Source organism: Nonomuraea sp. NPDC050328 (assembly GCF_044459405.1).
Lineage (GTDB): Bacteria > Actinomycetota > Actinomycetes > Streptosporangiales > Streptosporangiaceae > Nonomuraea.
Window position 1 is genome coordinate 223,637 of the sequence record NZ_JBITIW010000011.1, and the last position, 56,307, is coordinate 279,943.

At 70.9% G+C, this 56,307-nt stretch carries 54 protein-coding genes and 2 pseudogenes (2 of these 56 only partly in view); 32 read left to right on the plus strand and 24 right to left on the minus strand.

Translation table 11 applies throughout. The features are described 5' to 3' along the window. Both ACIBG7_RS34975 and ACIBG7_RS34980 read left to right on the plus strand, forming a co-directional pair. On the plus strand, nt 1-845 hold the 3' portion of the coding sequence (locus ACIBG7_RS34975; protein ID WP_397338994.1) for a MerR family DNA-binding transcriptional regulator. It extends 271 nt beyond the left edge of the window; only the last 845 of its 1,116 coding nucleotides appear in the window; its start codon lies off the left edge, out of view; its stop codon occupies nt 843-845. A gap of 278 nt (nt 846-1,123) precedes the next feature. Then, nucleotides 1,124-2,575 (plus strand): MFS transporter, encoded by a 1,452-nt coding sequence (locus ACIBG7_RS34980; protein WP_397338995.1) that lies wholly within the window; start codon nt 1,124-1,126, stop codon nt 2,573-2,575. An 8-nt stretch (nt 2,576-2,583) separates the two neighbouring features. On the opposite strand, the gene ACIBG7_RS34985 is transcribed toward ACIBG7_RS34980, so the two are convergent. Continuing rightward, complete coding sequence (locus ACIBG7_RS34985; protein ID WP_397338996.1) at nt 2,584-2,949, minus strand: carboxymuconolactone decarboxylase family protein; 366 nt, start codon at nt 2,947-2,949, stop codon at nt 2,584-2,586. Between the two features lie 178 nt (nt 2,950-3,127). Further along, nucleotides 3,128-4,135, minus strand: a complete 1,008-nt coding sequence (locus ACIBG7_RS34990) for an alpha/beta fold hydrolase (RefSeq protein ID WP_397338997.1) — start codon at nt 4,133-4,135, stop codon at nt 3,128-3,130. A gap of 138 nt (nt 4,136-4,273) precedes the next feature. On the opposite strand from ACIBG7_RS34990, the gene ACIBG7_RS34995 reads away from it, so the two are divergent. Continuing rightward, a complete protein-coding gene (locus tag ACIBG7_RS34995; protein ID WP_397338998.1) occupies nt 4,274-4,897 on the plus strand; it encodes a helix-turn-helix domain-containing protein in 624 nt (207 codons plus the stop codon). A gap of 44 nt (nt 4,898-4,941) precedes the next feature. Here the strand turns inward: ACIBG7_RS34995 and ACIBG7_RS35000 are convergent, their stop codons facing one another. Next, nucleotides 4,942-5,532 carry a TetR/AcrR family transcriptional regulator gene (locus tag ACIBG7_RS35000; protein WP_397338999.1) on the minus strand — a complete coding sequence of 197 codons (591 nt, stop codon included), beginning with the start codon at nt 5,530-5,532 and terminating at the stop codon, nt 4,942-4,944. A 119-nt stretch (nt 5,533-5,651) separates the two neighbouring features. On the opposite strand from ACIBG7_RS35000, the gene ACIBG7_RS35005 reads away from it, so the two are divergent. Then, the gene (locus ACIBG7_RS35005; RefSeq protein ID WP_397339000.1) at nt 5,652-6,593 is read left to right on the plus strand and encodes an alpha/beta hydrolase family protein; all 942 of its coding nucleotides are present in this window, start codon (nt 5,652-5,654) and stop codon (nt 6,591-6,593) included. 172 nt (nt 6,594-6,765) lie between these two features. On the opposite strand, the gene ACIBG7_RS35010 is transcribed toward ACIBG7_RS35005, so the two are convergent. Both ACIBG7_RS35010 and ACIBG7_RS35015 read right to left on the minus strand, forming a co-directional pair. After that, nucleotides 6,766-7,971, minus strand: coding sequence for a C39 family peptidase (locus ACIBG7_RS35010; protein ID WP_397339001.1), 1,206 nt, complete (start codon nt 7,969-7,971; stop codon nt 6,766-6,768). Between the two features lie 122 nt (nt 7,972-8,093). Next, nucleotides 8,094-8,873 (minus strand): NAD(P)H-dependent oxidoreductase, encoded by a 780-nt coding sequence (locus ACIBG7_RS35015; RefSeq protein ID WP_357926195.1) that lies wholly within the window; start codon nt 8,871-8,873, stop codon nt 8,094-8,096. A 141-nt stretch (nt 8,874-9,014) separates the two neighbouring features. On the opposite strand from ACIBG7_RS35015, the gene ACIBG7_RS35020 reads away from it, so the two are divergent. From ACIBG7_RS35020 to ACIBG7_RS35040, 5 genes and pseudogenes are all read left to right on the plus strand, one after another. After that, nucleotides 9,015-9,881, plus strand: a complete 867-nt coding sequence (locus ACIBG7_RS35020; protein WP_397339002.1) for a helix-turn-helix transcriptional regulator — start codon at nt 9,015-9,017, stop codon at nt 9,879-9,881. Nucleotides 9,882-10,334: 453 nt separating this feature from the next. Beyond that, complete coding sequence (locus ACIBG7_RS35025) at nt 10,335-11,516, plus strand: sensor histidine kinase (RefSeq protein ID WP_397339003.1); 1,182 nt, start codon at nt 10,335-10,337, stop codon at nt 11,514-11,516. Then, entirely contained in the window at nt 11,513-12,166 is a 654-nt protein-coding gene (locus tag ACIBG7_RS35030) for a response regulator (protein ID WP_397339004.1), read from the plus strand. The genes ACIBG7_RS35025 and ACIBG7_RS35030 overlap by 4 nt, the downstream gene beginning before the upstream one ends. Before the next feature lie 150 nt (nt 12,167-12,316). After that, nucleotides 12,317-14,356, plus strand: coding sequence for an MMPL family transporter (locus ACIBG7_RS35035; protein ID WP_397339005.1), 2,040 nt, complete (start codon nt 12,317-12,319; stop codon nt 14,354-14,356). Nucleotides 14,357-14,551: 195 nt separating this feature from the next. Beyond that, nucleotides 14,552-14,641, plus strand: a pseudogene (locus tag ACIBG7_RS35040) (DNA-binding response regulator); the annotation flags it as partial. Between the two features lie 15 nt (nt 14,642-14,656). Here the strand turns inward: ACIBG7_RS35040 and ACIBG7_RS35045 are convergent. Beyond that, nucleotides 14,657-15,529, minus strand: a complete 873-nt coding sequence (locus tag ACIBG7_RS35045) for an aldo/keto reductase family oxidoreductase (protein WP_397339006.1) — start codon at nt 15,527-15,529, stop codon at nt 14,657-14,659. A gap of 129 nt (nt 15,530-15,658) precedes the next feature. On the opposite strand from ACIBG7_RS35045, the gene ACIBG7_RS35050 reads away from it, so the two are divergent. Next, entirely contained in the window at nt 15,659-16,102 is a 444-nt protein-coding gene (locus ACIBG7_RS35050) for a winged helix-turn-helix transcriptional regulator (RefSeq protein WP_397339007.1), read from the plus strand. Here ACIBG7_RS35050 and ACIBG7_RS35055 read toward each other — a convergent pair. The 3 genes from ACIBG7_RS35055 to ACIBG7_RS35065 are packed head-to-tail and all read right to left on the minus strand — an operon-like array spanning nt 16,097 to nt 19,048. Then, nucleotides 16,097-16,531, minus strand: coding sequence for a hypothetical protein (locus ACIBG7_RS35055; RefSeq protein WP_397339008.1), 435 nt, complete (start codon nt 16,529-16,531; stop codon nt 16,097-16,099). The two genes, ACIBG7_RS35050 and ACIBG7_RS35055, sit on opposite strands and share 6 nt — an antisense overlap. 54 nt (nt 16,532-16,585) lie before the next feature. Further along, nucleotides 16,586-17,839 carry an alpha-L-fucosidase gene (locus ACIBG7_RS35060; protein ID WP_397339009.1) on the minus strand — a complete coding sequence of 418 codons (1,254 nt, stop codon included), beginning with the start codon at nt 17,837-17,839 and terminating at the stop codon, nt 16,586-16,588. Between the two features lie 21 nt (nt 17,840-17,860). Next, the gene (locus ACIBG7_RS35065; protein ID WP_357926221.1) at nt 17,861-19,048 is read right to left on the minus strand and encodes an ROK family protein; all 1,188 of its coding nucleotides are present in this window, start codon (nt 19,046-19,048) and stop codon (nt 17,861-17,863) included. 93 nt (nt 19,049-19,141) lie between these two features. Between ACIBG7_RS35065 and ACIBG7_RS35070 the strand changes: the two genes are divergently transcribed. The 6 genes from ACIBG7_RS35070 to ACIBG7_RS35095 are packed head-to-tail and all read left to right on the plus strand — an operon-like array spanning nt 19,142 to nt 27,824. Then, nucleotides 19,142-20,431, plus strand: a complete 1,290-nt coding sequence (locus tag ACIBG7_RS35070) for an ABC transporter substrate-binding protein (protein WP_357926224.1) — start codon at nt 19,142-19,144, stop codon at nt 20,429-20,431. Further along, the gene (locus ACIBG7_RS35075; RefSeq protein WP_397339010.1) at nt 20,428-21,396 is read left to right on the plus strand and encodes a carbohydrate ABC transporter permease; all 969 of its coding nucleotides are present in this window, start codon (nt 20,428-20,430) and stop codon (nt 21,394-21,396) included. The genes ACIBG7_RS35070 and ACIBG7_RS35075 overlap by 4 nt, the downstream gene beginning before the upstream one ends. After that, nucleotides 21,393-22,244 carry a carbohydrate ABC transporter permease gene (locus ACIBG7_RS35080; RefSeq protein WP_357926229.1) on the plus strand — a complete coding sequence of 284 codons (852 nt, stop codon included), beginning with the start codon at nt 21,393-21,395 and terminating at the stop codon, nt 22,242-22,244. The genes ACIBG7_RS35075 and ACIBG7_RS35080 overlap by 4 nt, the downstream gene beginning before the upstream one ends. A 17-nt stretch (nt 22,245-22,261) precedes the next feature. Further along, the gene (locus ACIBG7_RS35085) at nt 22,262-23,236 is read left to right on the plus strand and encodes a Gfo/Idh/MocA family protein (RefSeq protein WP_397339011.1); all 975 of its coding nucleotides are present in this window, start codon (nt 22,262-22,264) and stop codon (nt 23,234-23,236) included. Continuing rightward, nucleotides 23,233-24,198, plus strand: a complete 966-nt coding sequence (locus ACIBG7_RS35090) for a Gfo/Idh/MocA family protein (RefSeq protein WP_397339012.1) — start codon at nt 23,233-23,235, stop codon at nt 24,196-24,198. Before ACIBG7_RS35085 ends, ACIBG7_RS35090 begins: the two co-directional genes overlap by 4 nt. Continuing rightward, nucleotides 24,198-27,824 (plus strand): carbohydrate-binding protein, encoded by a 3,627-nt coding sequence (locus tag ACIBG7_RS35095; protein WP_397339013.1) that lies wholly within the window; start codon nt 24,198-24,200, stop codon nt 27,822-27,824. Before ACIBG7_RS35090 ends, ACIBG7_RS35095 begins: the two co-directional genes overlap by 1 nt. Nucleotides 27,825-27,863: 39 nt before the next feature. Here the strand turns inward: ACIBG7_RS35095 and ACIBG7_RS35100 are convergent, their stop codons facing one another. The 6 genes from ACIBG7_RS35100 to ACIBG7_RS35125 form a co-directional block, all read right to left on the minus strand. Next, nucleotides 27,864-29,399, minus strand: coding sequence for an alpha/beta fold hydrolase (locus ACIBG7_RS35100; RefSeq protein ID WP_357926240.1), 1,536 nt, complete (start codon nt 29,397-29,399; stop codon nt 27,864-27,866). A gap of 340 nt (nt 29,400-29,739) precedes the next feature. Beyond that, complete coding sequence (locus tag ACIBG7_RS35105) at nt 29,740-30,843, minus strand: serine hydrolase domain-containing protein (RefSeq protein WP_397339014.1); 1,104 nt, start codon at nt 30,841-30,843, stop codon at nt 29,740-29,742. Further along, entirely contained in the window at nt 30,827-32,200 is a 1,374-nt protein-coding gene (locus tag ACIBG7_RS35110) for an amino acid permease (protein ID WP_397339015.1), read from the minus strand. Before ACIBG7_RS35110 ends, ACIBG7_RS35105 begins: the two co-directional genes overlap by 17 nt. Before the next feature lie 9 nt (nt 32,201-32,209). Next, nucleotides 32,210-32,995 (minus strand): enoyl-CoA hydratase/isomerase family protein, encoded by a 786-nt coding sequence (locus ACIBG7_RS35115; protein ID WP_397339016.1) that lies wholly within the window; start codon nt 32,993-32,995, stop codon nt 32,210-32,212. Beyond that, nucleotides 32,992-34,500 (minus strand): AMP-binding protein, encoded by a 1,509-nt coding sequence (locus ACIBG7_RS35120; RefSeq protein ID WP_397339017.1) that lies wholly within the window; start codon nt 34,498-34,500, stop codon nt 32,992-32,994. The genes ACIBG7_RS35115 and ACIBG7_RS35120 overlap by 4 nt, the downstream gene beginning before the upstream one ends. After that, nucleotides 34,497-35,072 carry a TetR family transcriptional regulator C-terminal domain-containing protein gene (locus ACIBG7_RS35125; RefSeq protein ID WP_357926254.1) on the minus strand — a complete coding sequence of 192 codons (576 nt, stop codon included), beginning with the start codon at nt 35,070-35,072 and terminating at the stop codon, nt 34,497-34,499. Before ACIBG7_RS35125 ends, ACIBG7_RS35120 begins: the two co-directional genes overlap by 4 nt. Nucleotides 35,073-35,223: 151 nt before the next feature. On the opposite strand from ACIBG7_RS35125, the gene ACIBG7_RS35130 reads away from it, so the two are divergent. The 12 genes and pseudogenes from ACIBG7_RS35130 to ACIBG7_RS35185 form a co-directional block, all read left to right on the plus strand. Continuing rightward, a complete protein-coding gene (locus ACIBG7_RS35130) occupies nt 35,224-35,451 on the plus strand; it encodes a response regulator transcription factor (protein ID WP_397339018.1) in 228 nt (75 codons plus the stop codon). Nucleotides 35,452-35,629: 178 nt separating this feature from the next. Further along, entirely contained in the window at nt 35,630-36,175 is a 546-nt protein-coding gene (locus ACIBG7_RS35135; protein ID WP_397339019.1) for an RNA polymerase sigma factor, read from the plus strand. Continuing rightward, the gene (locus ACIBG7_RS35140) at nt 36,172-37,041 is read left to right on the plus strand and encodes a CU044_5270 family protein (RefSeq protein ID WP_397339020.1); all 870 of its coding nucleotides are present in this window, start codon (nt 36,172-36,174) and stop codon (nt 37,039-37,041) included. Before ACIBG7_RS35135 ends, ACIBG7_RS35140 begins: the two co-directional genes overlap by 4 nt. 3 nt (nt 37,042-37,044) lie before the next feature. Next, entirely contained in the window at nt 37,045-37,368 is a 324-nt protein-coding gene (locus ACIBG7_RS35145) for a hypothetical protein (protein ID WP_397339021.1), read from the plus strand. Beyond that, nucleotides 37,328-38,140 carry a S8 family peptidase gene (locus tag ACIBG7_RS35150; RefSeq protein WP_397339022.1) on the plus strand — a complete coding sequence of 271 codons (813 nt, stop codon included), beginning with the start codon at nt 37,328-37,330 and terminating at the stop codon, nt 38,138-38,140. The genes ACIBG7_RS35145 and ACIBG7_RS35150 overlap by 41 nt, the downstream gene beginning before the upstream one ends. Then, nucleotides 38,137-38,406 (plus strand): hypothetical protein, encoded by a 270-nt coding sequence (locus tag ACIBG7_RS35155; protein ID WP_397339023.1) that lies wholly within the window; start codon nt 38,137-38,139, stop codon nt 38,404-38,406. The genes ACIBG7_RS35150 and ACIBG7_RS35155 overlap by 4 nt, the downstream gene beginning before the upstream one ends. Before the next feature lie 40 nt (nt 38,407-38,446). Further along, nucleotides 38,447-38,812 carry a metalloregulator ArsR/SmtB family transcription factor gene (locus ACIBG7_RS35160; protein ID WP_357926263.1) on the plus strand — a complete coding sequence of 122 codons (366 nt, stop codon included), beginning with the start codon at nt 38,447-38,449 and terminating at the stop codon, nt 38,810-38,812. Beyond that, on the plus strand, nt 38,809-39,462 hold the full coding sequence (locus ACIBG7_RS35165; RefSeq protein WP_397339024.1) for an SRPBCC domain-containing protein: 654 nt from the start codon (nt 38,809-38,811) through the stop codon (nt 39,460-39,462). The genes ACIBG7_RS35160 and ACIBG7_RS35165 overlap by 4 nt, the downstream gene beginning before the upstream one ends. A gap of 122 nt (nt 39,463-39,584) precedes the next feature. Then, complete coding sequence (locus ACIBG7_RS35170) at nt 39,585-41,015, plus strand: methyltransferase domain-containing protein (protein WP_397339025.1); 1,431 nt, start codon at nt 39,585-39,587, stop codon at nt 41,013-41,015. A gap of 340 nt (nt 41,016-41,355) precedes the next feature. Beyond that, nucleotides 41,356-41,613 (plus strand): hypothetical protein, encoded by a 258-nt coding sequence (locus ACIBG7_RS35175; protein WP_397339026.1) that lies wholly within the window; start codon nt 41,356-41,358, stop codon nt 41,611-41,613. A gap of 411 nt (nt 41,614-42,024) precedes the next feature. After that, the gene (locus ACIBG7_RS35180; protein ID WP_397339027.1) at nt 42,025-43,533 is read left to right on the plus strand and encodes a CshA/CshB family fibrillar adhesin-related protein; all 1,509 of its coding nucleotides are present in this window, start codon (nt 42,025-42,027) and stop codon (nt 43,531-43,533) included. Nucleotides 43,534-43,902: 369 nt separating this feature from the next. Beyond that, a pseudogene (locus tag ACIBG7_RS35185) lies at nt 43,903-44,232 on the plus strand (L,D-transpeptidase); the annotation flags it as partial. Nucleotides 44,233-44,322: 90 nt separating this feature from the next. Here the strand turns inward: ACIBG7_RS35185 and ACIBG7_RS35190 are convergent. From ACIBG7_RS35190 to ACIBG7_RS35200, 3 genes are read right to left on the minus strand one after another with little or no spacing between them, the layout of a single operon-like run. Next, nucleotides 44,323-44,859: a TetR/AcrR family transcriptional regulator gene (locus tag ACIBG7_RS35190; protein ID WP_397339028.1), complete on the minus strand. Its 537-nt coding sequence runs from the start codon at nt 44,857-44,859 to the stop codon at nt 44,323-44,325. Nucleotides 44,860-44,917: 58 nt separating this feature from the next. Further along, nucleotides 44,918-45,904, minus strand: coding sequence for an aldo/keto reductase (locus ACIBG7_RS35195; protein ID WP_397339029.1), 987 nt, complete (start codon nt 45,902-45,904; stop codon nt 44,918-44,920). Nucleotide 45,905: 1 nt separating this feature from the next. Next, nucleotides 45,906-46,691, minus strand: coding sequence for an SDR family oxidoreductase (locus ACIBG7_RS35200; protein ID WP_397339030.1), 786 nt, complete (start codon nt 46,689-46,691; stop codon nt 45,906-45,908). Nucleotides 46,692-46,758: 67 nt separating this feature from the next. On the opposite strand from ACIBG7_RS35200, the gene ACIBG7_RS35205 reads away from it, so the two are divergent. Continuing rightward, a complete protein-coding gene (locus ACIBG7_RS35205) occupies nt 46,759-47,679 on the plus strand; it encodes a LysR substrate-binding domain-containing protein (protein ID WP_397339031.1) in 921 nt (306 codons plus the stop codon). 30 nt (nt 47,680-47,709) lie between these two features. Here ACIBG7_RS35205 and ACIBG7_RS35210 read toward each other — a convergent pair whose 3' ends face one another. Both ACIBG7_RS35210 and ACIBG7_RS35215 read right to left on the minus strand, forming a co-directional pair. After that, nucleotides 47,710-49,230: an MFS transporter gene (locus ACIBG7_RS35210; RefSeq protein ID WP_397339032.1), complete on the minus strand. Its 1,521-nt coding sequence runs from the start codon at nt 49,228-49,230 to the stop codon at nt 47,710-47,712. Continuing rightward, complete coding sequence (locus ACIBG7_RS35215) at nt 49,227-50,255, minus strand: fatty acid desaturase family protein (protein WP_397339033.1); 1,029 nt, start codon at nt 50,253-50,255, stop codon at nt 49,227-49,229. Before ACIBG7_RS35215 ends, ACIBG7_RS35210 begins: the two co-directional genes overlap by 4 nt. 921 nt (nt 50,256-51,176) lie before the next feature. Between ACIBG7_RS35215 and ACIBG7_RS35220 the strand changes: the two genes are divergently transcribed. The 3 genes from ACIBG7_RS35220 to ACIBG7_RS35230 are packed head-to-tail and all read left to right on the plus strand — an operon-like array spanning nt 51,177 to nt 53,369. Next, on the plus strand, nt 51,177-51,755 hold the full coding sequence (locus tag ACIBG7_RS35220; protein WP_397339034.1) for a dihydrofolate reductase family protein: 579 nt from the start codon (nt 51,177-51,179) through the stop codon (nt 51,753-51,755). A 10-nt stretch (nt 51,756-51,765) separates the two neighbouring features. Next, nucleotides 51,766-52,143 carry a YciI family protein gene (locus tag ACIBG7_RS35225; RefSeq protein ID WP_357926297.1) on the plus strand — a complete coding sequence of 126 codons (378 nt, stop codon included), beginning with the start codon at nt 51,766-51,768 and terminating at the stop codon, nt 52,141-52,143. Beyond that, complete coding sequence (locus ACIBG7_RS35230) at nt 52,125-53,369, plus strand: RNA polymerase sigma factor (RefSeq protein ID WP_397339035.1); 1,245 nt, start codon at nt 52,125-52,127, stop codon at nt 53,367-53,369. Before ACIBG7_RS35225 ends, ACIBG7_RS35230 begins: the two co-directional genes overlap by 19 nt. On the opposite strand, the gene ACIBG7_RS35235 is transcribed toward ACIBG7_RS35230, so the two are convergent. From ACIBG7_RS35235 to ACIBG7_RS35250, 4 genes are all read right to left on the minus strand, one after another. Continuing rightward, on the minus strand, nt 53,359-53,907 hold the full coding sequence (locus ACIBG7_RS35235; RefSeq protein WP_397339036.1) for a hypothetical protein: 549 nt from the start codon (nt 53,905-53,907) through the stop codon (nt 53,359-53,361). The genes ACIBG7_RS35230 and ACIBG7_RS35235 overlap by 11 nt on opposite strands. 23 nt (nt 53,908-53,930) lie before the next feature. Beyond that, nucleotides 53,931-54,917 (minus strand): ArsR/SmtB family transcription factor, encoded by a 987-nt coding sequence (locus ACIBG7_RS35240; RefSeq protein WP_397339037.1) that lies wholly within the window; start codon nt 54,915-54,917, stop codon nt 53,931-53,933. A gap of 142 nt (nt 54,918-55,059) precedes the next feature. Next, nucleotides 55,060-55,896 (minus strand): EamA family transporter, encoded by an 837-nt coding sequence (locus ACIBG7_RS35245; RefSeq protein WP_397339038.1) that lies wholly within the window; start codon nt 55,894-55,896, stop codon nt 55,060-55,062. Nucleotides 55,897-55,908: 12 nt separating this feature from the next. Further along, nucleotides 55,909-56,307, minus strand: the final stretch of a protein-coding gene (locus ACIBG7_RS35250; RefSeq protein WP_397339039.1) for an alpha/beta fold hydrolase. 459 nt of this gene lie beyond the right edge of the window; only the last 399 of its 858 coding nucleotides appear in the window; its start codon lies off the right edge, out of view; the stop codon is at nt 55,909-55,911.

The window sequence follows — 56,307 nt, forward strand, 5'->3', positions numbered from 1 at the left end:
AGCGGCGGGATCGCGCTGACGCCATGGTGGCGGCCATCGACCGGGAGATCGAGGCACGGGCGAAGGGGCTGACGGTGACACCGGAGGAGCAACTGGAGATGCTCGGCGCCCGGCTGTACGACGCGATCGGCGGCGCCTACACCGCGACACGGCGTACCGATCCGCGGATCGCGGCGCAGATCTGGGACGCGCTCGGGGACGCACGGACGGTGCTGAACGTCGGGGCCGGAACCGGCTCCTACGAGCCTGCCGATCGCCGGGTGACCGCGGTGGAGCCCTCGGCGGTCATGCGGGGCCAGCGGCCGGCCGGCTCGGCGCCGTGCGTGGCCGCCACCGCGGAGCGCCTGCCGTTCGAGGACCGGTCCTTCGACGCCGCGATGGCCGTCTCCACCGTTCACCACTGGGGGGACCCGCTAGCGGGGCTGCGCGAGATGCGCCGCGTGGCCCGCCGCGTGGTGGTGCTGACCTTCGACACCGACGAGCCCGGCTGGCAGGACCGGTTCTGGCTCACCCGCGACTACCTGCCCGAGTTCGCCACCGTCCTCGCGGAGTTCCCCTCGCTGGCGGGGATGACCGACGCGATCGGCGCCAGTGCTCAGCCGGTGCCCATCCCGTGGAACTGCGCCGACGGCCTGTTCGAGGCGTACTGGCGCCGGCCGGGGGCGTATCTGGAGAATCATGTCCGCCGGGCGATGTCGGTGTGGACGAAGGTGGGGCCGGAGGCCGAGCGGCGGGCGGTGCGAAGCCTCGGCGACGACCTCCGGTCCGGCCGGTGGGCCGAGCGCAACCGCGACCTCGCCGACCTCGACACGGCGGACCTCGGTCTCCGCCTGCTCGTCGCCTGAACGGACGGCGAGCCCAGGGGCTTCGGGGGAGCCTGTATCGTGGACGAGTTCCAGTTCCTTCTGCGTCGATCTTGAGGTGACGTCCTATCAACCAGACCAGGTAGCCGTCCGCGTTCCCCGCGTGCTGTGTTGTCGCACGTGTCCGGGGGCGGACGTCGCGCTGGCCTGAGTTGCGTCACCCTTCCCGCAGTTTCCTTTACCGGGTGCAGCTCTGCCGTCTGCCCCGGTGCGGCTGTCGGCAGGGCTCCCCGATCGATCTGGATCAGGAGTTCCCCGTCGTGCCTCACTACACCACTGATGAGTCCCCCGGACTGTCCAAGATGGGCTTGACCGCCTGGATCGCCCTCTTGGTGCTGCTGGGCGCCGAGCTGATGGACATGATCGACCAGTCGGTCGTCCTGACCGCCCTGCCCGCGATCCAGGAGTCGACCGGCGCCGGACCGGCCGCCGTACAGTGGCTGACCACCGGCTACTCGCTGCCCGTCGCCGTCGGCCTGATCACCGGCGGCCGCCTCGGCGACCTGTACGGCCGGCGCAGGATCCTCCTCATCGGCACCGCCGTGTTCACCACGGCCTCGCTGCTGTGCGGCCTGGCCGCCGGGCCGGGCCTGCTGATCGCTGCCCGCGGGGTGCAGGGCGTGGGAGTGGCCCTGATGATCCCGCAGATCCTGGCCACCCTCCATGTCACCTTCGAGGGGCAGAACCGCAGCAAGGTGTTCGGTCTGTACGGAGCCGTCATGTCCCTCGCCAACGTCCTGGGCCCGGTGATGGGCGGCCTGCTGACCGAAGCCGACCTGTTCGGGCTGTCGTGGCGGCCGATCTTCCTGGTCAACGTGCCCGTCGGCCTCGCCGTGATCCTGCTGGGACGCCGGTTCATCCCCGAGTCGACCGTCCAGAGGGCCGACCGGCTCGACCTGACCGGCATGCTGCTGTCCGCGCCGGCCATCGTCCTGATCGTCTTCCCGCTCGCCGAGGGACACCTCCGTCACTGGCCGCTGTGGTGCTTCGCCCTGCTCGCCGCGGGACTCCTCCTCCTCGGCGGCTTCCTGCGCCACCAGTGGCGCAAGCAGGGCGACGCCCCGCTCGTCACCCTGTCCCTCTTCCGGAGCCGGCAGTTCTCCGGCGGCATGGCCGCGCAGCTGACGCACGGCCTGCTGTGCGGGCTCTTCTTCATGACCTGGACGCTCTACCTCCAGCGCGGGCTGGGCCTGAGCCCCTTCCACGCGGCCCTGGCCTTCGTGCTGCTCTCCCTGGGGGAGCTGGCCGGCGCGTCGCTCGCGGCCAAGAGCGCCGGGCGCTTCGCCCGCAGCCTTCCGCAGGCCGGCGTCCTCATCACGCTCGCCGCGATGGCCGCCTACGGGCTCCAGGCCGACGCGAGCCAGGCCGGCCTGACCCTGCCGGCGATGGCCGCCCCGGTGGTGCTGATCGGGTTCGGCCTCGGCATGGTCAGCGGCCCGCTCGCCGACCTGACGCTGGCCCGAGTCCCGGAGGCGGACGCCGGGTCGGCCTCGGGCCTGTTCAACACCGTCATGCACCTGGGCATCGCCGTCGGTACCGCCCTGACCGCCCTGACGTTCTTCGCCACCACCGGCGGCTCACCCGACGCCGCGCTCAACCGCGACGCGTTTCTCACCGTGCTGTGGTGGGCCGGCAGCCTCCTCGCCGTCATGTGGGCCCTGCTGTTCTGCCTGCCCAAGCGCGGGTACGGCAGGCGCCGCGACGCCCGATGAGAACCGGCTCAAGGGGAGGTCGGCTCCGCCAGGCCCGGCACCTGGTCCATGAAGGCGATGGCCCGGCGGAGCAGCGGCACGGTGACCGAACCGGATCCCACCATCGCTATGTGCAACGCCTCCAGCACCTGATCCCGGCCGACGCCTTCCTGCGCGCACTGTTCCAGGTGGTAGTAGACGCACTCCTCACAATCCTTGGTCACCGAGATGACCAGGCCCATCAACTCCTTGACCCCCTTCGACAGGGCCCCGGGCTCGTAGGCGGCGCCGTCCAACGCGAAAAACGACTCCACGACCGGACCTGTGGCACGCAGCGCGTCGTTGCCCTTGGCCCGGGAATGGCGAAACTCGTCTGGAGCAGGAACGTTCGTCATGAGCTCACGCTATCGGTGACGACTTCTCGCCCCGGCTGCGGGATTCGGTCGTGACAGTCGGGATGATTCCGGCGATCCGTGGACCCTGTATTCGGCGTCCGGCCTTCTGGCGGGTGCCTTGCCGACACGGCCTTCGCTCTTGTGGGCCGCCCGCGCTCCATCCGGGAGCCGGTCCGGTTCAGTGCTGGAGGGTCGCGAGCCAGTCGATCAGCAGGCGGTTGACCTCGTCGGGGCGCTCCTGCTGGATCCAGTGCCCGCAGCCGTCCAGCAGGTGGGAGGCAGACAGACCGGGGAGGGTGGCGGGAAAGGCGTCGATGGCGTCGGACATCCAGGTGGTGGAGGCGTCCAGGGCGCCGCCGATGAACAGGGACGGCTGCTTGATCGGGGCTCCGCGGTGCGGGGCGAGGTCTTCCCAGTCCCGGTCCATGTTGCGGTAGCGGTTGAGCGCGCCGACGACCCCGGTGCGCTCGAACTCCCCGGCATAGACGTCGAGGTCGTCCTCGCTCAACCAGGCCGGGCGGACGCCCGTGGGAAAGCGGTCGCGCAGCCGGCCGCCGCCGCGGGCGACGAAGTGCGGGTCGGGCTCGTCCTGGGCGGGTATGGTGTCGCCGGACAGGGCCGCGTAGAAGCCCCCGAGCCAGCCCCGGACGTCGGGCTCGATCTCCGCCTCGGCGCGCCCGGGCTGCTGGAAGTAGGAGACGTAGAACTCCTGCTCGGGGCCGCCGACGTGGCCGAAGACGTCGGTGGGGCGAGGGCCACCGGGCGGTGCGTAGGGGACGCTCAGCAGGGCGACGGCGCGAAAGACCTCGGGGTGGAGCAGCGCGGAGGCGGAGGCGATGGTGGAGCCCCAGTCGTGGCCGACGACCACCGCGTTCCGCTCGCCGAGGGCGCGCACGACGGCGACGTTGTCCGCCACCAGGTCGAGCATCCGGTAGGCGTCGGTGGCCTGCGGTTTGGAGGAGCGGCCGTAGCCGCGCACGTCGATCGCCACCGCCCGGTAGCCGGCGGCGGCGAGGGCCGGGAACTGGCGGCGCCAGGAGTACCAGGACTCCGGGAAGCCGTGCACGAGCAGGATCAGCGGGCCGGTGCCCTGCTCGACCAGGTGCAGGCGCCCGGCCGGGCCCTCGACGGTGCGGTGGCGGAGCTCGGCGGTCGGCTCGGGCTGCATCGGCTGTGGGGGCTGCATGGGCTTGTCCTCGGTTCGCGGGCGGACGCGGCTACCCCTCGATCATGCGGCGGGACACCCGCCCGGAGCGATTCGCCTTGCCATTCTGGCAAGCTTGCAGGACAGGGCGATGGAGCGGCACGGCAGAGGGGTGGGAAGGTGGCGGTCGACGATGTGGACGGCACACTGGCCGCGATGGGGCCCCGATTGCGGGCCGCGCGCGAGCACCACGGCGCGACGCTCGCCGGTGTCAGTTGCGCGACCGGCATCTCGGTCAGCACGCTGTCCCGGATCGAGACCGGCCGGCGCAAGCCCACCCTGGAGGTGCTGCTGCACCTGTCGAAGGAGTACGGCGTCTCCCTGGACGAGCTGGCCGGCACCGTCCCCGCGGCCGGGCCGCGTGCCACGGCGCCGCTGAGCTTCGGGGATGACAAGGTCGTGCTGCCGTTGACCCGGTACGTCGGCGGCCTGCACGCCCACAAGCACGTCCTGCCCGCTCTCGGGGATCCGCCCGCCCGGCCCCGCCAGGTCTCCCACGAGGGCTATGAATGGCTCTGCGTCCTGTACGGGCGGCTGTGGCTCGCGCTCGGCGACCGAGACCTCGTCCTGACGGCCGGGGACGTCGCCGCGTTCGACACCCGCACCCCGCACGGGGTGACGAACGCCGGATCCGGCGGCCCGGTCGAGTACCTGATCATGTTCGGACCCCAGGGCGAGCGGCTACGGCTGCGCACCCCTCCGGCCGTAGCCCCCGTGAACCGCGGGCCGGGCCGTCCCCGGTGACGTCTTCCACCGCATCCGCGACCCCCGACTTCGGAACCCCTCGTCTAGGCCTCGGACCGCAGGCCGCGTAGCAGCAGGTCGATCAGGCGGCGAGGGTCGTAGTCGGGGTCGTCGTCGCGACCGATGCAGAGGTTGCCGATGCCCCGCATCAGCTCGTACGGCCGGGCGCCGGGTCTGATCTCGCCCGCCTCGACCGCGGCGTCGAGCAGCCGGGCGGTGACGGGCAGAAGCCGGTCGAGGAAGTGGGCGTGCAGGGTGGCGAAGCCGGCGCTGTCCGACTGCAGGGCGTCGGCCAGGCCGTGCTTGGTGACCAGGAAGTCGACGAACAGATCGACCCATTGCCGCAGCGCGGCCAGAGGGCTGCCGGCGCTGGCCAGGAGCGCGGGTCCGGCCTCGACGCAGGCTTCGATCTGGTGGTGGTAGACGGCGGTGACGAGGTCGGCCCGAGTGGGGAAGTGGCGGTAGATGGTGGCCAGACCGACGCCCGCCCGCGCCGCGATCTGGCGGATCGGTGCGTTGACGCCCGAGGTCGTGAACACTTCGGCAGCGGCGGAGAGCAACGCCTGCTGGTTGCGGATCGCGTCGGTGCGCTTGCTCCGGGCCCCCGTCTTCCCGCCGGGTTCCTGGCTGGCCATCAGACTCCTCGTGACGGAATTGACAAAGCGGATCGCTGTTCCGCATATTAAAGGGAACAACGTTCCGTTTCAGTCTAGCGAACGTCCCGAGCCTCCCGACAGCCGAAAGGGATCACCTCGTGATCACATCCCGTACGCTCGACCGACCCGTTGCCGTGCTGTCGTACAGCCCGGTGGTGCTCCCGGTGCCCGGCCGTCCCATAGACCTTCACCTGCGGGTGTCGGTTCCCCAGGCGGGTGCCGAACTCCCGGTGATCTTGCTGTCGCACGGGCACGGGCCGTCCAACAACCTGTCCTCGCTGAACGGCTACGCGCCCCTGGCGAGCCTGTGGGCGCAGCTCGGATTCGCGGTCGTGCAGCCGACGCACCTGAGCTCCCGGACGCTGAGCTCCGTTCTCGAGGGCGAGCCAGGCGGGCCGTTCTTCCTGCGGTCGCGTCCCGAGGACATGACGCGCATCCTCGACGCGCTGGAGGAGATCGAGAAGACCGTGCCGGGGCTCGCCGGCCGGCTCGACCACGACCGGGTCGCGGTCGCCGGGCACTCGCTCGGCGGCTTCTCCGCCGGCCAGCTCCTCGGCGTCCGGCTCACCGACGACCCCGGCTCCGACGTCCGCGACCCGCGGATCAAAGCCGGAGTGCTGCTGGCCGCACCGGGCCGGGGCGGCGACGTCCTCAACGGGCCCGCCGCCCACCTGGTCGCCGACTTCCACAGCGTCGACTTCTCCACCATGACCGCGCCCACGCTCGTCGTCACCGGCGACAAGGACGACCCCGCGCACTTCACCGACATGGGCCCGGCCTGGCACGCCGACCCCTACCACCTCGCCCCCTCGCCCAAGACCCTGCTCACGCTGTACGGCGCCGAGCACGGGCTGGGCGGGATCGCCGGCTACGATGCCGCCGAGACCACCGACGAGAACCCCGCCACGGTCACCGCCCTGGCCCGGCTCACCGCGGCCTACCTGCGCAGCGAGCTCTACCCCGACGACAACGCCTGGGAGGCCGCGCAAGCGGAGCTGACCACCGGACCAGATGCGGTCGAGCGGGTCGAGGCCAAGTGAGGCAGAGACGGGCGCCTGGGCCTGTGGCGGCCCGGGCGCCCCTCCCTGCCTCCCCGGTGGGACCGGCTGGCGCACCTACCCGACCCGTTGCGGGCCACGACGGCGCCTGATCGTCGAGATCACGCCGGGGCCGCACTCCTGAAGGGTTTCGACGGAGCCGCGCCTCCGCGGCTCACCAGTTGGCCGGCACGCCGGGCACGCCCGCGGGCAGCGGGTGGCCGGGCGGCCGGATGATGTAGACGATGCCGCCGCTGCTGGAACTGCGCTGCCAGACGTTCTCGAAGTCGGCGCGGGGATAGACACGGCGCGCATCGTCGTTCGTCGGCGAGTTGGCCGGGTCGTTGACGATCACGTCGCCGGTCGCGGTGAACCCGATGACGACGAAGATGTGGCCGTTGGTCCCGTAGCCGGCTCCGGGCAGCTCGCCCTTCTTGAACGACTGCGACGTGATCACGGGGATGCCGGCCTTGACGAACTTCTCCAGCTCGGTCAGCGACCGCAGCCGCGTGACGAAGCCGTCGAGCCCGTAGCGGCCCGCGTAGGCGGTGTTGAACGGCCAGTTCCCCGCACCCTGGTAGGCGTGGTCATAGACGTACCTGGCGGCGTAGTCGACCTCGGGGCTGGGATCGGCGGGATCCACCCAGGCCGTGTCGGCCGCGCTGGGCCACTTGCCCCAGAAGCCGAGCACCATGGTGGTGGACGTCGGGCTGCACCAGGCCTGGCCGCCTCCGTCCCACTCGGGGTAGTGGCCCTGGTGGATGCTCTGCGAGCGGCGCGGCACGTTCAGCTCGACGCCCCACGCCTCGCCGCCCGGGCTCACCGGCACGGACTTGCGCTCGGGGACCGCCGAGGCCATCGCGCCCAGGGTGCGGACCGTGGGCCCGCCGGTGGCGCCCGGCTTGCGGTAGAGCGTCGCCCGCAACTGGTAGGAGTCGATCGGCTTGCCCGCGGCGGCCACGAACGTGTCGACGGAGACCGTGCCGTCGGCGTCGCCCTGCCCCGGCACCGAGGTCCGCTGGATGTCGGACTCGCCGTAGGCCCAGCGGCCCATGACGTACCACTTGGTGTCGGGCGCGGTGCCTCGCATCTCGATCTGGATCCAAGTGCCCGCCGGGGTGTCGGCGGTCCAGGAGGCGATCAGTTCGGTGGCTCCGAAGCCGATCTGCCTGTCCTGGCCGGTCCACTGGGAGTACTCCCAGGTGGCTCCGCCGTACTCGATGGTGCCCGCCGGTTGTCCGAAACTCAGCCCGGCGCCCAGATCGGCGCGCTGGTAGACGACCTTGGACTGGGCTGGTGGTGGTTTCTGCTCCGCTACGGCGGCGCTCGCGGGGAACGCGGCCAGGATCGCGGTCGATAACAGCACAAAGAGCTTGCGCATTCGGCTCACCTCGCCCGGAATCTACGGGCGCGGTGCCGGCGGGCGCATCGGATGAGTTACGTATACCGAGCTGGTCTTTCGGCTTGAACAGCGGTTCGGCGGGTAACTCGCCCGGCTGGTGGCTAGTCCCGCACGTGCAGGCCGAAACCCTTGCGGCCCGGCGCTTCCAGGCCCTCCTTCAACCGCAGCGACGGGATCTCGTAGTCACCGAAGTTCTGGCGCCGGAACGCGATCGGCTCGGTGGATTCCAGCGACAGCAGCCGCTCCTCCCAGGCCTTCGCGGCGTCGTCGAAGTCGCCGCGCGACATCTTGTCGGTGCCGTACAGCACGAACGGCGGCAGCACCTCCATGCCCGGGTAGTAGAGGATCCCGTGGTGGATCGGGAACAGCAGGTCCTCGATCGGGCCGTTGATCCCGCGATCGGTGTAATGGGACTCCCGGCCCCCGATGGTCACCGACAGCATCGCCCGCCGTCCCTGCAGCGTGCCCTCACCGAAGCGCTCGCCGTACCGGGTCTCGTCGTGCACCCCGACGCCGTAGGCGAAGTGGAAGGCGAACACCCGGTCCACCCAGCCTTTGAGGATCGCCGGCATCGTGTACCACCACATCGGGAACTGGAAGATCACCGTGTCGGCCCACAGCAGCTTCTCCTGCTCGGCCGCCACATCGGGCGTGAGCGCGCCGGCGTCGTACGCGCCGGCCGAGCTCGCTATCACCCGCAGCGGGCTCGTGGCGTGCTCGCCGAAGTCCGCCGCGTCCACCACGGCCTTCCAGTTCATCGCGTACAGGTCGCTCACCAGCACCTCGTGCCCGGCGGCTTCGAGCGTGGACACGGCGAGGTCCTTCAGCGAGCCGTTCAGCGAGTGCGGCTCGGGGTGGGCGTGGACGATGAGCGTCTTCATGGCTGTTCCCTTCACGAAGGTGTCGCCACTGATGCTCGGGCGTCGCGGCCTCGTTGTTCAGGGGCGCTTCTTCCCGTGGACGGGACTTCCTGGTATCGGCAGGGCCACCTTCACGCGCGTCGCCGCGGCCATACTGGAGGCATGGACGATCTGGCGAGTTTCCTGCGCACCCGGCGTTCGCGGGTCGACCCGTCGGTCGTCGGCATCCGCACCGACAGCCGCCGCCGGGTCGAAGGACTGCGCCGCGAAGAGGTGGCGCACCTGTCCGGGGTCAGCGTCGACTACTACGTGCGCCTGGAGCAGGGCCGTGCCACCCAGCCCTCCGAACAGGTCCTCGACGCGCTCGCCCGCGTCCTCGGCCTGGACGAGACCGAACGCGGGCATCTGTACCGGCTCGCGCGGCAGCGCCGCCGCCGCGCGAAGTCGCCCAGCGGGCGTCTGCGGCCGGAACTGCTGCGCGTCCTCGACCTGGTCACCGACGCGCCCGCTCTGATCATGGACCACCGGATGGACGTGGCCGCCGGGAACCGCCTCGCCGGGCTGCTCTACGGCCGGGAGCTGCCGGGCCTGAACACCGCCCGGCACATCTTCCTGGAGGAGGCCGAGCGCGGCCTGTACGCGGACTGGGACAGATGCACCCTCGACGTGGTCGGGCACCTGCGCCTGGCCGCCGGCAAGTATCCCGACGACCCGCGCCTGGCCTCGCTCATCGGTGAGCTCGCGATGGGCAGCGACCGCTTCCGCCGCCTCTGGGCCCGAGCGGACGTCCGCGCCCGCACCCATGGACGTAAGGCTTACCGCCATCCGCTGGTGGGACTGCTGGAGCTGCACCAGGAGAACTTCGCGCTGCCGGATGACTCGGGCATGGAGTTGCTGGTGCTTTCGGCGGCGCCCGGGAGCCCCGCTGAGGATGGGCTGCGCCTGCTGAGCGCGTTCAGTGGGGGCTCGAAGAATATGACGCTAGATGGGAATCCTGGATGGAGCCAGCTAGGCGGACGTCAGTCATAGGCGGAATGCTTTGGACGGCTCTCGGAGTCGGTTACAACCTTGTCCTGGGGTTCGCCGCATATTTTCCCATCGATTTCACCTACTGGCTTGTCTCTGGTCCACCTCCCGGTAATCATCGCGACACCCTGCCGTTGTTTGTTGCTATCACGGTCTTGTCCTGGGTGGTGGTCCTGGCTCTCGCGGTCGCTCCGAATATCCCGCTTGCGCGGAGATCTTTTCTTCCTGGCAGTGTCTATGGAGTCATCGCTGCGCTGCTGGTTCTCGTGATCCCGACAGGGAAAATGATGCCGATCGTCAGGGTGGTGGGCTTCTGAGGAGAATTCCTTAGGGGAGCTCATGCCACCATCGCGCAGAACGGCGACCTCGCCGGATTCGGACTGCTGCGAGAGGTCGAGGCCGGATACCGCGTCTGCGGTATCGCGGTGGGTGAAAGCAGCGGGTTACTGTGCCGGTGTGAAGACGTTCGCCCTGGTGTGCGGCTTGACGGTGCTGGTGGTGAGCACCGGGGTGATCGCGTACGGCAACCAGCCGGAGGCCAGGCCGATCGACGTGCTCGGCTACACCCTGCTGGTGGCGATGTGCGCGAGCCTGCTGTGGCTGCGCGCGCGGCCGGAGCCGGCGCTGGCCGGGAGCCTCGGGGCGACGGGCCTCTACTTCGTCCAGGGGTACGCCTACTCGCTCTGGCCCGCTGCGGCGCTGCTTGCCGTACACGTCACGATCTCGTCCGGGCGGCGTCTGGCCGGGTGGACCGGGGTGGGGATCCTCGTCGGCGTGCCCGCTGTCGCGGTGCTCCTCGAGCCGGAGGTGGACAACGCGGTCGCGCTGTTCGTCTGGGTGTTGCTCGTGCTCGTCGTCGCCCAGCCCGCGGAGGTGTCGCGGGCGCGCAGGGAGTACGTGACGGCGGTGGAGCAGCGGGCGGCCGAGGCGGAGCGGACCCGCGAGGAGGAGGCGCTGCGGCGGGCGCAGGAGGAACGGCTGAAGGTGGCCAGGGAACTGCACGACGTCACGTCGCACACGGTGTCGGTGATCGCCCTGCACGCGGCCGTCGCCGCCGAGGCGGTGGAGCGGGCCGGCGGGCCGCCGGAGGCGCGGGAGGCGCTGCAGGTCATCCGGACGGCCAGCCGGGAGGCGCTGGCCGAGATGAAGGCGGTCCTCGGCGTCCTGCGCCCGCCCCCTACCGAGCCCCAGACCGAGCCTCAGCCCGATACACCGACCACCCGGCTCCCGCCCGGCCCGGGGCACCCGCTCGTCACCCGGCCACTGCCCGGTTCCGGAGAGCTGCCCGACCTGCTCGCCACCGCCACGCTGCCCGTCTCGCTCGACGTGCGGGGCGAGCCGCGCCCCCTGCCGCCGGCCGTGGACCTGACCGTCTACCGGGTCGTGCAGGAGGCACTCACCAACACGATGCGCCACGCCGCCGCGACCAGCGCCTCGGTCCGCCTCGACTACGCCGACGCCAGCGTGACCGTGCAGGTGGACGACGACGGTGCGGGCGGCAGCTCACCGCCCGGGCACGGCCTGACCGGCATGGCCGAGCGGGTGAACGCGGTCGGGGGCAGGCTCAGCACCGGTACGCGCCCCGGCGGCGGCTTCCGGGTGACCGCCCGGCTCCCGGTCGGGGAGGAGCACGCTTGATCAAGGTCCTGCTGGCCGACGACCAGCCGCTGGTCCGGGCCGGGCTGCGCGCGTTGCTGGACACCGAGCCGGACCTCGGCGTGATCGGCGAGGCGTCGGACGGGGCGGAGGCGGTACGGCTGGCCGCCGAGCTGGAGCCGGACGTGGTGCTCATGGACATCCGCATGCCCCGGCTGGACGGCTTGGAGGCGGCCAGGCGCCTGGCGGGCAGCCCGGTCAAGGTGGTCGTGGTGACCACCTTCGACCTGGACGAGTACGTCTACGCGGCGTTGCGGGCGGGCGCCAGCGGGTTCGTGGTCAAGGACGCCGAGCCGGCCGAGATCCGGCACGCGGTGCGGGTGGCCGCCCGCGGCGACGCGCTGCTGTCGCCCGCCGTGACCCGGCGGCTGATCGAGCGCTTCGCCGCCCAGGAGCGGCCCGAGCTGGACGACCGCCGCCTCGGGCCGTTGACCGTCCGCGAACGGGAGGTGCTCGCCGGGGTGGCGCGGGGGCTGAGCAACACGCAACTGGCCGAGCGGCTGTTCATGAGCCCGGCGACGGTGAAGACGCATGTCAACCGCATGATGACCAAGCTCGGCGTGCACGATCGGGCCCAGCTCGTGGTGCTCGGCTACGAGACCGGCCTGGTCCGCCCGGGCGAGCCCGCCTGACCGCACATGCGCCCGCGGCAAGGCGGAGGCCGGCTTGCCACGCTCGCGGTACGGCGGCGCCCGGCTGGTCCGGCCTGCCGCGCTCGCGGTACGGCGGTGCCCGCGCTGGGTGGACGCCTGCTCCGGGGCGCCGTTCCTAGCGTCGGCGGCATGACTCGATTCCTCCTGCGGCACCGATGGCCGGTGGTGCTGGCCTGGGTGGCCCTGGCCGCGGCGCTGGTCGCCGGCGCCACCGCCCGCCCCGGACCGGCCGACGACGACTTCGCCCCGCCCGCCTCCGAGAGCCGGCGAGCCGCCGAGCTGCTGGGCGGCCCACCGCCCGAACCGCCGGGCACGCTGGTGGTAGCCGGTGCCGACCCGGAGCGGGTACGGCAGGCGCTCGGCGAGCTGACCACCCGCCTGTCGGCCATCGAAAGCGTGCGCGTCGCGCCGGGACCGACCAGCCAGGACGGCACGGTGGCGACGGCGTCCCTCGGCTACCCCGACCCCGCCACCGCCCTCCGCATCAAGGAGACGGACCTGTCCACGCCCGGCGCCGACGCCGACCTGGCCGGAAGCGACTTCGCCGACTTCACGCCCGGCGGTGTGACCGAGGGCGTGGGCCTGCTCGCCGCGGCGGCGATCCTCCTGCTCGCCTTCCGCTCGCTGATCGCGATGGCGCTGCCGCTCGTGGTCGGCGTCGTCGGCGTGATCTGCGGGGTCTCGCTCCTGTCCCTCCTGCAGAACCTCGTCCCGGCGCCGAGCTTCGCCGGCTACCTGACGATCATGCTCGGCCTCGGCGTGGGCATCGACTACGCCCTGCTCGTGGTCACCCGCTTCCGCACCTCGCTCCACGACGGGCTGGAGGTCGAACCGGCGATCGCCACGGCCATGCGGACGGCGGGGCGCTCGGTGCTGTACGCCGGCCTCACGGTGATCCTGACCGGCGCGGGGATCCTCTTCCTCGGCCCGGAGCAGGGCGGGGGCATCGCGCTGGCGGCGGGGTGCGGGGTGCTCATGGTGATGCTGGCCGCGCTGACCCTCCTGCCCGCGCTGCTGCGGCTCGTCGGCAACCGGATCGACCGCTTCGGGCTGCCGCGGCGCGAGAGCCGTACCCCGCTGGCGGCGAGGTGGAGCGCGGCGGTGCAGCGGCGGCCCTGGGGGTTCGGGCTGATCGCCCTCGGGGTGCTGACGGTGATGGCGCTTCCCGCACTCGACCTGCGCGTCGGCTGGTCGGACGCGAGCAACCGGCCGGTCACCGACACCACGCGCCGGGCGCACGACACCCTGGCCCGCGCCTTCGGTCCGGGCGCGGAGGCGCCGCTCGTCCTGGTGGCCGCAGGCGGCAGCCGTACCCCGCGAAGCAGCGGTGAGGGGTGCGCGGCGGAACTGGTGGCGGCCTGCCGGTGGGCCGAGCGTACGCCGGGGGTGGCGCGGGTGACGGCGGCGGGGGAGCGGGCCGCGCTGGTGATCCCCGCGACCGGGGCCCAGGACGTCAGGACCACCGAGCTCCTGCACCGGCTGCGGGCGGAGCTGCCCGAGAACGTCCTGGTCACCGGCTCGACCGCAGCCGCGCAGGACTACGCCGAGCACGTCAGGCAGCGCCTGCCGTGGACGGTCGGCGCGGTGCTGCTGGCCTCCTTCGTGCTGCTGACGTTCGTGTTCCGCAGCGTGGTGGTCCCGCTGAAGGCCGTCGCCGTCAACCTGCTGTCCGTCGGCGCCGCCTACGGCGTGATCGTCGCCTGCTTCCAGTGGCCCCCCGACCGGGGCGGGCCGATCGACGCGTGGGTGCCGACGATGCTCTTCGTGATCACCTTCGGCCTGTCGATGGACTACGAGGTCTTCCTGCTCTCCCGGATCAGGGAGGCCTACCTGCGCACCGGCGACAACAGCCACGCGGTGCGCGAGGGGCTGGCCGCGACGGCCAGGGTGATCTCGGCCGCGGCGGCCATCATGGTGTGCGTGTTCGCCGCGTTCGGGGCTTTCGACGACCGGGCGTTGCGGATCATGGGGGTGGGGCTGGCCGCCGCGGTGCTGGTGGACGCGACGATCGTGCGGCTGGTGCTGGTGCCCGCGGCGATGCAGGTGCTCGGCGAGCGCAACTGGTGGTTCCCGGCCCGCCTCAGCCCCCGGCGGCTCCGTACGTCGAGACGCGTACGACGGTCGCAACCGCGGGCCGACGACGGGCCGGGCCCCGGCTTTCTAGCGTGACCCGGCGCTCGGGGTGCCGCGCGTGGTCGCGCACGACCTGCGGCTAACCCGTTCCTGACGCTGCTCACCGTGGGGCGGCGGTCCACGGCGTACTGCTCGCCGTGACCCATCAGCTCCTCTGGGACGCCTCGTTCGGCGGCACGCTCGCCGGTGCGCTGCCGCTGGCCGCCGAGGGCCTGCTGCCTGCGCGGGTTCGGACGGCTGCTGGCCAAGCTCGGGGCGCGCGACCGGACGCAGCTCGTCGTGCTGGCCTACGAGACGGGCCTGATCACACCCGGCGCGCGGCCAGGGGGATGGCCTTCAGCGGCCGATGCCGTCCAGGTCGGCCACGTCCTCCGCCGAGAGGGAGAGCCCGGCTCCGGCGATGTTCTCCCTCAGATGGGCCGTCGACGAGGTGCCGGGGATGAGCAGGATGTTCGGCGAGCGCTGCAACAGCCAGGCCAACGCCACCGACATCGGCGTCGCCCCAAGCCGGGCCGCGACCCCCGAGAGCGCATCCGACTGCAGCGGCGTGAAGCCCCCCAGCGGGAAGAACGGCACGTAGGCGATGCCATCGGCGGCGAGCCTGCCGATGAGGTCGTCGTCGTGGCGGTGGGCGAGGTTGTACAGGTTCTGCACGCAGACGATCGGGGCGATACGGCGGGCCTCGATGACCTGCTCGGCGGTGACGTTGCTGACCCCGAGATGACGGATCAGGCCCTCGCGCTGGAGTTCCACGAGCGTCTCGAACGCCTCGGCGAGCGAACCGGGCTTGGGGCCTTCGGCATCGCCCATGCGCAGGTTGACCAGGTCGAGCGTCTCCACCCCGAGGGACTGGAGGTTCTCGTAGACCTGCTTGCGCAGCTCGTCGGGCCGCCGGGCCGTGGGCCAGCCGCCTTGCGCGTCCCGGTTCGCCCCGACCTTGGTGGCGATGAGCAACGACTCCGGGTAGGGGTGCAGCGCCTCACGGATCAGCTCGTTGGTGAAGCGCGGTCCGTAGGCGTCGCTGGTGTCGATGTGCGTGATGCCGGCCGCGACGGCCTCGCGCAACACCGCCAGGGCGCCGTCGTGGTCAGCGGGAGGGCCCATGACCCAGGGGCCGGCGAGCTGCATCGCGCCGTAACCGAACCGGGTGACCGTCGCGTTACCCAGGGTCCAGGTGCCGCCGGGCAGGGATGTTGCTGGCGCGTTCATCGTCGTGCCTTTCGCTTATCGTCGTGGGTGGCGTCTTGAGCCTTCCTGGACGAGTATTGGAGAGTTACTTCCCGTGGAGAAGTAGGCACTTTGAAGTGCGTAACTCTCCCGCAGACGAAAGCGAGATCAGTGAAGCCAGCGAAGGCTGCCCAGGTGGCCCAGGCCAAGACGGAGTACAACGCGTTCCTGGCGGCCTGCCCCAGCCGCCAACTCCTCGACCGGATCTCGGACAAGTGGGTCGTGCTGATCCTGTGCGCGCTCGGCGGCGACACAGCAGACAAGTCCGACCAGCCTGGTGCGTCGCCCGCCCCGCGAGCGATGCGCTACTCCGAGCTCTCCCGCCTGCTGGTCGGCGTCAGCCAGAAGATGCTGACCCAGACGCTACGAGCCCTCGAACGCGACGGCCTCCTCACCCGCACCGTGACGCCGACCATTCCCGTCACCGTCACCTACGAGCTGACCGACCTCGGCCTCTCCCTCCACCACCTGACCCGCGACCTCAGGCACTGGGCGCAGAACCGCATGGACGAGGTCTTCGCCAACCGCGAGCAGCACGACGCCCGCCCTTCATGACCGGCGGCGGCACCGTTCAGGCCACGAGATGAGCAGGTACGACTCGAAATCCGTGCCCCGGCCTTTCGCGTGGACGCGGACGCGGTAATGGCCGGGACCCCGCCAGGCGAGATTGGACAGGTCGGTGAGGTCTCCGTCGAGCCCGAACACGTGCAGGCTCCCATGGGTGGACTCGACGGAGAGCTCGACCACTTCCTCCCACGCGTCGAGAGCAGGGGGAGGGGCTTCGTCGACGAGCTCCACCGTCACCTCCACAGGCCCCATCGAGATGCCCGTGCGAATGGTCGCGCCGTCGGCCTCGGCTGCCGCTGCCAAACCGTTGAGAAAGCTGCCGGGGTGGCTCGGCGGCGGATCTTCGAGGCCCCGCAGAACGAGCTGATGGTACGACACCCACACGGTGTCGTGGGACAACGGCATCTCGTCCTTCATGGAGTGGACCTTACGCGGGGCTGACCTCCCCGGCCGGTTCGTTTCCCAGCCCGCCTAGTCGCGGCCGCTGCCGCGGTAGAGGTCGAGTTCGCCGTCGAGTTCCAGCGCGATCACCGTGGCGTGCGGGTCGATCGTGTGGGCGGGGGGCGCGTCGATCCACAGGATGCCGGGCACCCCGTTGAGCTCGCCGGTGATCGTGTGCCCGAGCTCGGCGTCGGCGCCCACGACCCGGGCACGCAGGACGGTGTTGCGCAGCCCGCGCACGGCCACCGTGTCGCGGGGCGGGTCGAAGCAGATCAGGTACAGGGTTCGGCGGTCGGCGGACAGGGTGCTCGGGCCGTAGTGGTGGCCCGCGGGCAACCCGGCGGCCGTGCCGTACACCGCCTCCGCGTGCCGTTCGATCCAGGCGCCGAGGCCCTTCAGGCGGTCGGCCTGTTCGGGGAGGATGCGGCCGTCGGCGGTGGGGCCGACGTCGAGCAGGAGGTTGCCGCCCGCGCCGATGGTCTCGGTGAAGTAGCGGACGAGGTGGCCCACGGGCTTGTGGTTGGTGTCGCCGGGGCGGAAGCCCCAGTTGTCGTTGACGGTCAGGCACAGCTCCCACGGGCCGTCGGGCGGCGTGATGGGGACGCCCTGTTCGGGTGTCGCGTAGTCGCCGCGCGAGAGCATGCGCGCGTTGAGCACGGTCTGCGGTCGTACGGCGAGGATGCGGTCGGCGAGGCCGTCGATGCCCCACTGCTCCTCCGAGCGTTCCCACTCGCCGTCGAACCACAGCAGGTCGGGACGGTACCGCTCGACGAGCTCGTCGACCTGGCCGTCGCGGTAGGCGAGGTAGCGGGCCCACGCGGCCGGGTCCTCCTGCCCGTCCGGGGGAGTGACGTAGGGGCTCGGGTGGGCCTGCGGGCCGCGGACGCTGGGGTAGTCGGGGTGGTTCCAGTCCGAGTGCGAGTAGTACAGGCCGACCTTCAGCCCGCGCTCGCGCAGCGCGTCGGCGAAGGGGCCGATCAGGTCGCGGGCCGCTGGGGTTTTGGTGACGTTCAGCGTGCCGTACGCGCTGTCCCACAGGGCGAAGCCGTCGTGGTGCCGGGTGGTGAGCACGGCGTACCGGGCTCCGGCCTGGGCGAACAGCTCCGCCCAGGCCGCGGGGTCGTAGGCCTCTGCGGTGAATCCGTCGAGCTGGGCGAGGTAGTCCTCGCGGGAGATGTCGCCGTAGTAGAACGACCAGGACTCGGCCACGCCCTCGACGGAGTAGAGGCCGTAGTGGATGAAGATGCCGAGCTTGGCGTCGGGGAACCAGGGCTGCATGGGCATGGGGGGATCCTTCGTCGGTTCTTACCAGGTCCAGGGGGGCGTGGAGGCGCTGGAGAGGGTCTTGCCACCCAGGGCCGAGGCGTAGAGCTGTTCCATGACCGTGGTGGCGGCCAGGCCGCCCGCGCCGGTGATCGACGCGCGCTCCTTCAACGCGGAGGGGACGATCGGCGGCGCGGGCCGTACGGTGCACAGCCTCTCGACGTGGCGGCGCAGCGGGTCGAGGAAGGTGTCGCCCGCCTGGACGTTGCCGCCGCCGACGACCACGATCTCGGGGTCGATGGTGAGCACCAGCGCGGCGATGCCGATCGCGATGACGTCGGCGAACCGGTCGACGGCGGCCACGGCGAGCGGGTCGCCCGCGGTCGCGGCGTCGAACACGCCCTCCCGGCTGACCGTCCGGCCGTCGGTGAGCTCGACGTCGTGCAGGTACTGCTGGGCATGTTCCCAGCCCATCTGCGACAGCGCGCCGATCTCGCCGGCGGCGCCGTTCGCGCCGAGCACGACGGTGTTGTTCAGGACGACCCCCGCCCCGGTCCGGTTGCCGCAGTGCACGTACACCATCGACGCGGCCTCGGCGGCGCTGCCCTTCCACGCCTCGGCGAACGCGGCGAGGTTCGAGTCGTTCTCCACGGCCACGGGGCACTCGAAGGACGAGGCGAAGGCGGCGCGCACGTTCAGCCCCTCCCACTCGTCGAGGCCGCGCGTGATGACGTCCTGGTAGACCACGCCGGGGATGGACACCCCCATCGCCCACACGTCGGCGCGCTCGCGTCCTTGCGCGTCGAGGAGCTGGTCGACCGCCTGGACGGCGTCGGCCAGCACGGCCGCGGGCGGGTCGGTGACGGAGACGCCGACCGAGCGGGCGGCCCGGACCTCGCCGTTCAGATCGGCGAGCTCGACCCGGGTGGTGTGCTGGCCGATGTCGATGCCGGCGACGACGGCCGCGTCCGCGTTGAACCGGTAGCGGTTGGCCGGCCGCCCGGCTCCGGTGGGGGAGAGGGGCTCGACGCTGGTCACCCAGCCGAGGGCCACGAGGTCGCCCACCACCGTGTCGGCCGCGGTCTTCGACAGCCCGGCGACCTGGGCGATCGCCGGGATGGTGAGGGGCTCGCCGCGGATCGCCTCGATCACCGCCAGCGAGTTGATCCGGCGCAGGCGCGACTGGCCCACGGGCTGGCGCAGGAGGCTCGCTTCACGTCCGATCAGCACACGTGGACCTTTCATTCCTGGGAACGCCTTCCATTAAAACACAAAGTGTATTTATTATTGCCACCCGTGCCCCCCAGCAAGAAGGGACCATCCATGCGCAATCGCGTCATAGCCGTCGCCACCTGCGCCTCTGCCGTACTCGCCCTCGGTGCGTGCGGCCAGAAGCTCCAGGACGCCGGCTCGCCCGCCTCGACCGGCGCCGAGCCCGCGAGCCTCCTCTATTGGGGGAAGTGGGCGAAGGGCACTCCGCAGGCGAACCTGTTCGAGAGCGTCATCGCCGACTACACCAAGCAGACCGGCGTCAAGATCGACGTCCAGTGGCTCGCGCAGGGCCAGGAACAGCAGGTCAAGAACGCGGTCGCGACCGGCGCCGGTCCCGACTTCTTCGACACCGCCATCGACCACACCGCCGAGTTCCGCAACGCCGGCGTGCTCGGCGACATGGGCCCGATCTTCAAGACCAAGATCCCGGGCGAGGGCAGGAGCATCGAGGAGGTCCTGCCGAAGAGCGTGCTCAAGGCCATCAGCGACGACAAGGGGTACGGCTTCGTCCCGCACAGCGTCTTCTCCATCGGCCTCTGGTACGACTCCGCCAAGTATCCCGACTTCGCCCCCAGGTCGTTCGACGAGTTGCTGGAGATCGCCAAGAAGGAGAAGGCGTCCGGCCGCGCGCCGATCGCGCTCGACGGCTCGGTCAACGCCTACAACTCCTTCTGGATCCACCAGATGCTGCTGTCCACGGCCGGCCCCGGCATCCTGCTGAAGCTCGCCGAGGACCCGGCCGCCTGGGACCTGCCCGAGGTGAAGCGGGCGGCCGAGGCACTGGAGTCGCTGGTGCAGGCCGAGCTCTTCGAGCCCGACTACATGGCCACCAAGTTCCCGGCCGCGCAGAACGCCTGGGCGGGCGGCAAGCACAGTTTCATCCTGAACGGCTCCTGGCTCGGCAGCGAGACCGCCTCGCTGCGCGCCGCCGAGGTCAAGCCGCGCATCATCGCCTTCCCGCCGGTCGACCCGGCCAAGGGCTCGGTCGCCACCGTCGGCGCGCTCGGCTGGGGCGTGAACGCCAAGTCGAGGAACCAGCGGGCGGTCGCCGACTTCCTGGCCTTCGCCATGCAGAAGAAGTACATCGACCGGATCGCCACCGACGCGGCCAACATCCCCTCGCGCGCCGACTCGCCCGCCCCGGTGGAGCTCCAGCAGTTGCAGGCCTCCATCCGCGACGCGGAGCAGGTCACGCTCGACGGTGACGGCGTCTCGACGGTGAAGCCCAAGTGGCTGGCCGACGTCTTCCTCCCGCTCGACGACAAGTTCGTCGCCGGCAAGCTCACCGCCGCGGAGTTCCTGGCCGAGGGCAAGGCGAAGACCGCCGCCTTGAACGGATGACCGTGACCGTGTCCGACACCGTCCCGCGGGCTCCGTCCGACGACAGGCGGGCGACATCATCCCGCGGCGCGCTCCAGGGCGAGCGCCGCCGGCTGTACCTGCCGATGCTGCTTCCCGCACTGATCGCCTATCTGGTCTTCTTCGTGCTGCCCTCGCTGTTCGGCGTCGTGCTCAGCTTCGCCGAGTGGTCAGGGCTGGGGACGGAGCTCTCCTGGGTGGGTTTCGCCAACTACGTGGCGATGGCCGGCAGCGAGCTGTTCCGAGCCTCGTTCGTGCAGACGCTGATCCTGACGCTGGTCGTGGGCCTGGCGCTGTTCCTCATCGCCGGCGCCTCCATGATCGTATTGCGTACGGCACGCGGCAGCGCGTTCATCCGGGCGGCCGTCTTCCTGCCGTTCATGATCTCGCCCATCGCCGTGGGCCTCGCCGTCTCCTTCCTGTTCAACCCGGACGGGCTGATCAACGCCGCGCTGGGGGCCCTCGGCCTGACCGAGCTGCGCCAGCCCTGGCTGGCCCCCGAACTGATCTTCAACGTGATCATGGCCGGAGTGGTCTGGAGCGCGGCCGGCTTCTACGTCGTGCTGGTGATGTCGGCCGTCGACGGCATCCCGCCGAGCTACTACGAGGTCGCCAGGATCGAGGGCGCGAGCGAGCTCCAGCAGTTCCGCTACGTCACGCTCCCGCTGACCAGGGACATGCTGGCCATCGCCGCCTCGCTCTGGGCGATCGCCGGCATCAAGACCTTCGAGATCGTCATCGCCTTCGTCGGTACGGCGGGCACCCCGCCCCCCGAGGCCAGAACCCTCGCCGTCGAGCAGTACCTCCGGGTCACCGGCGGCCAGGAGGGCGGCCTGGCCCAGCTCGGCGAGGCCGCGGCGATCGGCATCGTGATGACGGTGATCACCGCCGTCCTGATCGTCCTGTCGCGCAGGATCCAGCGGCGCGAACGACTGGAGCTGGCATGATCCGCGCCGGGCTCGCCCTGATCAGGGCCCTGATCTGGGCCTGGGTGCTGTTCAACGCCGGCATGGTGGCCTGGGTCCTCCTGAACTCGCTGAAGAGCTCGCGGGAGATCTTCGACAACCCGGCCGGCCTGCCCGCCACCTGGATGTGGGAGAACTTCGCGACCGCGTGGTCGGACTCCGGGCTCGGGGCCGCCGCGATCAACTCGGTCGTCCTCACGCTCGTGTCCGTCCTGCTCATCATGGCGCTGTCCGTCCCCGCCGCCTACGCGGTGGCCCGGCTGGGCGGGCGCTCCAGCGGTCCGGTCGCGACCTTCTTCGCGGTGGGCATGAGCATCCCGTTCCAGGCGTTCGCCGTCCCCATGGTCCTCATCGGGGCGGGGCTGTCCCGGTTCATGATCGACTGGGTCACCGGCGCCTGGGACACCCGGATCACCGTCACGCTCTTCTACGTCGTGCTCAGCCTGCCGTTCAGCATCTTCGTGCTCATCGGCTACTTCCGCTCGCTCCCCGGCGACGTCGAGGAGGCGGCCGCGCTCGACGGGGCGTCGCCGTTCCGCACCTTCCTGCAGATCATGGTGCCGCTGGCCAAGCCCGGCATCACGACCGTGGCGGTGCTGAACGCGCTGAGCCTGTGGAACGAGACCGTGATCGTGCTGATGCTCGTCCCCGAGCAGAGCGCGCAGACGCTCAACGTCGCCCTGCTCAACTTCTACTCCAACATGCAGTACACCTCGAACTGGGGCGGGCTCTTCGCCGGCGTCGTCATCGTGGTGCTCCCGATGATCGCGACCTATCTCTGGTTCGGCCGCCGCATCGTCAACGGCATGACGCAGGGCATCGGCAAATGACAAGAAACGGATCTCCCATGCACGCAACGGTCGGACTCATCGGCGCCGGTGGCATCGCCAACGCGCACCTCCCGGCCTGGCTCGACCTCGGCCACGACGTCGTCGTCCACTCGATCGGCGGCGACGCCGAGGCGCTGACCCACCGGCACGGGGGCGGCCGGGTCGTCCCCACCCTGGACGCCCTGTTCGAGGCGGCGGACGTCGTCGACATCTGCACGCCGACGCACACCCACTACGACCTGGCGCTCGCCGCGCTCGGCCACGGCCTGCCGACGATCTGCGAGAAGCCGCTGACCCGTACGCTCGCCGAGGCGGAGGACCTGGTCGCCCGCTTCGCCGACGCCCGGGTCCCGCTCTTCCCCGCGCACGTCGTGCGCTATTTCGCCGAGTACGCCGAACTGCACCGGGCCGTCACCGGCGGCGACATCGGAAACGTCGCCGTCCAGCGGCACACCCGCCAGGGCCGCAGCCCGGCGGGCGGCTGGTTCCTGGACGAGGCCCTCTCCGGCGGCGTGCTGCTCGACCTCATGATCCACGACATCGACATGGCCCGCTGGATCGGCGGAGAGGTCGAGCGCGTCTTCGCCCGCACGCACGCGGTCGGCGGCAGCCAGAGCACCCAGGCGTTCCTCACGCACGCCAACGGCTCGATCTCCGTGCTGACGGCGACCTGGACCACCGCGCCGATCGAGTTCAGGACGCTGTTCGAGGTGGCCGGTTCGCACGGCCTGCTGCATGCCGACTCCGACGAGCGCCGCCCCTACCGCTACCAGGGCGACGCCGTGCCCGCGCCCGGCATCCTGCCCGACTTCTCCCCGCTGACCAGCCCCTACCGGGCCGAGATCGAGGACTTCGTCCGCTCGGTCGCCACCGGTGTCCCGCCACGCGTCACCGCGCTGGACGGCCTCGCCGCCATGCGCATCGCCGACGCCGTCGCCCGCTCGGCCGCCGAAGGCCGGCCGGTCGACCTCAAGCCCCTGGAAGCCGCATGAAGATCGCCCTGCTCTCCTTCGCCCACCTGCACGCCGCCGAGTACGCCGCCGCGCTCCTGCGCTGCGGCGACGTGGAGCTCGGCGCCTACGCCGACGGCTACGACGGCGTCCCCGACGGCGTCACCACCTTCGAGACCGAGGACGACCTGTGGGCCTGGCGGCCCGACGGCGTGGTCATCTGCGCCGAGAACACCCGTCATCGGGAGTTCGCGCTGCGCGCCGCCGCCGAAGGCGTGCACGCGCTCTGCGAGAAGCCGCTCGCCACCTCGCTCGCCGACGCCACCGCGATGCTGGAGGCCGCCCGCGCCGCGGGCACCGTCCTCATGACCGCCTTCCCGGTCCGCTTCGCGCCCGCCTACGCCGACCTCCGGGCCGCGGTACGGCGGGGCGACCTCGGCCGGATCGTGTCGATCGCGGCCACCAACTGCGGCGGCGTCCCCACCACCCGGGACTGGTTCACCGATCCGGCGAGCAGCGGCGGCGGCGCGCTGACCGACCACGTCGTGCACGTCGCCGACCTGCTCGCCGACCTGCTGGACGACGACCCGATCGACGTCTACGCGATCGCCAACGCCATCCCCAATCCGGGCAAGGCCGTCGAGACCGCCGGGCTGGTCTCCCTGCGCTACCGCGACGGCTTGATCGCCTCCATCGACTGCTCCTGGTCGCGCCCGCCCGGCCGGCCCGACACCGGCGACCTGGTCACCCTCACCGTGATCGGCACCGAGGGCGTGGCCGACATCGCGCCCTTCTCCGGGGTCCTCACCGGCTGGAACGGCGGCCCGCTCGCGCACGGGTACGGCGCGCCGCTCGACGACCTGCTCATCCGCGCCTTCCTCGACGCCGTCCGCGACGGCGAGGCCCGCCAGCCCGACGCCGGAGCGGGCCGCCGGACCGTCGCCCTCGTCGAGGCGGCCTACCGCTCCCTGCTCGCCGCCGCTCCCGTCCCCCTGGAGATCTGATGATCCGCCACGTCCTCGGCGTCACCGCGACGACCGCCGCCTTACTGGTGGCGCCCGCGCCCGCCGCCGCCGCCGTTGAACCGGCTGCCGGCCGTACCACGGTGACCTTCTCCGACACCCACGAGATCCTGCACGGCAACCCCTACGCCGGCACCGCGTTCGACGTGAACACGCACCGGACGCCGGGCACGCCCGGCTACACCTTCACCAACGACCCGGGGATCACCGACTTCATCGAAGGCACCAGGAAGATCCCCGCCGACGCCGACGTGGTGCGACTCCAGATCGCCTGGGCCGACTTCGAGCCCGACGACGGCGTCTTCGTCTGGGACCGCCTCGACGCGTTCATGAAGCGGATCGGCGAGCAGGGCAAGAAGGTCGAGTTCCAGCTCCTCATGTCGGAGGCGCCCGACTACCGGAACGACCCCAACGTCTTCCCGTACGAGTACCCGCCGGCGTGGCTGTTCGACAAGGCCGGGGTGCCCTTCCGGATGGCGCCGTACAACAGCTACTTCTCCAAGCAGCCGATCTACCACCACCCGGTCTACCTGGAGCGGCTCAAGCGCGCGGTGGACGCCTTCTCCGCCCGCTACGACGGAGACCCGGGCGTGGCGTGGGTGGACCTGCGCGCCTTCTCCCTGTTCGGCGAGTGGTCCGGCTGGAACGACGCGATGAACTTCCCGTGGCCCGACAACGCCACCCGCGTCTCGACGCTCGAGGCGATCCTCAAGATCTACGACGACGCGTTCGACAAGTCGATGGTCATGATGCAGAACGCCGGCGCGGAGGTGAACAAGAACGACCCCGACGCCGACACCCAGGCCAAGCGGTTCAGCGTGTACGGCTACGACAAGGCGGCCACGTTCGAGAACTGGGGCGTGCGGTCCGACACGGTCAACGCCGGCTTCGTCTGGCACAACTACGGCGACACCTCGCAGGCCCCGTACGTCAACCGCAGGCTCCGCCGCGACATGATCCAGGTGTCCGAGGGCTCCAACTGGGACAACCCCACGATCATGCTGAACAACCCCCGGCTGTTCGTGAAGAACTCGCTGGAGGGCTACCACTCCAACCTCCAGGGCATCAACAACACCGGCTTCGAGAACTGGCAGCCGATGAAGGACGCCTACGGCGAGTGGTTCGAGACGCTGGCGCGCTACACCGGCTACCGCTTCCTCATGCCCACCGCGACCTACGACACCGAGGTCAAGCCCGGTGGCGAGTTCCGCATCTCGCACACCTGGACCAACAACGCGGTCGGCTTCAGCCCCCGGCGCTACCCGGTCGAGGTGCGCTTCGCCGACAAGTCCACCGGCGCCGTCGTGTGGCGCGGCACCGACGCCACCCTCGACCAGACCAAGCTGTTCAAGGGCGACGTCCGCCAGCTCAACTCGGCCTTCACCCTCCCCGCGGACCTGCCCGCGGGCTCCTACGACGTGGCCGTCGCCATGCTCGGCGAGGACGGCAAGCCGGCCATCGAGCTGGCGATGCCGGGCGGCAAGGGCAAGGTCTACCCGATCGGCACCGTCCAGGTCGCGGCGGGAGCCGTACAGACCGGGCGGCCGGCGACCCCGCTGACCCAGTTCACCCTCCAGAACGAGGACTACACCGCGGCGGTCGGCGCCTACGGCGTCGAGGCCCCGCCCGAGGGCGGCCTCGGCGCGCTCTACATGGACGCGGCCGGCGAGTCCGCCGAGTACGACAACGTCGACGTGCCCGCCACCGGCACCTACCGGGTCGAGTTCCGGGCCTCCTCCGAGGAGGCCAACCACCTGAAGATCGAGGTCGACGGCAAGGAGGTCACCACCGTCAAGGTGCCGGACTCCGGCGGCTACAACACCTACCGGACCTTCGAGCGGCTGATCCCGCTCACCGAGGGCCGGCACACGATCAAGCTCACCCGGCCCGACGGGCGCTGGTTCTTCCTCAACTGGATGCGGTTCACCCTCGAACGGCCCGAGTCGATCACCCTCCAGGCCGAGTCGGCCACCGAGCAGCAGGGCGCCGAGCACACCGACCTCGCCGACAGCGACGACGGCACCCCCGGCGTCGACCACCTCGACGCCGGCGACTGGTCGCGTTTCGACGACGTCAGCGTCCCGGCCGACGGCAAGTATCTGCTGCAGCTCCGCTACTCGACCGCCGACGGCAAGCCGCTGAAGTTCCGCGTCGAGGTCGACGGGGCCGACGCCACCGGCCCGCTGAGCCTGGGACCCACCGGCGGCCTGCTCCGCCCGCGGACCGAGGACTTCGTCCTCCCGCTGACCGCCGGCAAGCACTCGGTCAAGGTCGTCTGGATCGAGGCGAGCCCCGGCGCCGTCTGGAACTGGATGCGGCTCGACCTGCAGGGCGCCTCCGAGCAGACCGTCGAGGCCGAGCACTGGACCATGCAGTGGAACACCGCCCAGGAGTGGAACTGGAAGGGCCCCGACACCGGCGTCGTCACCGGGGACGGCGTCGTCGGCGCCATCGACCCGAACGACTACCTGCGCTACGAGAACGTGTTCGTCCCGGCCACCGGCATGTACAAGGTGACCTTCAAGGGCTCGGCCGCCGCCGACACCACGTTCAGGTTCGAGGTGGACGGTGACCGCAACATGGTCTTCGTCCCCAAGTCCGGCGACGCCGACGTGACCACCTGGGTCAAGATCCCCGCCGGCCTGCACACCCTCCGGATCGTGAGCGAGGGCAGCGGCCTGGAACTCGACCGGTTCACCCTCACCGCCTCCACCGCCGCGATCAAGGCCCTCGACGTCACCGGCCCCGGCACGCTCAAGGTCGGCGAGCCCGGCCGGCTGGCCGTCTCGACGGTCGCCGCCGACGGCACCCGTACGCCGGTGACCGAGGGCGTCACCTTCAAGAGCTCCGACCCGTCGATCGCCACCGTGGACGCCGGCGGCCTCGTCACCGCCCGCACCTGGGGCACCGCCACGATCACCGCGATCCACGAAGGCTTCTCCGGAGAGCACAAGATCACCGCCACCGACCCCCGGGTGGTGCTCACCTACGTCAACGACACCGACCAGCGCATCGTCTACCCCGCCGACGACTTCACCTACAGCCCCGACCGGGGGCTGGGCGACTACGGCGACGACGTCCACGCCGGCTGGCGCGCCGGGCAGGCCGTCCAGTTCACCTTCACCGGCACCGGCATCAGCCTGCTGACCGAGCGCTACTCCGACATGAGCACCATCGACGTCTACGTCGACGGCGAGCTCAAGGCGACGGTCGACTGTGATTCTCCGGTACGGCTGGCCGCCCAGCGGGTGTTCCAGCTCGCCGGGCTGCCGATGGGCGAGCACACCATCAAGGTCGTCAACGGCGCGGACGAGTTCATGATCATCGACGCGTTCGTGGTCGAGACGCCCAACACCTGGAACGGCGCCGAACTCGGCGTTGGCAACGTCAACGCCAAGTCGGTGACCCTGACCTGGCCGTCCGTGCCGGCCGCCACCGGGTACGCGGTCTTCAACGGCGGCACGGAGGTCATGCGGGTGACGGGGACGACGGCCAGGGTCACCGGGCTGCGTGGCCGTACGAGCTACACCTTCACGGTCCGCCCGCTGGCCGCCGACGGCACGACGCTCCCCATCGACCTGTCAGCCACGGTCCGGACCAAGGGCTGACCGAACCCGGCCGGGTCACCCGACCCGGCCGGGTTCGCTTCAGGACAGGGGCCGGGCCGCCCAGTGGTTCGAGTCGGTCGGCCAGCCCTGGGACGGTGCCTGCTGCTTGAGCACGCTCCGCTCGGCCGTGCCCACGGCGCAGCGCGTGCCGTGCGGCGGCACCTTCAGCGAGATCAGGTACTCGTCGAAGATGTCGGTCTGGCACTTGTCCTTGCCGTAGATGCGGTGCCCCCAGCCCTCGTACGTGAGCAGCACCGCCTTGGACCCGAGCTGACGGGCCGCGTTGGCGGACCAGATCCACGGGGTGGCGGGGTCGTGCAGGGAGTTCCCGAGCAGCAGCGGCGCCTCACCCGTGTAGCGCAGCGCGTGCGGGGTGTTGGTGGTCGGGTAGTTCATGCAGATCGGCAGGTCGTCGATCGGGTACGGGTGGTACCGGGTGTCGGGCGCGAGCTGGTTGGAGACGCGCATGAGCGCGGCGTACTCCGCGTAGCTCCGCAACTGGAGGTTGTAGTCCTGGCAGAGCACCGCCGTCGGGAGGTACGCGACCTCACCCTCCACGGGCTGCCGGCCGGGCAGCGGCGGCACCCACTCGGGCGTCGGCCCACCGTCCAACCAGTTGATCACCTCGCTCAGCAGCCGCCAGGCCGGTCCCTCGGTGCCCAGCGCGGCGTTGTGGATGACCTGCGACTCGGTCATCGTCTGGCCCGTGCTCGGGTACTTCAGCTCACCGCGCAGCGCCTTCTCCCGCAGGCCCTTCCAGATCGCCCGGACGTCGCGGCCGTGCAGGACGCAACTGGTGTCCTGCTCGCACCAGCCGACGAACTGGTCGAAGGCGTCCTCGATGGCCATCGCCTCGGTGGCCAGGAAGCCCGCGACACCGAGGCTGTGGTCCATGTTGCTGTCGAGCCCGAGCGCCCGGACGCGGCCGGGGAACAGCTCGGCGTACATCTGGCCGATCAGCGTGCCGTACGAGATGCCGTAGTAGGTGAGCTTCTCCTCACCCAGGGCGGCGCGCAGCGCGTCCAGGTCCCGGGCGACGTCGACGGAGTCGACGTGGTCGTACAGCGGGCCGGTGCGCGCGCGGCAGTCGGCGTGCAGCTCCTTGGTGAACGCGTTCCAGGCGTCGAAGTCGGCCTGGCTCTTCATGACGGTCTGCGGCATCCGGTTGTACACCGACGCCGAGCAGATCACCGGGTTGCTGCGCCCCACGCCCCGGGGGTCGAACCCGACGATGTCGAACCGCCGCTGCAGCTCCTCGGTGTACGACCCCGGCGCGCCGTACACGGCTTCCACGCCGGACCCGCCCGGACCGCCGGGGTTGATCACCAGCGAACCGATGCGCGCGGCCGGATCCGTGGCCTTCCGCCGCGCGACGGCGATGTCCACCTTCGCCCCGTCCGGCTTCGACCAGTCGACGGGCACGCTCAGCTTGCCGCACTCGGCGGCGGGCTCCTCCTCACAAGGCGTCCACGTGATGGTTCGGGACGTCACGACCTCGGTGTCCGCAACAGCCGCCGAGGCCGGGATGACCGTCGCCATGGCCAGCAGGGCGGCGAACCAAGAGGTTCTTCGCACGATGCTCCACTCTCTAGTCGATCTTCTGTCAGAGCGTGTGACCGTAGCAGATCGCCCCATTTCGGAAGGCAGAAACGGGGATAAAAGACGGCATTATCCCCGAGTGAGTGCTTGCTGCCGCGAGTCCCGCCCGGCCCTGAGCCGCCGCGCCAGGCCCGGGTGAATCGCCGCGCTTGACCGCCACGATCGGCTGATCTTCACCAACGACGTCGACGGGAACCTGTGCACCAAGCAGGACGATCTCGCCTGCCGTGGGTGACTGGCGGGTCGTCGCGGCTCACGCCGGCATCGTGCCCCGCAGCCGTAGCCGCCCGGCGACATCATCGGGGCGAGCCACCGTTCACCGGCGGCAGGAGTCTGTTCCGGTGACGGCCAAGGTGTAGGCCTTCTGGACGAGGGCGGACAGGAGGCCCTGATCGTCGGCCTGGTTGACCGTGGTGACCAGGGACACCTTCGTGCCAGGGGAGTAGCCCATGATCGTGCCCCAGAAGCCCGGGTGGTACCAGAGGGCCGTCTTGCCGGACCCGAGCCGCTGGATGCCGAGGCCGTACGCCTCCTCGCCGCTCTGCGGGGTCGGGGTGAGCATCGTCCGCAGAGTGCCGGGCTTGGTGAAGACCTTGCCCTCGAACAGGGCGCGGACGAAGGCGGTCAGGTCGCCTGCCGTCGTCACCAGCCCGCCGCCGCCGTGCGTGTCGAAGCTGGGGTTCCAGCCACGGGTGTCCACGGTGCCGCGGTAGGCGTGGGCGACGGGTTTCGCGACCCGCGGCCGATCCTGCCCCTCCAGGTAGGTGTGCTCCAGCTTGAGCGGGTCGAGGATGAGCGTGCGATAAGCCTGGGCGAGCCGCTGGCCGGTGACCTTCTCGATCACCTTCGCTGCCAGGACGTACCCGGTGTCGGAGTAGTGGTAGCCCTTGCCTGCGGGGAAGTACGGCTTGCCGTGGTCGAGCGCCCAGCCGACGAGCTGGCCCGCGGTCCAGGTCCGTCGCGCATGAGAGCCGACGGCGGCCTGCCAGTCCGGGTCGGTGGCGTAGTCGTACAGGCCGGCGGTGTGGTCCAGGAGCTGACGGATCGTGATCTTCGGGCTGTAGCTCCTGGTCAGCCGCGTCACGAGCTTCGGGTCGAGATACTGCTGCACGCGCTGGTCCAGGCGGAGCTTGCCGCGCTCGGCGAGCTTGAGTACGGCGACCGCCGTGAAAGTCTTGCTGACGCTGGCCGCGCGGAAGGCGTCGGTCGGGCGCAGATCGCGGCCGTTGAGGGCGAACTTGCCCGTGGCTCCCGTGTAGTCGCCCCGCGGACCGCGGACCTGGAGGATGACCCCCGGGACGGGCGGTTTGGCGGCTTGGGCGAGCAGGCAGTCGAACCCGGTTTCCGCAGCCTGGACGGGGCCGGCGGTGAGGGTGGCCATGCAGGCCACGGCGAGGAGCGTGCTAAGGACGCGGCGCAACGGGAGTCTCCGATCGGTCGATGCGTTTGCGGTGGAGCAGGCCGCGGACCGCGTAGGCGGCCAGCGTGACAGCGATGGATCCGGCGACGACGGCGACCACGGGCGCGGCGCCGGGGGAGAGGGCGACCGCCAGCAGTACGGAAAGGAGCAGCGCGACCACCGCGGACCCGAGCCATGGATGGCCCCACATGCGCACGGGGGCGGCCTCGGTGCGGGAGCGAAGCCGGAGCTGGCTGACGGCGACGAAGATGTACAGGACCAGCGTGAGCAGGCCCGAGCAGTTCATGAGGAGCGTGAAGATCTGTTCGGGGGCGATCAAGCTCGCCCCGATGATCAGGGCCAGCGCGCCACCGCTGCCGGTGATGACGGCCCGAGAGGGCACCCCCGAGGCGGTCCGCCTGGCGAGGGCGGCAGGAGCGTCGCCGCGCTCGGCGAGCGACATGAGCATTCGCGAAGCGCCGTAGAGCCCGGCGTTGAGGATCGACAGGACTGCCACCAGCACGATCACGTTCATCACCGTGGCCGCGCCCGGGATGCCGAGTCGCTCGATCGCCACCGCGAACGGGCTGGCCGTACCGTCCACCGGGATCTGCTCCCACGGGACGACGGCGACGATCAGCAGCACAGAGCCGACGTAGAAGATCAGCACCCGCCAGACGACGCGGATCGTCGCACGGGCGACCTCACGCGCGGGTTCCGCCGACTCGGCCGCCGCGATGGTGACGATCTCCGCCCCGAAGTAGGAGAACAGCACGGTGACGAGCGCGATGACCACGGCGCCCCAGCCGTTCGGCGCGAACCCGCCGTGCTCGGTCAGCGCCGACAACCCCACTCCGCCGCCCGGCCACAGGCCCGTGACGTACAGCAGGCCGACGGCCAGGAAACCGACGACGAACGCGACCTTCGCCGAAGCCAGCCAGAACTCGGTCTCGCCGAACAGCCGCACCGAGACCAGGTTGGCCACGGTCAGTGCCACCAGCAGGGCCGGTGCGCCCGCCCACACGGGTACGCCGAGCAGCTTCGCGCCCGCGACCGCCTCGAAGGCGACGACCGCGACGGTGAAGTACCAGTAGCTCCAGCCGACGAGGAACCCCGCCCACCTGCCCAGAGCCAGCTCCGCGTAGCGCGAGAACGAGCCGCTGTCCGGGTGGGCGGAGGCCAGTTCACCGAGCATCCGCATGACCAGGACGACGAGCAGTCCGCCCACGGCGTAGGCGACGACGGCGGCAGGGCCCGCCGAGCCGATCACGGCGCCACTGGAGACGAACAGGCCGGCGCCGATCACGCCGCCTAATCCGATCATGGTCATGTGCCGCCCGCTCAGGGCGCGGCGCAGGGGAGTGTCAGAGTGGGACATCAGGATCTCCTACCGGCCGTGAAACTCGGGATCACGCTTCTCGGCGAAGGCGAGCAGGCCCTCGCCCAGGTCTTGGCCGCGCAGGCAGGAGAGGGAGCCCTCGACCTCCAGGTCGAGCACCTCCTCAAGGCCAAGTTCCCAGGTCCTGCGCAGATGCCGTTTGATGAGCCTTACCGGCAGCGGGGCGGCTCTCCCGATCCGCTCCGCCAGGCCGAGCGTCGTCGCCATCAACTCCGCGGCGGGTACGGCCCTGCTGACGAGCCCGGCCACGAGCGCCTGCTCGGCGCCGATCCGGTCGCCCGACAGCAGCAGGTCGGCCGCCCTGCCGTGGCCGACCAGCCGCGGCAGGAAAAACAGCACGCCGTTGGTCGGGTAGAGCCCCCGGCGCACCTCCATGAACGCGAACTCGGCGTCCTCGGCGGCGATCCGCAGGTCGGAGGCGATCGCCAGCTCGGCGCCGACGCCCACCGCGATCCCGTTCACCGCGGCGATGACCGTCTTCCGGTAGCTCACCAGCCGCCTGGTGACGTCCTGCAGGCCCTCAAGCCTGCGACGCATGTCCTGCTCCGTCACGCCGGACATGTGCTCGCGGGTCTCGGAGAGGTCGATGCCGGCGGAGAAGGCCCGGCCGTTTCCGGTGAGCACGACCACGCGGACGGCCTCGTCACGCTCGGCCTCGTCCAGAGCCGTCGCGAGCTCGGCGAAGGTCCGGTCCCTGAAGGCGTTCAGCACCTCGGGACGGTCGAAGGTGATCACGGCAGCGGTTCCGTGCCGGCGCACCACGATGTCGTTCACTTGTCCTCCGCGTCGTACTCGTCCCGCCTGCCGGTGGGCAGCAGGTGCTTGGCGACCCGCTCGGACGGCGTCATCGGTAACTCGGCGACGAACTCGATGTATCGCGGCACCTTGAACGCCGCGAGCCGTTCTCGGACGAAGGCCACCAGTTCCTCCGGCGGTACGGCGCGGCTCAAGAGGACGAACGCCTTGACCTCCTCGCCGCGCAACTCGTCGGGGATCGGCACCACCGCTGCCGCGCGAACCGCCGGGTGCCGGGCGAGCACCGTCTCCACCTCCGCCGCGGCGATGTTCTCGCCACTGCGCCTGATCATGTCCTTGCGCCGCCCCGCGAGGTGGAGGTGACCCCGCTCGTCCTGCCAGGCCAGGTCGCCGGTGTGCAGCCAGCGGTTTCTGATCTTTTCGGCGGTGGCCTCGGGAGCGTTCCAGTAGCCGAGCATCATCGGTTCGCCCCGGACGAGCAGCTCGCCGTCGACGATCTTGACCTCCTTGCCGCGCACGGGCAGGCCGACCGAGCCGCTCCCGACGCATCCGGCGTCTTCGCGCGGGGCCGCCAGATCGACGCCGGTCTCGGTCGATCCGTAGGCCTCACGCCACGGAGCTCCCCACCGTTCCTCCAGTACGGCATGCAGCCCGGGATCGATCCCCGAGCACAGCACCAGCCGGACGTCGTGCGTTCGGTCCAGCGGATCCTCTGGCTGTTTGAGCAGGTAGACCGGCATCGTGCCGAGCAGGTAGAAGAACGTCACCCGATGCTCACGCACGGACCGCCAGAACGTCGTGGCGGAGAAGCGCGGCAGGATCACCAGAGGAATGCCCGTCATGAGGCACAGCACGGTGTTCCACTGCGGATCCATGTAGGAGAACGGCTGCGCGGTGAGATCGACGTCGCCTTCGCGGGTCCCCGCCACCTCCGCAGCCAGCTCGGCCAGCCGCAGCCAGTAGCCGTGGGTCAGCATGCACCCCTTGGGGAAGCCGGTGGTCCCCGACGTGTACTGCAGGTTGACCAGGTCATCTGGCCCCACGTCCGCCATCTCGAACGACTCCGCTGCCGGGTCCTGCGACGTGGCACTCGCGTCGAAGACGCCGCGAACCTGGCAGCGCGCTCGGCCCGCGCCGGCGTGATCGAGCAGGCCGACCTCGATGCCCGTCTCGATCAGCGCCTCGGCCGCCTCGGCGTTTCCCGCCAACGCCAGCGACGCGCCGGAGTCGTTGATCACGTGGGCGAGGTCTGCCCGGCGATAGGCGATGTTCACCGGGACCATGACCGCGCCGAGCTTGGCGAGCGCGAGCCAGGCCACCGGGAAGCCGACCCCGTTGGGCATCATCACGGCCACCCGGTCTCCAGGGGCCACGCCGCGCTCGCGAAGGAGGGCCGCCAGCCGGTCCGTCCGCCGGTCGACCTCGGCGACTGTGGTGGTGACCCCCTCGAACACGAACAGGGGCAAGTCTCCCGCCGCCGCGGCGCGCCGCCGCAGCAGATCTCCCAGGCTGCGGAAGCTCACGGCAGGCGCCTGGTCGCCAGGTCGAACATGGAGACCAGCTCGGCCGCGCATTCGGCGAGATCGACCGACTCCTCGTCGAAGACCCACTGCAGCATGACGCCGTCGATGGCGCCCTGAATCGTGGCCGCGACGGTGGCGGGGGTGAACTCCCTGAAGTCGCCCTCCTCCTGGCCTCTGCGCAGGATTCCCGCCAGGTGCCGCCGGCACGGGTCGTACGCGGTGGCGTTGAAGGCGCGCTTGGCCTCGACCGTGCCGAAACTTCCCCAGATGTCGATCATCGCCGCGAAGTTCGCTCTGTGCTCGGCCATGAACGCGAAGCTCGCCTCGATGTAGGCGCGAAGCTTGTCGGGCCCGCCTTCCACGCGATCCACCCAGGCCTTGATGAACCGGTTCGACTCTGCCAGCAGGGTGCTGATCACCTCCGTGATCAGCTCGTCCTTGCCGGCGAAGTGGTAGGAGATCACGCTCTTGCTGATCCCCACCTCGTCCGCGATGCGGGCCAAGGACGCCTGGGCCAGGCCCCGGGCGGCGATCGTGGTGATCGCACTTTGGACGATCTGCCGTCGCCGCACTTCCTCGATGAAGGACCGCTTCGGTCGGCCCGATGGCGCGTTTTTCGGCTGCATGGACGAAATTTAGGCCGTATGGTCGAAATGTGGCAAGTGGCCAGCGACGATGCTCGGGTTTTCCCTACCGCCGGCCGCGACAGATCGGAGCAGACACGTGGACGACGAGATCAGGGGCCTCCTGCGTGACCGTGAACTGGAGGTGCTGGCGCTCATGGCGGAGGGGTGGTCGAACGCCGAGATCGCCGCGCGCCTCCACCTGACCGACGGCGCGGTCGAGAAGCACGTGACCAGTGTCTTCGCCAAGCTCGGGCTCAAGTCCGCGCCTGGTGCGAACCGCCGGGTCCTCGCTGTCCTGCGCTACCTCGGCATCAGCTCCCGTTGAGGACCCCGGGGTCGCTGTGCCGCCGCGGGTGGGCGGCCATGGCTTCCGGGGGACCGGCGCGGTGTCCGGGAAGAAGGGTCGGCCGTTCGGCGAAGTACGGGTGAAAGCGCCGATCACCCGGAGGAAGGCACACACTCATGACGGAGACGACCGCGTGACGGCTGATGTGGGAGAGCGGGTGACAGACGCCGAGCTCGTCGCCGGGTTCCGGCACGACCCCGAGCTGTTCACCGCTGTGCACGACCGCTACTTCCGCGACATCTACCTGTACGTCGCAGGTCGCCTGGACACGCAGGTGGCGGAGGACATCACGGCCGAGACGTTCCTGCTGGCGTTCGATCGGCGTGACCGGTTCGACCCGGACCGGGGCGGGCTGCGGCCGTGGTTGTTCGGGTTCGCGACGAACCTGGTGGCCCGGCATCGCCGTAAGGAGGCCCGGCACTACCGGGCGCTGGCCCGGCTGGACGCCGGGGCGGTCGTGGAGGGACACGAGAACCAGGTGGTCACGTCCGTGGCCGCCCAGCGCATGCAGCCGCACCTGGCCATGGCGCTCGCCTCCCTGAACCGGGGTGAGCGCGACGTGCTGCTGCTTCTGGCGCTGGGCCAGCTCAGCTACGAGGAGATCGCCCAGGCGCTCGGCATCTCCATCGGCACGGTGGGCTCGCGGCTCAGCCGCGCCCGCACCAAGATCCAGGCCCTCATCGCCAAGGAGACGACCCGATGAACGATCTCGACGAGATCACCGCCATGCTGGCCAAGCCGGAGCCGTCCGCGGCGGCGGCCGGGCGCAGCAGGGCCCGGCTCCTGCGACGGACGCGGTCGCGGTCGCGGACGCGCTGGTTCGTTCCGGGTGCCGCGCTCGTCGCCGGGGCCGCCGCCGCGGTCGTCTTCGCCACCGGGGTGCCCACCGGTGACGGCGTGCCGTACGCCACACAGACGGTTTCCGGCAAGGACGTCCTGCTCATGGCCGCCGCCAGCGCGGAGCGCACGCCGCAGGGCTCGGGGACGTACTGGCATGTCACCACCCGGTACGCGGACGACGAGATCCCCCCGATCGAGACCTGGACCAGGCGGGACGGCAAGCGCTGGACCAGGAACGAGCCCGGGGACGCCCCGGGTGAGATCGTGGCGAGCTGGAAGACGCTTCGGCTCAAGGGCGCCGAGGTGAGCTTCGAGGAGCTCGACAGGCTGCCGACGGATCCGGCGGCGTTGACGGCCTGGATCGTCGCCCGCAAGGGCGACAAGGCCGACATGGCCACGTCTGAGCAGCAGGGCGACCCCACCTTCCCCCTGCTTACCTTGATCACAGAGCTGCCGACGCCCTCGGCGGTCCGTTCCGCGGCGTTCGAGGCGCTCGCGGCGACGCCGGGCGTGGAGAACAAGGGCGCGGTCGACGGCGGCCAGCACCTGACCCTGCCCGATCCCGACGGCGGCACGACGCCCATCGAGCTGGTGGTCGACCCCGACACGGCACGGGTCGTCCAGGCGAACGTGGTGCTGGGCGGCGCCGGGGACCTGGCCTGGAGCGACGAGTACATCTCCGTGTCCACGGAGTGGACGGACCAGCGCCCGCCGGTGAAGAAGAGCTAGTCCGTGATCTTCACCAGAATCGTCGTCGCCGCGGTCCTCGTGACCACGGCGACCGCGGGCGGCCACACCGCCGCGCCCGCGCAGGAGAACGGCGTGACCCTGATCACCGGGGATCGGGTGCTGGTCGCCGGGCAGGGCCACCGCGTCCAGCCCGGGCCCGGCAGGCGGGTGTCGTTCAGCAGGCAGGTGCGTGAGGGCCACCTGTACGTCATCCCGTCCGACGCGATGCCGCTGGTCGCCGAGGGGTGCTGGACCGGCGGCTGTTCGACGTCACCCAACTCCTCCAGTGGCGGTACGGCGACGCCCACACCAGCCACATCCCGCTGATCACCGAGTCGATCCCTGCGCTCAGGGGCGCGCAGGGCCCCCGCGCGCTGCCCGGACTCGGCATGACGGCGCTCCGGATGCCCAAGGCGGACGCCGCCACGGCCTGGCGCGACCTGACCACGCCCGCACCCTCGCCGGTGGCCGGGCCAAGCTGTGGCTGGACGGGCGCAAGGAGTTCACGCTCGAGGAGAGTGTCGAGCAGATCGGCGCCCCGCACGCGTGGCAACAAGGATGGGCCGGCAAGGGCGTCACGGTCGCCGTCCTGGACTCGGGCTACGACGCCGCCCACCCGGACCTGAAGGGCGCGGTCGTCCAGGAGCGCAACTTCAGCGGCGATCCCGACATCAGCGACCCCTTCGGCCACGGCACCCATGTCGCCTCGATCGTGGCGAGCCGCGGCGAGAAGTACCGGGGCGTGGCGCCCGGGGCGAGCCCGGCGATCGGCAAGGTCGGGGGCCGTTCCGGCATGACCGACTCGACCGTCCTCGCCGGCATGGAATGGGCCGCCCTGGAGGTCAAGGCCAAGGTGGTGAACCTGAGCCTCGGCGCGGTGGACGGCGTGGAGCTCGACCTCGTCGAGCAGGCGGTGAACACGCCCGCCGGGTCAGGCGCGTACACGCTGACCGCGTCGCTGAGCCGTACGTCCCAGACGTTGTCGACCGGAGTGGCGTCGGTGTGGACCTTCCGCTCCATGACCGGGCAGGGGGCGCTCCCGCTCATGGCCGTCCGGTACCGTCCTGACGGGCTCGACCGGTCCAACCGCGCAGCGTGACGCGCCTGCCGTTGTGGGTCGAGCGCAACCCCGGCTCCGGGCAGGGGCGGGTCACCGCGATCCGCGTGGAGATGTCCGCTGACGACGGCGCCACCTGGGATCCGGTCCCGACCGCCCGGACCGGCGCGGAGTGGACCGCGGTGCTGCTCAACCCTGCGAGGGCGGGGTTCGTGTCCCTGTGTGCGACGGTCACCGATGACGCGGGCAACGGGCTGGTCCAGACGATCACCCGGCCTACGCCGTCGGCTGACCCCTCAGTGATATAGGTGTTGGCTTATATAAGCAAGAGCCGGTATAGTCGCCGGCGTGCACGCCTTCGACATCCTCGGTGACCCCGTGCGCCGGCGCATTCTGGAGCTGCTCGCCGACGGCGAGCAGACCTCCGGGGCGATCACGGAGATCATCCGGGCGGAGTTCGCCATCTCCCAGCCGGCTGTCTCCCAGCATCTGCGCGTGCTGCGAGACAGCGGCTTCGCCTCGGTGCGAGCCGAGGGCACCCGCCGGTTCTACGCCGTCGAGCCCGAGCCGCTGACCGAGATCGACGCGTGGCTGGACCGGTTCCGCCGGTTCTGGGAGCAGCGCCTCGACGCCCTGGGAACCGAGCTGGCCCGGGGCAGGCGTGCAGGTGGCGGCGGGCGAGACCGAAGCGCGACTGAAGGAGACAGGCCATGAAAGATGTTCTCGACGAACTGGCTGCGGTGCGCCGGACGATGGGCACCGGCAGCGTCCCCGCCGGGGAGGCGTACACCGTCGAGCTGCGACGCCGGTACGACGCGGAGATCGACGACGTCTGGGACGCCATCACCGACCCTGAGCGGCTGCGGCGCTGGTTCCGGCCGGTCACCGGGGACCTCCGGCTCGGCGGGCAGTTCGCCCTGGACGGGGGAGAGCACGGCGAGATCCTCCGGTGCGAGCCGCCGCGGCTGCTCAAGGTGTCCTGGCTCTACGGGCCGGACGCCGACGCCTGGCCCGGCACCAGCGAGGTGGAAGTCCGCCTGGCCGCGGGCCCGGCCGGCGACACCGAGTTCGAGCTGATCCACGCGGCGGTCGTGGGGGAGCCCATGTTCCCCATCTACGGGCCCGGCGCCGGAGGGGTGGGCTGGGACCTGGCCCTCCTCGCCCTGGGCCGGCTCCTGTCCGGCGGCGAGATCACCGGCCACGAGGAGTTCGAGAAGTCGCCCGAAGGACGCGAGTTCGCCCGCCGCAGCGCCGCGGCCTGGGGTCAGGCCCACCTGGCCGCCGGTGGCGAACCGGACCACGTCGAGGCTGCGGTCGAGGCCACGACCAAGTTCTACGTGCCCGACTCGGGCGACACCCCATGAAGTACACGATCGCCCTGCTCCGGGAGACGGTGGCCCAGCAGAGGTTCCAGGGACGCGATCACAAGTCAGATGCAAGTCCGATCATCTAGCTTCGCCCTGACTCGTCAGGAGGGGCTGCGGAAGTGGATCACAGCAGGGAGCCGGAAGCGCGCTGGCTGACGTGGGACGAAGCCGGGGAGGCGATGCTCGACCTGCGCAGGCGCGTGTTCCTGGGCGAGATGAACTGGCCCGAGAAGAGAATCCATCGCGACCGGGACCCGGAAGGGCTCCACCTCTGCGCCGTGTCCGGGGGAGAGATCGTCGCGGCGATCTCCGCGTACGTCTACGAGCCGGGCGCTCCCGAGCTGGCCGCCCTGGAGCTGGCGGCCACCGACGGGCCGTCCGTGGCCATCGGCATGCGGGTGGAACTCCCGGAATACCGCGGTCGCCTGGTCACCGCGCAGATCGGCACCTCCATGCTGCGCCAGATCTGCGAGGTGCTGTTACCGTCGCGCTTCTTCGTCTACGTCCACGCCGATTCGCTCCTGCACCTCGTCGACCGGTACGCGAGAAGGAACTTCACCTACCACGCCCAGGTCGGCTCGGGACCGGACACGGTGGTGGTGATGAAGGTCGAGGGCGAGGAGGAACTGGAGGAGTTCTATCTGAAGCACCGGGACCTCACCAGGAAGTACGCCGCCGAGGGCGGTATGCCGGTGCCCTCGCTGGCCCGCTTTCTCGCCGAGCACAAGAGAGAGGACCTCTTCGCGGTGTCCGGTCTCGGAGCGGAGAACCACTACCTGGGCCAGTTCCGCCTCGACACGGAGGCGCCCCGCCTGGCTTCCCAGGGGCGGCTGATCCTCGGCGAGCAGCGGCAGCGCCTGACGATGACGCCCTTCCCGCCGGCGCCCGCGTCGCTCCTGGACCTCGGCAGCGGGCCGGGGGACTATCTGGCCGCGGTCGCCGGGGAGCCGCCCTTCGCCGGTTATCGGGTGCGCGGCATCGAGCCCGCTCCCGAACTGCTCGCCAGGGCCCGATCGGCCTACCCGGACGTCGACATCCGCCCAGGCACCGCGTACGCCACGGGGGAGCCGGACTCGTCGCAGGAGGTGGTGACCGCGAACTTCGTCTTCGTCCATCTCCGCAGCCCTGATCTGGCGCTGCTCGAGATCCGCCGCATCCTCCGCCCTGGCGGGCTGCTGTACGTCGTGGACGTCAACGACGCCACCCTCGTCGGCCCCGAGATCATCCAGCGGATGATGGAGACCTACAACCGCAGGTACGCCGGCGACCGGCTGCTGCTGAACGACCTGCCGGCGCGGGCCGAGGAGTTCGGCTTCGAGCTCGTCCGGCGTTTCTCGACGGCGCTGCGGGACGGCGCGGACGGCCCACCCGTCTTCGGCGAGGACGAGATCCGGCTGGGGAAGGCGGACGCGTGGAGCCTGCTCTCCTTCGTCCGCACACAGAGCGGTTGCGAGGAGATCTTCGACGCAGCGCGGGAGCACTTCTTCGCCACGCCCGACGGCCGGATCAGCCTGAGCTTCGAGACCCACGTCTACCGCCTCAGGCCCTGAGCCCTCGGGCTTCCGGGAGGAGCCGGCTCTGGCCTTTCCCGACCGGTCACGGCGGCTCGGTTGGGAGCGGCCGGCCCGAGCAGGCCGAACTCGACCTGAGCATGGCCCGGAGGACGGAAACGGCGCTGATCGTTATCCTGGGGGCGTGAGCTCCGGCGATGATCTCCGCATGGCCGACACCCGAGTCTCCGTCGTCTCGGCAGCTCGTGCTCAGGACTTGACACCCGTGGCAGACATCCGAGCTGCCGACACGCAGATCTCCGGTTTCTCGCCGGTCAGAGAACCGGCCGTTCCTCCGCCGGCGACGGGTCGGCCGGCCGTACGGTGTGGCCGAGAGACCATGATCGCGGGTGTCCTCCTCGGCCGTGCTCCTCGCACGCTGAGCTCCCACCGTGCGAAGGCCTGGGCCACCAGCATGTTGCGGACGCGGTTGCTGCCCTGGACGGAGATCGAAGAGGACGGCTGGCACACCACCAGCGACCTGCTCGTCCAGCAGTACGCCCTCTTCCCCGACCGCGACTGGATCCTGCTGGGCGAGGTCGTCCGGACGCCCCGGCCGCCTGCGGCCACGGACGCCTACATGCTGGCCTGGGCTTAGGCTCCCTCGGCTGTCGGCGTCCGGCGAAGCAGGGCCACGCCGGCACGGCACGATGGCGCCGGTCGTCTAGATCAGCCACCTCGGCCAGGGCTCGCCCTGTCGTGCTCGGAGGGGTCCCGCAGGAGGGCGATCACCGGGCTCCGGCGATCGCATCACGGCCTCGGTGACGGCTGAGCTCAAGCCTGGTGACGATGGGTCGCACACGAAGGCCGGGCTGAACGGAGCGACGTGGGTGTCGCCGGCGGCGATGGGTGACGGCCAGGCCGTGCTCGACTGAGCGACGCGGGGTGAGCAAATGGCCATAGAAGAGTCGAGGTCCCCCATAGCCCGGCATGTCAGCAAGCGAGACGTGTCAGCCCGGGGTTAGCCAAGAAGGGATCACCTGGACAGAACAAGGCGAGGTCAACGACGATGATGGTTCGTACGGCACTGCTGGCGGTCCTCGGACAGACCCTGGTCCTGACCGCTCCGAGCGAAGCGGCCACCGGCCAGCCGCAGGGGTGCGGCTTCGGCACCGCAGGCCCGAGCGCCTCGACGATCTGCTGGCTGGACATGTCGGGACTCGATCAGGCTCTGGCGCGGACGCCGGCCGGGCAGCCGATGACGGTCCGCCTCACCGACGCCTACTCGATCTCCTTCCGGGTGCGGATCAGCCCCGGCGCCGACGGCAGCCGCGACCTGTCGGCGGTGCCGTTCCCCACCTACGCCGAGACGCCGATCGGCAACACGGCCTATGTGGGCACGCCGGGTTCTCCGGCGCTCTACCAGGAGATGGGCGCCGCGGGCGGCGACCAGGGCACCGTCTCGCTGAAGGACATCGTGGTGACCGGCCCCGACGGGGCGCCGCTCGACGGTTACGGGCTGGTCGTGGCCGACGCCGAGACGACCCACCGCGACGAGGCGCTGGAGTTCTTCTCCGACAAGCCGTTGCAGCAGCTGGCCCAGGTGGTCCCGCCCGGCTACGCGCGGCCGTGCGAGGGCGGCCTGGCCGGCCTCGGGAGCACGGCGGTCAGGTGCGTCGGCGCGGGCGCGGGCCCGCACGGCGACCTGGTCGCCTACGCGCTGGCCCCGTCCCGGATGACCGCGCACTTCGTCAACCGCAACCCGCGCACCCGGCAGGGCGTCGCCTTCGGGGTCCTGGTGTCGAAGGTCGCCCTCACCAAGCACGTCGCCGGCCGCGTCGACTCCGATGACTCCTTCGCCGTCCGGATCCGCGACAACGCGGGCAACGTCGTCGCCTCGGCCGCCACCGGCACCGCCTCCAAGGCCGCGACCGGGTCGCACAGCGTGCTGGCCGGCCTGCCGTACCTGCCGTATGTCTTCGAGGAGGCGCCCGGAGCCGGCACGAACCTGGCCGACTACACCGTCAAGTGGGCGTGCACCGACCGGGGCAAGCCGGTCCGGGCGACAGGTGACGACCGGAGCAGGACCGTGCCGGTGACGGTCGGCGCCGACGTGCACTGCGTGGTCACCAACAGCGCGCCCGCGCCGCGGGTGAAGGTGAGCAAGTCGGTGAACACCACGGTGGCCCGGCCGGGCCAGAAGGTCACCTACACCTTCCGGGTCGCCAACATCGGCACGAGCGTGGCCACCGGCATCAGCGCCGTCGACCGGCTCGCCGACCGGCTGCGTCTGGCCCGCTACAACGACGACGCGCACGCGAACACCGGTACGGTGACCCGCACCGGCGAGCAGCTCGTCTGGCAGGGCGCGCTCCAGCCCGGACAGGTGGCCGTCGTCACCTACTCCATGACCGTGCGCAGGCCGCTCCCCGCCGGCGGCCCGCACCGCCTGCGCAACCTCGTCACCGTGACCGCGCCCGGCTCCAACTGCGTGGCCGGATCCGCCGACCAGCACTGCCGTGACACGACGACGACCAAGACGTTCAGGGCCGGCAAGGGCGTGAAGGGCGTGAAGTGATCGCCGGTCCAGCGCTCGTCCTGCGCCTGGTGACCGCCGCGGCCGTGGCGGTCACCGTGACCGCCTCGGCCGGTACGGCTGCCGCGTCCGGCCGGGGCGGTGCGCCGGTGGAGATCCGCCCCGGCGACCGCGGGGAGCAGGTCGCCGGCCTGCAACGGGTGTTGCGCCGCCACCGGTACTACTTCGGTCCGGTGAACGGCCTCTACACCGAGGACCTGATCCCGGCGGTGTGGGCCTTCCAGCACGTCAACGGCATCGAGCCGGCCGCGACGATCCGCGAGGACACCCTGCGCGCGCTGGACCGTCCGCGGCGCCCGCCCCGCATCACCGGCCACCGCGGCAAGCGGGTCGAGGTCGACCTCAGCCCGCCGGCTGCTGGTCATCCACCAGCGGGGAGTCGTGCTGGTCAGCCACATCTCCACCGGATCGGGGAGGCGCTACTGCGTCGACGGCGAGTGCGAGCGGGCCCGCACCCCGCCCGGCGACTTCCGCGTCCACCGCCGCGTGAACGGCTGGCACCGCAGCTCGCTGGGCAGCATGTACCGGCCCCTGTACTTCCACGCCGGCTACGCCATCCACGGCTCCTTCGAGGTGCCCCGCCGGCCGGACTCGCACGGCTGCGTGCGGGTCCCCATGGCGCTGAGCGACCGCATCTTCCGGATCGTGCGCAACGGCTGGCCCGTCTACATCCGCCGTTAGTACCGCGACCGGAGGTGTTCGCGAGGCGAGCGGTCGACCGCTCCGGCGAACGCCCTTCTCGGCCTGCTTCGTTCTGTACGGCAGGCGAGCCTAGCCGGCGGCCGCCTGGGCGACCGCGCGGAGTCCGGCGGCCAGTTCCTGGGCGGTCGGGGCGTGGTCCGGGTCGATCTGCCAGCGGACCAGCAGGCCGATGAACAGGGTCAGCAGCACCTGCCCGCCCGCCTCGTCCTGACCGGGCAGGCGCCGGCTCAGCTCACGCTGGGCGAGCGCCTGCCCCTCGGCCAGGCGGGTGCGCACGTCGGGCAGGTGCGACGCCTGGGCCAGGGTCTCGACGTTGGCCCGCCAGACCATCGGGTTGGCCTGGAACGACTCGATCAGCCGGGCCCAGAACTCCTCGAACCAGCGGGCCGACTCGTCCGGGAAGGCCTTGAGCACCTCCGCGACCGCCTCACCGGTGACCTCGATCATCGCCTGGGCGAGCAGGGCGTCCTTCGAGCGGTAGTGGTAGTTGATCGCGGCCAGGTTGCTGCCGGAGACGGCCACGATGTCCCGGACCGTCGTGCGGGCGTAGCCGCGCTCGGACAGGCACTGTTTGGCCGCGGCCAGCAAATCCTCAGGGACTCCCATTCAGGTGATCTTACCAGCGCCGCGAACAAGCGTTTCAAACAACCGCTTGGCGCCCCTCTCAGGGCAGGACTCGGGCGATTTCTTCCAGGTCGGCTGCGGTCAGCCGCACCTCTCCCGCCGGAAGCCACCCGTCCACCTGTGCGGCGTTGCGAGCGCCGGCGATGGCGCCGGTGACGCCGGGCCAGGCCAGCGTCCAGGCGACCGCCACCGCGGCGATGGACACGCCGTTGCGCTCGGCGATCGGGCGGAAGGCCTCGACGACGGCGAGCCGCTCGGCCAGCCCGGTGGTGAAGCTGGGATGGTGCTTGCGCCAGTCGTCCTCCGGCAGCGCGGCCACCCGCTCGGCGGAGAAGGCCCCGGTGAGCAGGCCCGACTCCATGGGCGAGTAGACGATGACGCCGGTGCCGTGGGCGTCGGCCCAGGCGATCTCGGGCGCCGCGCTCCGGTTCAGCGCGGAGAACTGCGGCTGGATCGCGTCGACGTGCGCGATCCGCTCGGCGATCTCCAGGTCGGCGACGCCGTGGTTGGACAGCCCGATCGCCCGGACCTTCCCCTCGGCCTTCAGCTCCGCCATGACCTGCCAGTACTCCCCGACCGGCGTGGCGTTCGGCGAGCGGCCGCCGCCGTTCCAGTCGAGGGGTTCGCCGGTGTCGGGCCAGTGCACCTGGTACAGGTCGATGGTCTCGACGCCGAGCCGGCGCAGCGACTCCTCGACCTCGCGGCGGACGTGCTTCATGGTACGGCGGGGCGTCGCGTCGGGCTCGGCGGGATCCCACACCAGGCCGCCCTTGGTGAAGATCAGGGGCCGTTCGTCGCGCGGCAGGTCCGCGATCGCCTTGCCGACCACCTCTTCGGAGTGGCCGTAGCCGTAGACGGCGGCGGTGTCGATCCAGTTGACGCCCTTCCGGACCGCATACCGTACCGCCTGGATCGATTCGGCGTCGTCCTGCGCGCCCCAGCTCCAGCGCCAGCCGGCGCCGGCGATGCCCCAGGAGCCGAACCCGGTCCGGCTGATGCGCAGCCCGCTGCTGCCCAGCTCGATCATGTCAGGCCTGCCGGGTCGGGTAGACGACGACCTGGGAGAGGTTGACGTGCGCCGGACGAGAGGTGAGGTAGGCGACCGCGTCGGCGACGTCCTCGGGCGCGAGCCACTCGAACGCCTCACGGGCCTGGGCGACCCAGGCGTTGACGCCCTCGTCGGTGACGTGGCCCTGCAGTTCGGTCGCCGTCATGGCCGGCTCCACGACGCTCACCCGGACGCCCTGGGGACCGAGCTCGGTGCGCATGGTGCGCGACAGGTGGCTGACCGCCGCCTTGGTGGCGTTGTAGACGGCCATGTAGGGGAAGACGACGTGCGACACCATCGACGACATGTTGACCAGGTCCGCCGGGCGGCCGGCCTCGGCGGCGGCCAGCAGGCCGGGCAGGAACGCGTCGATGACGTTGAGCACGCCGCTGACGTTGACGTCGATCTCGCGCTGCCAGTCGGCGCTGTTGCGGGCCTGGATGGCGGAGGGCAGCATCACCCCGGCGTTGTTCACCACCAGGTCGGCCGCGCCGTACGTCTCGGTGATCCGGTGCGCCGCCGCCGCCAGCGAGGCACGGTCGGTGGTGTCGGCGGCGACGGCCAGCGCCTGCCCTCCGGCGAGCTTGATCTCGTGGGCGAGCTCGTCGAGGCGGTCGAGGCGGCGGGCCAGGACCGCCACCTTCGCGCCCCGGGCGGCCAGCAGCCGGGCGGTCGCCGCCCCGATGCCGCTGGAGGCTCCGGTGACGACGGCGACGCGGGTGGCGAGAGTCATGGTGTGGTCCTTCAGGTTGTCGGTCGTTCTCACACGTCCGACTCTCGCGGCTGATCGATTCGGGAAAAATGCCAGATTTCCGAATAATTGATCGGCCGGAGTGAACAATCGGGAGGTGGGGGCGGTGGCCCTGGAGCGCAACGAGATCGAGACGTTCCTGACCCTCGCGCAGGAGCTGCACTTCGGCCGCACCGCCGACCGGCTCCTGGTGTCGCGCGCCCACGTCACGCAGACCATCCAGAAGCTGGAACGGCGGGTTGGCGTCCCGCTGTTCGAGCGCTCCACCCGCCAGGTGCGGCTGACCCCGATCGGCGTCCAGTTGCGCGACGGCCTGGCCCCCGCCTACGCCCAGATCCAGTCCACCCTCACCACGGTGATCGAGGCGGCCCGGGGCATCACCGGCTCCCTCACCGTCGGCTTCCTGACCGCCGCCACCGGGCAGCTCGCCCTCAGGACGGCCGAGGTGTTCCGCGAACGGCACCCCGACTGCGCCGTCGAGATCCAGGAGGTCCAGATCGGCGCCGTCCTCGACCCGCTGCGGGAGGGGCGGGTGGACGTGATGCTGAGCTGCTTCCCCGTCCAGGACGCGGAGCTGACGCAAGGGCCGGTGCTGTTCTCCGAGCCGACCGTGCTGGCGGTGCCGGCGCGCCACCCCTTCGCCCGCCGCGCCTCGGTCTCGATCGAGGACCTGGCCCGGGACAAGGTCATCCAGGTGCCGTCGTCCATTCCCGAATACCTGCGGGCCGCCCGCCACCTGCACACGACACCCGCAGGCCGGGAGATCCCCGTCGGGGCGGTGGCCGGCACCTTTCAGGAGGTGCTCACCCTGGTGGGGGCGGGCAAGGGCGTCTTCCCCTGCGGGGCGAAGGGCGTCCGGTACTACTCCCGCCCGGACGTGACCTACGTCCCCATCCACGACGGCCCGGTGCTGGAGTGGGGACCGATCTGGCGCACCAGCGCGGCCACCACCCGGATCGCGGCGTTCGTCCGGGCCGCCCTCGACACCCTCGACCACGACTGATTCGGCCTGGGCTACGCCCGTCGGTGGGGACTAGTGCACCTCGTGCCTCGCGGAGTGGCGTGGGCGAGGGTCCGGCCGGTTCGCCTGCCGTACGGCACGCAGCATGACCGGCGCGGCGAGCGCCATCAGGACGAGGGCCACCGCTGCGGCGATCATGGCGTAGTGCTGGCCCTGGGTGAAGGCCTCGCGGGCGGCGGCCGCCAGGGCGGTCCCCGCCGGCTCCGGCAGGTGACGCGCCGACTCCAAGGCCCCGCCGAGGGTGTCCAGCGCCGGGGCCGGAGCGCCGGCGAGGTGCGCCCGGTAGACGGCGGTGCCGATGCTGCCCAGCAGCGAGATGCCGAGCGCGCCGCCGAACTCGGTGGCCACCTGCGACAGCCCGGCGACCGAGCCGGCCCGCTCCGGCGGGGCGGTGGCGATGATCAGGTCGGAGGAGACCGTCAGGACGAGCGTGACGCCGCCGGCCATGAGCATGATCCCGGCGATCAGCAGGCCGCTCTGCCCGGTCACGTCCAGCCTGGACAACATCGCGAAGCCGCTCGCGCCGATCAGCAGTCCGACGCACACCACCAGGCCGGGGGGCACCCTGCGGACCAGGACGGGGGCCAGACCCGCCGCGAGCATCGCCATGCCGGCCGAGGGCAGCGCGTACAGGCCCGCGATGAGGGGCCGGGCGCCCATCACCATCTGCAGGTACTGGGTGGTGAACAGGCTGGAGCCGACCATGGCGAAGACGCCGAGCGTGTTGGCGCCGATGGCGGCGGTGAAGGCCCGGCTGCCGAACAGGCGCACGTCCAGCATCGGATCGGCCGCCGCCCGCTGGCGGCGCACGAAGGCGACACCGAGCGTCAGGCCGACGGCGATGGCCAGCACGGGCACCCAGCCGAAGCCGTCCTGGGCGAGGTGCTGGATCCCGTAGATCGCCGGCAGGATCGCGCCCAGCGACAGAGCCACGCCGAGCAGGTCGAACCGTCCCGGCCGCGGATCACGCGACTCGGGCAGCAGCAGCGGCGCCAGGACCAGCAGCAGGGCCATCACCGGCAGGTTGACCAGGAAGACCGAGCCCCACCAGAAGTGCTCCAGCAACGCGCCGCCCATCAGCGGGCCCAGCATCGCGCCGCCGGCGAAGGCGCCGGTCCAGATGGCGATGGCGACCCGGCGCTGGCCGTCGTCGTGGAACATGTTGCGGATCAGCGACAACGTCGAGGGCATCAACGTGGCGCCGCCCACGCCGAGCAGCGCCCTCGTGACGATGAGCAGATCCGCGCTCGGTGAGAACGCCGCGACCGCCGAGGCGGCGCCGAACGCGACGGCTCCGGCCACCAGCAGCCGCCGCCGTCCGACCCGGTCGCCCAGGGTGCCCATCGGCAGCAGCAGCCCGGCCAGCATGAACGGGTAGATGTCGATGATCCACAACAGTTGGGCGCCGCTCGGCGCCAGGTCGGCGCTGATGAACGGCAGCGCGTACGACAGCACGTGCAGGTCGACGGAGATCAGGAGCACGGGCAGGACCAGAACGGCCAGCCCGATCCACTGCTTGCGTCCGGCTTTCATGAACGGCCTTTCTCGCGGAGGGGTGCACCGGCGTGGTGCAGGTGACGCAGGGCCTCGCCGTGCGAGGCCGCGAAACCGACCTCGTGGTACGGCAGGCCGAGCTGCCGGCAGTAGGCCCGCACGATGGGCTGGGCCAGGCGGAGGTTCGGGGCGGGCATGCTCGGGAACAGGTGGTGCTCGATCTGGTAGTTGAGCCCGCCCATGGCCAGGTCGACGAGGCGACCGCCGCGTACGTTGCGGGTGGTGAGCACCTGCTTGCGCAGGAAGTCCAGCTCCGCCGTACCGGTCAGGGTGGGCATGCCCTTGTGGCCGGGGGCGAAGACGCAGCCCATGTAGAGGCCGAACAGCCCCTGGTGCACGGCGAAGAAGACCAGGGCCTTGCCGGGCGACAGGACCCACACCAGCGCAGCCACGTACAGGACGAAGTGGGCGAACAGCAGCGTGCCCTCCAGGACGCGGTGCCTCATCCAGGGCCGGCGCAGCGCGCGGACGCCGCCCAGATGCAGGTTGAGCCCTTCCAGCAGGAGCAGCGGGTAGAACAGCAACGCCTGCCTGCCGCCGATGAGCCGGGCCGGCCCGCGGCTGGCGTGTGCCTGCTCCTGTGACCACACCAGGACGTCGGGGACGACGTCGGGGTCGAGGTCCTCGTGGTTGGGGTTGGCGTGGTGGCGAGTGTGCTTGTTCATCCACCAGCCGTAGCCCAGGCCGATCCCCAGGTTGCCGCCGAGCCGGCCCAGGATCTCGCTCGGCCTCCTGCTGAGAAGGATCTGCCGGTGCGCCAGGTCGTGCATGACCAGGGCGACCTGGGCGAAGACGATCGCGAAGCCGGCGGCCAGTGGCACCTGGAACCAGGAGTCGCCGAGCAGGAAGAAGGCGGCCACGCCTGCGAGGTAGAGGGCTGTTACGGCGCTGATCCGCGCGAGGTAGTGGCGGGGGCGTCGGTCGAGGAGGCCGGCCTGTCTGACGCGTTTGGACAGGCGGCTGAAGTCGCTCACGGCTGCGGCCGGTGCGGGTGCTTGTGCCATGCCTGGGACCATACACACGTTTGGTACACTTGTGCAAAACATATGTTTGTGACAGATGTTTGGCTAGGATGGCGGCATGATCGAAAGCGCTCGAGTCATGCGCCACCTCGGCGGACCAACCGGGCGAGAGGTACGAGTTCCGCCCCCAGCGCCCACACGCCGACAGCGGCCCTGCCCGCCGCCCAGGAGTGTGCCGCCGCATGCCCGCCCTCACCCGCTCTCGGCCGGCCTGGAAGCTTCCCACGGGATGAATGAGCAGCGGGAAGGAGAGCGTGTGGAACCGGTCAGCCGGCGTGAGCATCGAGTCGTCGGAGAAGGTGACAGGACGGCCGAAGAACGCCTCGTTGAGATAGCCGTCGAGGTTGTCGCGCACGACCGCGGCCCGATAAAAGGTCAGGATGCCGGAGTTCACGATGACCGCGCCCATCGCCGACTGTCCCGACCGGTCCACGAGCTGGAAGGACACGAGCCACAGGTCGTAGATCCGTGACGACAGCCCCCGGCGGTTGCTGGCGACCAGGCAGACCCCCGCTACCGGCATCACTCGTGGCGAGGCGAACGGCGCCAGTTCCGGCCCGAAAGCCACGGCAGGTTCCGCGGCGAGCTCGCCTCGTTCGACGTGACCGCGAGGCGGTCACGAGCAGGAGACGTCCGCATCCACCACGGTGGTCGGGAAGGTTCACCCTCCGTGGTTCACGCCAGAACAGAGCTCAAAGGCTTGAGATCACCCGACGACGGTTCCGTGGCGGATCGGCGTAGCGGGCCGTTTGCGTGGCAGAAAGCGCCTCAACAGGCATGTCGTCGCTGATTTCCAATCGGGCACTCCCGAAAGCCGCGGCAGTGTCTGTCCGTCCCCGGTGACCTCGTCATAGCTGTGTCGGGCCACGAAAGGGCGGCCCGGTGCGAGACAAGGAGCACACCATGGGCAAGATCAGCGTCTTCGAAAGCGTCAGCCTGGACGGCGTCATGCAGGGACTGGGCCGCCCGGACGAGGACACCAGAGGAGGCTTCCGCCACGGCGGCTGGGGCGAAGGGTACGGCGATCGCGTGATCGGGCAGTTCGCCGGGGCGGGCATGGCGAACACGACGGCCATGCTCTTCGGCCGCCGCTCCTACGAAGACCTGCTGGCGCACTGGACGTCGGTCACCGAACCCAACCCGTTCACCGACACCCTGGTCAACCAGCGCAAGTACGTCGTCAGCCGCGACCGGCGAACCCGTCTCGGCTACCCCAACTCCACCCTGCTGGCGGGCGAGGCCGCCGAGACCGTCACCCGGCTCAAGCGCGAGCTGGACGGCGTGATCACCGTGATCGGCAGCGGCGAGCTGGTCCGTTCGCTCCACGCGGCCGGGCTCGTCGACGAGTACGTCCTGCTGATCCATCCGATCGTGCTCGGATCGGGCACCCGGCTCTTCGGCGACGGCGACCGTAGCGACCTGAAGCTTGAAGAGTCAGGAACGTCCACCACCGGCGTCGTCATCGCCCGCTACCAGGTGTAAGGATCGGGACATGCGCTACGTTCTGTCGTTTTACTACTCGGAGGAGAGCGACGAGTCGATCGGCGAGGAGACGATCGACGAAGGGATGAGGGCGTTCGCCAGCTACGCCGCGACGCTGGAGCAGGCGGGGATTCTGGTGGGCGGGCAGGTGCTGCAGCCGTCGTCCGCCTCGACCACGCTGACCGCCGCCGGAGGAGAGCTACGCATCCAGGACGGGCCGTTCGCCGACACCAAGGAGCAGCTCGGCGGCCTGATCATCATCGACGTGCCCGACCTCGACACGGCACTGGAGTGGGCGCGGCAGGCGCCGCCGGTCTCCTGGGGCACGGTCGAGGTCCGGCCGGGCGCGGTGCACCTGGAGGCCGGTGCATGGGTCTCATCGTCGTGACCGGCGACACGGCCGCCGTCGCCGAGCGTACCGCCAGGGTCTCTTACGGGCGGCTGGTTGCGCTGCTGGCCGAGCCGACGGGCGACCTGCAACTGGCCGAGGACACCCTGGCGCACGCGTTCGAGCAGGCGCTGACCACGTGGCCGCGCGACGGCGTGCCGGACAACCCGGAGGGCTGGCTGCTGACGGTCGCGCGGAACCGGCAGCGCGACCACTGGAAGTCCGCCGCGCACCGCCGCTCCGTCCCGCTGGACGACGCGGACGAGCACGCCGACCGGCACGGGGCCGACGATCCGCTCGACGGGCTCGATCCGGACGCGATCCCGGATCGGCGGCTGGCGCTGCTCTTCGTCTGCGCCCATCCGGCCATCGCGGCCAACGTCCGCACGCCGCTGATGTTGCAGGCCGTACTCGGGTTCGACTCCGCGGAAATCGGCCGGGCGTTCGCCGTACCGGCCGGGGCGATGCAGCAGCGGCTGGTACGGGCCAAGCGCAGGATCCGCGACGCGCGGATACCGTTCGTCGTGCCGGGGCGTGCGGCGATGCCGGAACGGCTGGCGCCTGTGCTGGAGGCGGTGTACGGCTGTTACGCCCTGGCCTGGCCAGGGCGCGGCGACGGGGAGGCGCGGTATCTCGCGGTCACCGTGGCCACGCTGCTCGACGACCAGCCGGAGGCGTGGGGGTTGGCCGCGCTGCTCACCCTGAGCTCCGCGCGGGCGAGGAAGCCGGGCCGGCCGTTTCTGCCGCTCGACGAGCAGGACCCGGCCGACTGGGACCGGGGCCTCATCGACGAGGGGGAGACGTACCTGCGCAGGGCCGGGCGTCCGGGTCAGGCGCCCGGGCGATTTCAGGTGGAGGCGGCGATCCAGGCCGTCCACTGCGACCGGGCGCGGACCGGCGAGACGGACTGGCCGGCGCTGCGCACCTTGTACGCGGCGTTGCTTGCCGTCGCGCCCAGCCTCGGCGGGAAGGTCGCCCACGCGGCCGTCGTCGGGCGGACCGAGTCACCCGGGCAAGCGCTCCGGCTGCTCGACGGGCTTCCGCCCGAACGTGAACGCTTCCAGCCGTACCACGCCACCCGGGGAGACCTGCTGGCCCGGCTGGGACGGCACGAGGAGGCGGCCGTGGCGTATGCCACGGCCGCCGAGCTCACCGCGGACCCGGAGGTGCGGACGTTCCTCTGGAAACATCACCAGGAGTCCCGCCAGTCTTCATCTATCCGATGAGAACACCTATCAGCAGCAGTGCTGCGCAGCCGCCCAGAACGCCCAACCACGCGAAGAGGGAGGAGGCCGCGGATCGGCGCTGGTAGGACACTGCCGCCAGCCCGAACAAGAGAGCCGGGACTCCGAAGACGACCCAGACGGCCGCGAAGTTGAACCAGCCCGTCGCCGACATGTTGCTGATGCCTTTGTCGAGCGCAATCGGGACGCCCGCCAGGATGAGCAGCTTGACGATGAGCTCCAGCGCCGGATAGACGAACTGGGCGGCGGCCGAACCCCAGAGCCCGCCCAGAACGAGCCGGCCCGGCAGCCGCCTGCCCCAGGGGCGGACACTGGCCAGCGCGAGCGCGACCGTGAGGATCCTGAGCCCGACCGAGCCCAGGGCGACCCAGCCGTCCCCTTCCGGCCAGGCACCTTCGGCGAACGCATTGGCAACGGCCAGAACGAGCACGACCGCGCAGAAAAGGCCGACGAACCCGGCGGCGGCGTACGCGGGCCAGAGAGGAGCCCAAGGCCGGTCCCGCTGATCGGTGGGTGGCACGCGAGATCCTTCCGGCAAGGTGGTCAGGTCAGGACGGCGAGGAGTTCGTCCCCCCGCTCCGTGATCCGGACATGGACGTGGCGGCCGTGACGGTGGCGGCCGAGCAGGTCGGCGGCCTGAAGCTGGTCACAGTGGTAGCTGGCGGTGGAAGGCGAGCAGTTCAGAAGGGCGGCGAGCCGTCCGATGGGGATGGAGGTCCCAGCCAGCCGCAGGATGGCGGCTCGAGTGGGACCGAGAGCGAGAGCGAGCTTGTCGGTGTCGTCGCGGGCAGCCTGGCAAGTGCCGCCGGACCACAGGAGGCCGACCGCGGGCAGGGGGTATCCGATCCACGCGGGGCCGGGCTGGTCGAAGGAGAACAGGCACGCGCCCTGACCGGAGACGACCGGCACGAAGGTGAGCCGCCGACCGCCGAGATCGAAGGACCTGCCCTGCTGGTCCGGCAGCCGGATGGAGGCGCCGTCGCAGATCAGGCGTGGGCTGAGCCCCGGCAGAAGAACGGGCAGGCTGCGTGTCACCGCGGCCAGGCCGATGCGTTCCTGCTCCTTACGGAGAAGGGTGTCGGCCTTCTTCCAGACGGTGCGGAACTCCTCCCACAGCCGGTTCATGACACCGGTGTAGGCGCGTATCCAGGTTCCCGGACGGTCGGCCACCCGATGCCAGTGCCGGGGGAGGACGGGGCCGAACTCGGCCTCGAGTTCGCGGACGAGGATGACGCCGTCGAGTTCGGCCAGGGCGCTCAGGTAGGCGTCCATGTCGGCTTCCGCCATCGTGGAGGTAGCGGTCAGGCAGTCGGGGATGACCGAGTAGTGCGGGTCGAACAGCGGGCGCAGGACGACGGCGTCGTCGCCGGTGACAGCCGCGACGGCCCGCTGCCAGTGGCGGGGGACACCGTGCGGCCGGCCGCCGAACGTGCCCGCGATCAGTGACAGGAGCGTCGCGCCGGGATGCAGGGAAACGGTGGCGTTGACCTCGTCGAGCTCGCCGGTCCGTAACTGTGAGTACCCGTGCATGGTCTCTCCTCTCGCGGGTCTCACGCCGTTCGGTACGCCTGCTGTCGGGGGGCAGTGAGTGGTGAGCGTAGAACCTGACGCAACGTGAGACTCAAGCGGTCATCGGCTCCCTCGTTCTCGCAGGGCGCCTCACCGGCCGTGACTAGGCCAGCGAGAGGATCAGGACGCCGGCGAGAACCACTCCGACGCCGATCGCCTGTAGACGGGAGAGTCGCTCCTTCAGGATGATCCGGGCGAGCGCGATGGTGACAACGGTGTGCAGGGAGCCCAGGACGGCTGCGACGCCGACCGGACCGAGAATCGAGGCGAAGGCGTATTGGGCGTCTGCCGCGACGATGAGGACGCCGATCGCGGCCAGCGCCGGCAGATCGCTTCTTCGTACGGCGACGCGGTGACGCCGGAGGGCGATGACGGAGGCGATCACGGTCACGGTGGTGAGCCGAGCGGTGAGCAGCGACCACCCGATGTCGGCTTGGCCGGCGTTGTGCAGGGTGAGGAAGAAGGCGCCGAAGCCGAGCGCCGCCAGCATGCCGTACAGGATGCTCACCTGCGGACGCGTCCCTGCTTCGTCGGTGGGGCGGCGTGAAGTGATGATCAGTCCGAGTACGGCAAGCGCCATACCGGTGAATTGGAGTGACCCCGGAACCTGCCCCGCGGCCAGCCCGGCGAGCAGCGGGACGAGCGGTGCAGCGGCCGCGACAGGGGCGACGATGCTCATCGTCCCGACGGCGAAGCCGCGGTAGAGGGCGGCGATACCCAGCGTCTCTCCCAGCCCGGCGATAGCTGCCTGGCCGAGGAAGTCCAGGCCGGGCGGCCCGGAGCCGCGTACGGCGGTGGCGGTCGCGAGCAGGGCGAGCGCGGTGGCCTGTGAGAGCAGCAGGACCGACGGCAGTGGGAGAGCGCGGCTCTTCAGCCCTCCCAGGAAGTCGGAGGTGCCCCAACCGAGCCCCGCGCCGAGGGCCAGTGCGATGGCGAGCACGAGTGTGCCCGGTCAGCGGTGGGCGGTGTGGCTGAGGATCGCGGGAACGACCGTGTCCCAGTGGCGCCGGGGGAAGGTCTCGTGTCCGGTCCGCTCCATGGCGGTGAAGCGGGCGCCGGGGATCTCCGCGGCCAGGGCGCGGCCGTGGCCGAGGGGGAGGAAGGGGTCGTCGGTGCCGTGCAGGACGAGTGTCGGTGCCTTGATCTGGCCGAGCCGGTGTCGCCAGGGCTCGCCGGCGTCCAGGAGGAACGGGTTGATCAGTTGTGCGGCGAGGTCGATCGTGCGATCGGCGACTCGCTCGGCGAGCTTCCGCACGGCCGGCTCGTCGAAGTGGCCGGCCGCGGCGAAGGGCCGCTCGGCCTCGACGAGGTAGTCGATGACGGCGTCCCGGTCCTGCCAGTTCGGCTCCGG

Bases quoted from the DNA above. Each gene is read 5' to 3' on its own strand.
- ACIBG7_RS34985 (WP_397338996.1), bottom strand. From the start codon at position 2,949: ATGACGAACGTTCCTGCTCCAGACGAGTTTCGCCATTCCCGGGCCAAG.
- ACIBG7_RS35165 (WP_397339024.1), top strand. From the start codon at position 38,809: ATGAAAGATGTTCTCGACGAACTGGCTGCGGTGCGCCGGACGATGGGC.
- ACIBG7_RS35070 (WP_357926224.1), top strand. From the start codon at position 19,142: ATGCGCAATCGCGTCATAGCCGTCGCCACCTGCGCCTCTGCCGTACTC.
- ACIBG7_RS35020 (WP_397339002.1), top strand. From the start codon at position 9,015: ATGGACGATCTGGCGAGTTTCCTGCGCACCCGGCGTTCGCGGGTCGAC.
- ACIBG7_RS35045 (WP_397339006.1), bottom strand. From the start codon at position 15,529: ATGAACGCGCCAGCAACATCCCTGCCCGGCGGCACCTGGACCCTGGGT.
- ACIBG7_RS35210 (WP_397339032.1), bottom strand. From the start codon at position 49,230: ATGAAAGCCGGACGCAAGCAGTGGATCGGGCTGGCCGTTCTGGTCCTG.
- ACIBG7_RS35110 (WP_397339015.1), bottom strand. From the start codon at position 32,200: ATGTCCCACTCTGACACTCCCCTGCGCCGCGCCCTGAGCGGGCGGCAC.
- ACIBG7_RS35080 (WP_357926229.1), top strand. From the start codon at position 21,393: ATGATCCGCGCCGGGCTCGCCCTGATCAGGGCCCTGATCTGGGCCTGG.
- ACIBG7_RS35035 (WP_397339005.1), top strand. From the start codon at position 12,317: ATGACTCGATTCCTCCTGCGGCACCGATGGCCGGTGGTGCTGGCCTGG.
- ACIBG7_RS35085 (WP_397339011.1), top strand. From the start codon at position 22,262: ATGCACGCAACGGTCGGACTCATCGGCGCCGGTGGCATCGCCAACGCG.
- ACIBG7_RS35190 (WP_397339028.1), bottom strand. From the start codon at position 44,859: ATGGGAGTCCCTGAGGATTTGCTGGCCGCGGCCAAACAGTGCCTGTCC.
- ACIBG7_RS35140 (WP_397339020.1), top strand. From the start codon at position 36,172: ATGAACGATCTCGACGAGATCACCGCCATGCTGGCCAAGCCGGAGCCG.
- ACIBG7_RS35090 (WP_397339012.1), top strand. From the start codon at position 23,233: ATGAAGATCGCCCTGCTCTCCTTCGCCCACCTGCACGCCGCCGAGTAC.
- ACIBG7_RS35215 (WP_397339033.1), bottom strand. From the start codon at position 50,255: ATGGCACAAGCACCCGCACCGGCCGCAGCCGTGAGCGACTTCAGCCGC.
- ACIBG7_RS35230 (WP_397339035.1), top strand. From the start codon at position 52,125: ATGGGTCTCATCGTCGTGACCGGCGACACGGCCGCCGTCGCCGAGCGT.
- ACIBG7_RS35055 (WP_397339008.1), bottom strand. From the start codon at position 16,531: ATGAAGGACGAGATGCCGTTGTCCCACGACACCGTGTGGGTGTCGTAC.
- ACIBG7_RS35240 (WP_397339037.1), bottom strand. From the start codon at position 54,917: ATGCACGGGTACTCACAGTTACGGACCGGCGAGCTCGACGAGGTCAAC.
- ACIBG7_RS35180 (WP_397339027.1), top strand. From the start codon at position 42,025: ATGATGGTTCGTACGGCACTGCTGGCGGTCCTCGGACAGACCCTGGTC.
- ACIBG7_RS35220 (WP_397339034.1), top strand. From the start codon at position 51,177: ATGGGCAAGATCAGCGTCTTCGAAAGCGTCAGCCTGGACGGCGTCATG.
- ACIBG7_RS35225 (WP_357926297.1), top strand. From the start codon at position 51,766: ATGCGCTACGTTCTGTCGTTTTACTACTCGGAGGAGAGCGACGAGTCG.
- ACIBG7_RS34990 (WP_397338997.1), bottom strand. From the start codon at position 4,135: ATGCAGCCCCCACAGCCGATGCAGCCCGAGCCGACCGCCGAGCTCCGC.
- ACIBG7_RS35175 (WP_397339026.1), top strand. From the start codon at position 41,356: ATGATCGCGGGTGTCCTCCTCGGCCGTGCTCCTCGCACGCTGAGCTCC.
- ACIBG7_RS35000 (WP_397338999.1), bottom strand. From the start codon at position 5,532: ATGGCCAGCCAGGAACCCGGCGGGAAGACGGGGGCCCGGAGCAAGCGC.
- ACIBG7_RS35075 (WP_397339010.1), top strand. From the start codon at position 20,428: ATGACCGTGACCGTGTCCGACACCGTCCCGCGGGCTCCGTCCGACGAC.
- ACIBG7_RS35195 (WP_397339029.1), bottom strand. From the start codon at position 45,904: ATGATCGAGCTGGGCAGCAGCGGGCTGCGCATCAGCCGGACCGGGTTC.
- ACIBG7_RS35015 (WP_357926195.1), bottom strand. From the start codon at position 8,873: ATGAAGACGCTCATCGTCCACGCCCACCCCGAGCCGCACTCGCTGAAC.
- ACIBG7_RS35095 (WP_397339013.1), top strand. From the start codon at position 24,198: ATGATCCGCCACGTCCTCGGCGTCACCGCGACGACCGCCGCCTTACTG.
- ACIBG7_RS35060 (WP_397339009.1), bottom strand. From the start codon at position 17,839: ATGCCCATGCAGCCCTGGTTCCCCGACGCCAAGCTCGGCATCTTCATC.
- ACIBG7_RS35010 (WP_397339001.1), bottom strand. From the start codon at position 7,971: ATGCGCAAGCTCTTTGTGCTGTTATCGACCGCGATCCTGGCCGCGTTC.